This is a genomic window from Streptomyces sp. NPDC055287 (assembly GCF_053646035.1).
The window spans coordinates 1-57320 of sequence record NZ_JBSHNE010000024.1 but is presented as its reverse complement, the minus strand read 5'-3'; the positions used below and the strand labels follow the sequence as shown (position 1 = coordinate 57320).

General features: G+C 70.0%; 46 protein-coding genes and 9 pseudogenes. 30 read left to right on the top strand and 25 right to left on the bottom strand.

All coding sequences use genetic code 11. From position 1 onward, the window contains the following. Positions 1-132: 132 nt before the first annotated feature. Positions 133-2127, top strand: a complete 1995-nt coding sequence (gene shc / locus ACWIHY_RS28650) for a squalene--hopene cyclase (protein WP_454378679.1) — start codon at positions 133-135, stop codon at positions 2125-2127. A gap of 174 nt (positions 2128-2301) precedes the next feature. Beyond that, positions 2302-3681 (top strand): cytochrome P450, encoded by a 1380-nt coding sequence (locus ACWIHY_RS28645; protein ID WP_454378677.1) that lies wholly within the window; start codon positions 2302-2304, stop codon positions 3679-3681. A gap of 278 nt (positions 3682-3959) precedes the next feature. Here the strand turns inward: ACWIHY_RS28645 and ACWIHY_RS28640 are convergent, their stop codons facing one another. Both ACWIHY_RS28640 and ACWIHY_RS28635 read right to left on the bottom strand, forming a co-directional pair. Further along, positions 3960-4343 carry a preprotein translocase subunit TatB gene (locus ACWIHY_RS28640; protein WP_454378675.1) on the bottom strand — a complete coding sequence of 128 codons (384 nt, stop codon included), beginning with the start codon at positions 4341-4343 and terminating at the stop codon, positions 3960-3962. A gap of 236 nt (positions 4344-4579) precedes the next feature. Next, positions 4580-4723, bottom strand: a complete 144-nt coding sequence (locus ACWIHY_RS28635) for a hypothetical protein (RefSeq protein ID WP_454378745.1) — start codon at positions 4721-4723, stop codon at positions 4580-4582. Here ACWIHY_RS28635 and ACWIHY_RS28630 point away from each other — a divergent pair. The 5 genes and pseudogenes from ACWIHY_RS28630 to ACWIHY_RS28610 all read left to right on the top strand — a co-directional run. Next, positions 4713-5353, top strand: a pseudogene (locus tag ACWIHY_RS28630) (IS5 family transposase); the annotation flags it as partial. The gene ACWIHY_RS28635 and the pseudogene ACWIHY_RS28630 sit on opposite strands and share 11 nt — an antisense overlap. Before the next feature lie 341 nt (positions 5354-5694). Beyond that, positions 5695-7026 carry a hypothetical protein gene (locus ACWIHY_RS28625; protein ID WP_454378674.1) on the top strand — a complete coding sequence of 444 codons (1332 nt, stop codon included), beginning with the start codon at positions 5695-5697 and terminating at the stop codon, positions 7024-7026. Between the two features lie 336 nt (positions 7027-7362). After that, the gene (locus tag ACWIHY_RS28620; RefSeq protein ID WP_454378672.1) at positions 7363-7590 is read left to right on the top strand and encodes a hypothetical protein; all 228 of its coding nucleotides are present in this window, start codon (positions 7363-7365) and stop codon (positions 7588-7590) included. Positions 7591-7684: 94 nt separating this feature from the next. Beyond that, on the top strand, positions 7685-7885 hold the full coding sequence (locus ACWIHY_RS28615) for a hypothetical protein (protein ID WP_454378670.1): 201 nt from the start codon (positions 7685-7687) through the stop codon (positions 7883-7885). A 786-nt stretch (positions 7886-8671) separates the two neighbouring features. Further along, a complete protein-coding gene (locus ACWIHY_RS28610) occupies positions 8672-10180 on the top strand; it encodes a ricin-type beta-trefoil lectin domain protein (protein WP_454378669.1) in 1509 nt (502 codons plus the stop codon). 476 nt (positions 10181-10656) lie between these two features. Here the strand turns inward: ACWIHY_RS28610 and ACWIHY_RS28605 are convergent. Both ACWIHY_RS28605 and ACWIHY_RS28600 read right to left on the bottom strand, forming a co-directional pair. Next, positions 10657-11034, bottom strand: a pseudogene (locus ACWIHY_RS28605) (toxin Doc). Positions 11035-11465: 431 nt separating this feature from the next. After that, complete coding sequence (locus ACWIHY_RS28600; RefSeq protein ID WP_454378667.1) at positions 11466-12809, bottom strand: endonuclease domain-containing protein; 1344 nt, start codon at positions 12807-12809, stop codon at positions 11466-11468. Positions 12810-12990: 181 nt separating this feature from the next. Between ACWIHY_RS28600 and ACWIHY_RS28595 the strand changes: the two genes are divergently transcribed. Beyond that, positions 12991-13533: a GNAT family N-acetyltransferase gene (locus ACWIHY_RS28595; RefSeq protein WP_454378742.1), complete on the top strand. Its 543-nt coding sequence runs from the start codon at positions 12991-12993 to the stop codon at positions 13531-13533. Here the strand turns inward: ACWIHY_RS28595 and ACWIHY_RS28590 are convergent. Beyond that, positions 13517-13720 (bottom strand): annotated as a pseudogene (locus tag ACWIHY_RS28590) (IS5 family transposase); the annotation flags it as partial. The gene ACWIHY_RS28595 and the pseudogene ACWIHY_RS28590 overlap by 17 nt on opposite strands. 265 nt (positions 13721-13985) lie before the next feature. Next, positions 13986-14216 carry a hypothetical protein gene (locus ACWIHY_RS28585; protein WP_454378665.1) on the bottom strand — a complete coding sequence of 77 codons (231 nt, stop codon included), beginning with the start codon at positions 14214-14216 and terminating at the stop codon, positions 13986-13988. Positions 14217-14510: 294 nt separating this feature from the next. On the opposite strand from ACWIHY_RS28585, the gene ACWIHY_RS28580 reads away from it, so the two are divergent. The 6 genes and pseudogenes from ACWIHY_RS28580 to ACWIHY_RS28555 form a co-directional block, all read left to right on the top strand. After that, positions 14511-15389, top strand: coding sequence for an SCO2400 family protein (locus tag ACWIHY_RS28580; RefSeq protein WP_454378664.1), 879 nt, complete (start codon positions 14511-14513; stop codon positions 15387-15389). A 619-nt stretch (positions 15390-16008) separates the two neighbouring features. Continuing rightward, positions 16009-16401: a hypothetical protein gene (locus tag ACWIHY_RS28575; protein ID WP_454378662.1), complete on the top strand. Its 393-nt coding sequence runs from the start codon at positions 16009-16011 to the stop codon at positions 16399-16401. Next, the gene (locus ACWIHY_RS28570; RefSeq protein ID WP_454378661.1) at positions 16373-17197 is read left to right on the top strand and encodes a hypothetical protein; all 825 of its coding nucleotides are present in this window, start codon (positions 16373-16375) and stop codon (positions 17195-17197) included. Before ACWIHY_RS28575 ends, ACWIHY_RS28570 begins: the two co-directional genes overlap by 29 nt. Next, a complete protein-coding gene (locus ACWIHY_RS28565) occupies positions 17197-18690 on the top strand; it encodes a hypothetical protein (protein ID WP_454378659.1) in 1494 nt (497 codons plus the stop codon). Before ACWIHY_RS28570 ends, ACWIHY_RS28565 begins: the two co-directional genes overlap by 1 nt. Positions 18691-19360: 670 nt before the next feature. Next, positions 19361-19717, top strand: a pseudogene (locus ACWIHY_RS28560) (transposase domain-containing protein); the annotation flags it as partial. Positions 19718-20041: 324 nt separating this feature from the next. Continuing rightward, positions 20042-20365, top strand: a pseudogene (locus ACWIHY_RS28555) (tyrosinase family protein); the annotation flags it as partial. A 161-nt stretch (positions 20366-20526) separates the two neighbouring features. Here the strand turns inward: ACWIHY_RS28555 and ACWIHY_RS28550 are convergent. The 3 genes from ACWIHY_RS28550 to ACWIHY_RS28540 form a co-directional block, all read right to left on the bottom strand. After that, the gene (locus tag ACWIHY_RS28550; RefSeq protein ID WP_454378657.1) at positions 20527-21105 is read right to left on the bottom strand and encodes a class I SAM-dependent methyltransferase; all 579 of its coding nucleotides are present in this window, start codon (positions 21103-21105) and stop codon (positions 20527-20529) included. A gap of 440 nt (positions 21106-21545) precedes the next feature. Next, the gene (locus ACWIHY_RS28545) at positions 21546-22079 is read right to left on the bottom strand and encodes a 2'-5' RNA ligase family protein (RefSeq protein WP_454378656.1); all 534 of its coding nucleotides are present in this window, start codon (positions 22077-22079) and stop codon (positions 21546-21548) included. Positions 22080-22181: 102 nt separating this feature from the next. Continuing rightward, positions 22182-22409 (bottom strand): hypothetical protein, encoded by a 228-nt coding sequence (locus tag ACWIHY_RS28540; protein WP_454378654.1) that lies wholly within the window; start codon positions 22407-22409, stop codon positions 22182-22184. Positions 22410-22482: 73 nt separating this feature from the next. Between ACWIHY_RS28540 and ACWIHY_RS28535 the strand changes: the two genes are divergently transcribed. Both ACWIHY_RS28535 and ACWIHY_RS28530 read left to right on the top strand, forming a co-directional pair. Next, positions 22483-22839, top strand: a complete 357-nt coding sequence (locus tag ACWIHY_RS28535) for a hypothetical protein (protein WP_454378653.1) — start codon at positions 22483-22485, stop codon at positions 22837-22839. A 39-nt stretch (positions 22840-22878) separates the two neighbouring features. Beyond that, the gene (locus ACWIHY_RS28530) at positions 22879-23373 is read left to right on the top strand and encodes a GNAT family N-acetyltransferase (protein WP_454378652.1); all 495 of its coding nucleotides are present in this window, start codon (positions 22879-22881) and stop codon (positions 23371-23373) included. Between the two features lie 306 nt (positions 23374-23679). Here ACWIHY_RS28530 and ACWIHY_RS28525 read toward each other — a convergent pair whose 3' ends face one another. After that, entirely contained in the window at positions 23680-23985 is a 306-nt protein-coding gene (locus ACWIHY_RS28525; RefSeq protein ID WP_454378740.1) for a DUF3427 domain-containing protein, read from the bottom strand. A gap of 1111 nt (positions 23986-25096) precedes the next feature. On the opposite strand from ACWIHY_RS28525, the pseudogene ACWIHY_RS28520 reads away from it, so the two are divergent. After that, positions 25097-25661: pseudogene (locus ACWIHY_RS28520) on the top strand (helix-turn-helix domain-containing protein); the annotation flags it as partial. Between the two features lie 200 nt (positions 25662-25861). Here ACWIHY_RS28520 and ACWIHY_RS28515 read toward each other — a convergent pair. From ACWIHY_RS28515 to ACWIHY_RS28500, 4 genes are all read right to left on the bottom strand, one after another. Further along, positions 25862-27091 (bottom strand): Dyp-type peroxidase, encoded by a 1230-nt coding sequence (locus ACWIHY_RS28515; RefSeq protein WP_454378650.1) that lies wholly within the window; start codon positions 27089-27091, stop codon positions 25862-25864. Beyond that, positions 27088-28350 carry a hypothetical protein gene (locus ACWIHY_RS28510; RefSeq protein ID WP_454378649.1) on the bottom strand — a complete coding sequence of 421 codons (1263 nt, stop codon included), beginning with the start codon at positions 28348-28350 and terminating at the stop codon, positions 27088-27090. The genes ACWIHY_RS28515 and ACWIHY_RS28510 overlap by 4 nt, the downstream gene beginning before the upstream one ends. Before the next feature lie 202 nt (positions 28351-28552). Next, positions 28553-28966 carry a hypothetical protein gene (locus ACWIHY_RS28505; RefSeq protein ID WP_454378648.1) on the bottom strand — a complete coding sequence of 138 codons (414 nt, stop codon included), beginning with the start codon at positions 28964-28966 and terminating at the stop codon, positions 28553-28555. 532 nt (positions 28967-29498) lie between these two features. Then, positions 29499-30281: an SDR family NAD(P)-dependent oxidoreductase gene (locus ACWIHY_RS28500; protein ID WP_454378738.1), complete on the bottom strand. Its 783-nt coding sequence runs from the start codon at positions 30279-30281 to the stop codon at positions 29499-29501. Between the two features lie 180 nt (positions 30282-30461). On the opposite strand from ACWIHY_RS28500, the gene ACWIHY_RS28495 reads away from it, so the two are divergent. After that, the gene (locus ACWIHY_RS28495) at positions 30462-30893 is read left to right on the top strand and encodes a cupin domain-containing protein (protein ID WP_454378646.1); all 432 of its coding nucleotides are present in this window, start codon (positions 30462-30464) and stop codon (positions 30891-30893) included. Positions 30894-31037: 144 nt separating this feature from the next. On the opposite strand, the gene ACWIHY_RS28490 is transcribed toward ACWIHY_RS28495, so the two are convergent. The 9 genes and pseudogenes from ACWIHY_RS28490 to ACWIHY_RS28450 all read right to left on the bottom strand — a co-directional run bounded on the left by ACWIHY_RS28490 (position 31038) and on the right by ACWIHY_RS28450 (position 42569). Next, positions 31038-31511 (bottom strand): ATP-binding protein, encoded by a 474-nt coding sequence (locus ACWIHY_RS28490; RefSeq protein ID WP_454378645.1) that lies wholly within the window; start codon positions 31509-31511, stop codon positions 31038-31040. A 257-nt stretch (positions 31512-31768) separates the two neighbouring features. Further along, positions 31769-31951: pseudogene (locus ACWIHY_RS28485) on the bottom strand (GlsB/YeaQ/YmgE family stress response membrane protein); the annotation flags it as partial. Positions 31952-32030: 79 nt separating this feature from the next. Further along, positions 32031-32369 (bottom strand): annotated as a pseudogene (locus ACWIHY_RS28480) (helix-turn-helix domain-containing protein). A 568-nt stretch (positions 32370-32937) separates the two neighbouring features. Continuing rightward, the gene (locus ACWIHY_RS28475; protein ID WP_454378643.1) at positions 32938-33270 is read right to left on the bottom strand and encodes a hypothetical protein; all 333 of its coding nucleotides are present in this window, start codon (positions 33268-33270) and stop codon (positions 32938-32940) included. Positions 33271-33868: 598 nt separating this feature from the next. Continuing rightward, complete coding sequence (locus ACWIHY_RS28470) at positions 33869-35347, bottom strand: MFS transporter (RefSeq protein WP_454378642.1); 1479 nt, start codon at positions 35345-35347, stop codon at positions 33869-33871. Between the two features lie 293 nt (positions 35348-35640). Continuing rightward, on the bottom strand, positions 35641-36129 hold the full coding sequence (locus tag ACWIHY_RS28465) for a hypothetical protein (RefSeq protein ID WP_454378640.1): 489 nt from the start codon (positions 36127-36129) through the stop codon (positions 35641-35643). A 117-nt stretch (positions 36130-36246) separates the two neighbouring features. Continuing rightward, positions 36247-36978, bottom strand: coding sequence for a Crp/Fnr family transcriptional regulator (locus tag ACWIHY_RS28460; protein WP_454378638.1), 732 nt, complete (start codon positions 36976-36978; stop codon positions 36247-36249). 88 nt (positions 36979-37066) lie between these two features. Next, positions 37067-38980: a caspase family protein gene (locus tag ACWIHY_RS28455; RefSeq protein ID WP_454378636.1), complete on the bottom strand. Its 1914-nt coding sequence runs from the start codon at positions 38978-38980 to the stop codon at positions 37067-37069. A 1-nt stretch (position 38981) separates the two neighbouring features. Further along, on the bottom strand, positions 38982-42569 hold the full coding sequence (locus tag ACWIHY_RS28450; RefSeq protein ID WP_454378635.1) for a CHAT domain-containing protein: 3588 nt from the start codon (positions 42567-42569) through the stop codon (positions 38982-38984). A gap of 384 nt (positions 42570-42953) precedes the next feature. Here ACWIHY_RS28450 and ACWIHY_RS28445 point away from each other — a divergent pair, with 384 nt between their 5' ends. From ACWIHY_RS28445 to ACWIHY_RS28395, 11 genes and pseudogenes are all read left to right on the top strand, one after another. Next, the gene (locus tag ACWIHY_RS28445; RefSeq protein WP_454378633.1) at positions 42954-44009 is read left to right on the top strand and encodes a hypothetical protein; all 1056 of its coding nucleotides are present in this window, start codon (positions 42954-42956) and stop codon (positions 44007-44009) included. 73 nt (positions 44010-44082) lie between these two features. After that, positions 44083-44865, top strand: a complete 783-nt coding sequence (locus ACWIHY_RS28440) for a vWA domain-containing protein (protein ID WP_454378631.1) — start codon at positions 44083-44085, stop codon at positions 44863-44865. Positions 44866-44961: 96 nt separating this feature from the next. After that, a pseudogene (locus ACWIHY_RS28435) lies at positions 44962-45096 on the top strand (protein phosphatase 2C domain-containing protein); the annotation flags it as partial. Between the two features lie 128 nt (positions 45097-45224). Then, entirely contained in the window at positions 45225-45779 is a 555-nt protein-coding gene (locus tag ACWIHY_RS28430; RefSeq protein ID WP_454378629.1) for a protein phosphatase 2C domain-containing protein, read from the top strand. Further along, positions 45776-47044: a hypothetical protein gene (locus tag ACWIHY_RS28425; protein WP_454378627.1), complete on the top strand. Its 1269-nt coding sequence runs from the start codon at positions 45776-45778 to the stop codon at positions 47042-47044. Before ACWIHY_RS28430 ends, ACWIHY_RS28425 begins: the two co-directional genes overlap by 4 nt. A gap of 4 nt (positions 47045-47048) precedes the next feature. Next, entirely contained in the window at positions 47049-48755 is a 1707-nt protein-coding gene (locus tag ACWIHY_RS28420) for a dynamin family protein (protein WP_454378625.1), read from the top strand. Further along, the gene (locus tag ACWIHY_RS28415; protein WP_454378624.1) at positions 48752-49576 is read left to right on the top strand and encodes a C39 family peptidase; all 825 of its coding nucleotides are present in this window, start codon (positions 48752-48754) and stop codon (positions 49574-49576) included. The genes ACWIHY_RS28420 and ACWIHY_RS28415 overlap by 4 nt, the downstream gene beginning before the upstream one ends. 17 nt (positions 49577-49593) lie before the next feature. Beyond that, positions 49594-50196 carry a hypothetical protein gene (locus ACWIHY_RS28410; RefSeq protein ID WP_454378623.1) on the top strand — a complete coding sequence of 201 codons (603 nt, stop codon included), beginning with the start codon at positions 49594-49596 and terminating at the stop codon, positions 50194-50196. Positions 50197-50202: 6 nt separating this feature from the next. Further along, entirely contained in the window at positions 50203-52395 is a 2193-nt protein-coding gene (locus ACWIHY_RS28405) for a dynamin family protein (RefSeq protein WP_454378621.1), read from the top strand. Then, positions 52392-53678 carry an Hsp70 family protein gene (locus ACWIHY_RS28400; RefSeq protein ID WP_454378619.1) on the top strand — a complete coding sequence of 429 codons (1287 nt, stop codon included), beginning with the start codon at positions 52392-52394 and terminating at the stop codon, positions 53676-53678. The genes ACWIHY_RS28405 and ACWIHY_RS28400 overlap by 4 nt, the downstream gene beginning before the upstream one ends. Beyond that, on the top strand, positions 53665-54126 hold the full coding sequence (locus ACWIHY_RS28395; RefSeq protein ID WP_454378618.1) for a hypothetical protein: 462 nt from the start codon (positions 53665-53667) through the stop codon (positions 54124-54126). Before ACWIHY_RS28400 ends, ACWIHY_RS28395 begins: the two co-directional genes overlap by 14 nt. Positions 54127-54243: 117 nt before the next feature. Here ACWIHY_RS28395 and ACWIHY_RS28390 read toward each other — a convergent pair whose 3' ends face one another. Beyond that, a complete protein-coding gene (locus tag ACWIHY_RS28390) occupies positions 54244-54993 on the bottom strand; it encodes a cation:proton antiporter domain-containing protein (protein WP_454378616.1) in 750 nt (249 codons plus the stop codon). Then, on the bottom strand, positions 54945-55376 hold the full coding sequence (locus tag ACWIHY_RS28385; protein WP_454378614.1) for a cation:proton antiporter domain-containing protein: 432 nt from the start codon (positions 55374-55376) through the stop codon (positions 54945-54947). The genes ACWIHY_RS28390 and ACWIHY_RS28385 overlap by 49 nt, the downstream gene beginning before the upstream one ends. A gap of 645 nt (positions 55377-56021) precedes the next feature. Between ACWIHY_RS28385 and ACWIHY_RS28380 the strand changes: the two genes are divergently transcribed. Further along, complete coding sequence (locus ACWIHY_RS28380; protein WP_454378612.1) at positions 56022-57305, top strand: PP2C family protein-serine/threonine phosphatase; 1284 nt, start codon at positions 56022-56024, stop codon at positions 57303-57305. The last annotated feature ends 15 nt before the right edge of the window (positions 57306-57320 follow it).

The following is a 57320-nucleotide window of genomic DNA, read 5'->3' as shown; positions in this document are numbered from 1 at the left end:
ACCACCGTCATGGAGAACACGTTCGGAGTAACGATCATTTGTGGCGCCGCTGGGATCTGCCTCACGTCGTTGGAGCGGTGAAGCACCAGGAGCAGCCGCTCCTGGTGTGCCCCGACGTAAGGCCCCTACCTGATGCGCTTGTCCCACCGCACTCTGCACAAGGCGGACACTAGGAACGATGCCCCCGCCCGCCGGCGGACAGCGAGTCGACTGGCTGAGCGCGCGACCGCGCTGGCCGTGCAGCACCTGCTGTCCCGCCAGAATGCTGAGGGCTGGTGGAAGGGCGACCTCGAGTGCAGTGTGACGAGCGACGCCGAAGACCTGCTGCTCCGGCAGTTCCTCGGGATCCAGGACGAACAGACCACCCGTGCCGCTCGCCTGTTCATCCGCGGCGAGCAGCGCGAGGACGGCACCTGGTCCGCCTTTCACGAAGGGCCGGGCGACCTTTCCACCACCATCGAGGCGTACGTTGCCCTGCGGCTCGCCGGAGATGCTCCCGATGAGCCGCACATGGCCACAGCGGCGGCGTGGATCCGGGTGCACGGGGGCATTGCTGCCAGCCGGGTCTTCACTCACATCTGGCTCGCGCTGTTCGGCTGGTGGAAGTGGGAGGACCTGCCGGCGCTGCCACCCGAGCTGATCTTCATGCCCAGGTGGTTTCCGTTCAGCATCTACCGTTTCGCATGCTGGGCCAGGCAGGCCATTGTGCCGCTGGCTGTCGTCTCCGCCTTGCGCCCCGTACGGCCCGCACCGTTCCGGCTTGACGAGCTGCATACCGAGGTGGGCGTGCCTGGTCCCGTCAGGGAGGGGGCTGTGGTGAGAGGTTGGGACAGGTTCTTCCTGCGCCTGGACAGGGTGCTGCACGCGTATCACAAGGTGGCGCCGCGCCGGGTACGCCAGGCCGCCATGAACAGGGCGGCGCTCTGGATCATCGAACGGCAGGAGAGCGACGGCTGCTGGGGTGGCATCCAGGTGGATGCCACGTACTCCTTGATGGCCCTGCACCTGCTCGGCTACAAGCTGGAGCATCCGGTCATGCGCGCGGGTCTGGCATCGCTGGACGCCTTTGCCGTCTGGCGCGAGGACGGCTCCCGCATGATCGAAGTCAGTCAGTCGCCCGTGTGGGACACGAGTCTGGCTGTCAGCGCTCTCGCCGATGCGGGCGTGCGCCCGGACCATCCGGCCCTGGTCAAAGCCGCTGACTGGATGCTGGAAAAGCAGCACCGCCAGCCCGGCGACTGGGCCGTCCGCAGGCCGGGCCTCGGCCCCGGCGGCTGGGCCTTTCAGTTCCACAATGACAACAACCCGGACCTCGACGACACCGCCGAGGTCGTCCTCGCGCTGCGCCGCGTCCAGCACCCCGAACCGGTACAGGTCGATACGGCGATCGCGCGTGGCGTGCGCTGGAGCCTGGGCATGCAGTCCAAGAACGGTGGCTGGGGAGCCTTCGACGCCGACAACACCAGCTCGATCGTCGGCCGGCTGCCGTTCTGCGACTTCGGGGAGGTCACCGACCCGCCGTCCGCCGACGTCACCGCCCACATCGTGGAAATGCTCGCCCTCGAGGGCAAGGGCGCTGACCCGCGCACCCGGCGCGGCGTCGCATGGCTCCTGGCAGAGCAGGAGGCGTCCGGAGCCTGGTTCGGACGCTGGGGCGTCAACTACATCTACGGAACCGGCTCGGTGGTCCCCGCGCTGACGGCTGCCGGGCTGCCCCCGGCGCACCCCGCGATCCGCCGCGCCGTTACCTGGCTGTCGTCCGTGCAGAACGACGACGGAGGCTGGGGCGAAGACCCGCGCTCCTACCGCGACGACCAAGGGGCCGGGCAGGGCACATCCACGGCTTCGCAGACTGCGTGGGCGCTGCTCGCTCTCCTGGCGGCCGGCGAGGGGGCGAGCGAGAGTGTCGAGCGGGGAATCGGCTGGCTCGCTGGGGCGCAGCGCGAAGACGGCACGTGGGACGAGCCGCAATTCACGGGCACCGGCTTTCCCGGGGACTGCTCAATGAACTATCACCTCTACCGCCAGGTCTTCCCTCTCATGGCACTCGGCCGCTACCTGCACAACAAACGGCTGGCGCAGTCGCTTGACGGGGCCCCCGGCGTCCCGTCATCCCGGCGGCCCTGACCCGCCCCCGGGGAGAGCAGGCGACTCGGCTTTGCAATCGTTGGCGGCAAAGCGCGTCTTCAGCGGAACTGGGCTGATATCGCCCGGGAACCGTGAAGGCCGCCGGAGCCGTGCTCAGCCGCAGCGCTGCTGCCCCTGGTCGCAACCGTTCGGAAGGCGGCTCGTTGGCTGGGAGTGCTCACTGTGCCGTTTCTTCCTGTTGCCGGCCCGCGTGGGCTGCCGTTGCTCGGAAACCTGCCCGCTTTCGGCCGGGACCCGCTGGCGTTCCTGGGGCGCCTGCGCGACGACTTCGGGGACGTGGTGACCTGGTCGCTCGGCCCGATGCGGATCATCTCCCTCTCGCACCCCGAGCACATCGCACAGCTGCTCGGGGCCGACGAAAGACGCTATAGGACCCCGGATATCGGCTGGGGTTTCGGTCGGTTGGTCGGCGACAGTGTCATCCGCAGTCAGGGTGCCGACTGGCGGCGCAAGCGATCCCTCGTCCAGCCGACCGTCCGCCCTCGCCAAGTACGCGGCTACGCGTCGACCATGGTCGACTCCGCGGTGGCGCTCGCGGACCGCTGGGACGACGGGAGCCGGATCGATGTGCTGCGGGAGATGACACTGCTCACGCAGCGGATCGTGGTCCGTACCCTGTTCGGCAACGACGTCGGGGACCAGGCCCGCGCGCTCGGCGCCGCGATGACGGTGGCCGGACGGGAGATCGGCGCCGAGCTGCGGGGCATCGGGCTCTTCCTGCCGTCTTGGGCGCGCACCCCCGCCCGGCGGCGCCTGCTTCACGCCGTCGCGACGGTCGACACCGAGATCGACCGACTCATCGGCGCTCGACAAGCAGCGAAGGGCCTGGGCAGCGAAGGTGAGGACTTGCTGAGCAGACTGCTCGCGGCCCGGGACGAGGAAGGCCGGCCGCTCACCCCCGGGGAGGTGCGGGACGAAGCGGTGACCCTGTGGTTCGGCGGCCACGAGACCACGTCCACCGCGTTGACGTGGTCCTGGTATCTCCTGTCGACATCCCCGCACGCCCGGGAGCGGCTCACCGCGGAGCTCGATCGCGTCCTGGCCGGGCGGCCCCCGACCATCGACGACTATGAGCAGCTGGCCTGGACCCAGCAGATCGTCAAGGAAGCGTTGCGGCTCTACCCGCCCGGGTGGATGATCCCTCCCAGAGTGGCGCAGGACGGCGCTGTCCTCGCAGGCAGCCCGGTTCCGGCCGGGACCATGGTCTGGTGCAGCCAGTGGGTCACCCACCGAGACCCCCGCTGGTTCCCCGACCCCATAGCCTTCCGACCCGAACGCTGGGACGCGGACGCCCAAGAGGCAGTGCCCCCACACGCCTGGTTCCCGTTCGGGGGCGGCCAGCGCAGCTGCCTCGGCGCCCGGTTCGCCCTGGTCGAGGCAGCCTTGGTACTCGCGACACTGGCCCAGCGCTTCCACATCGACGTCGACCCAGGCGAAGTGCCTCCCACGGCCGGCCTGCAACTCCAACCAGCCACGCCCCTGCTGGCCACACTGCGAGCCAGCTACTACCAACCTGCCCAGCCTGCTCACTAGGCCCGGCCGCGTACGCAGTGACGGCACAGCGACGGCGCCCACCCGGAGGTCGGGGGCAGGCGCCGTTGGCGTGCTGGGCCATGGTCCGTCTGGTAGCGCGTGTAGGAGAGCCTGGCTCCCGCGCCCGTCTCCTGGGTCAGGCCTCGCCGCACCAAGAGCCGTGGGATTCGATGGACGTGCTGGGGCCCGCATTTAGCCGTGACGGGCCGCAGACGTGCCAGCTTCGGCCCGGCGGGGCAGGCAGAGGGGGCCCGCCCCGCCGGGATGCCGGGACCGGGTCAGGCGCAGATGCTGCCCGCGCAGATGCCGACGTTCACAGGCAGGACGGTGATGCCGAACATCGTCAGGTACGTGGTGATCGCGGCGGTCTCCAGGGGCAGGAGCTGGAGGGCGACGGGGGCATTGACGTTGTTGTCGGCGACGTTGGCCAGGGCCACCTGGAGGTCGTTGATCTGCGTGCCGGTCAGGACGTTGATGTCTTTGATGTTCACGGTGGTGCCGTTGAGCACGTTGTTCACCGTGACCAGACCGGAGCAGTTGACGGTGTGGCCGGGACCGCCGCCCGCATTGGAGCAGGAGTAGGGGTGGGTGGTGGTGCTGGTCTGCTGGGCTGCTGCCGGCGCGCCTGATTGTCCTCCGGAGATCTGCCCACCGCCGCCCACCGATGGCAGACTGCCGATCCTAGGCCTCGGCTTTCACATCGTCGATGCGGTGTTCGATCTCCTCGGCCTGGCCATCCCCGGCCTTCCGGACGGGGGCGATAGTGGCGGGCCCCAGTGTCCGCCCGGAAACCCGAACTACTGACCGCTGGACGATGCCCCACCCGGCTGATATTCCCGCGTATCTCCGCAGGCCGGGTGGGGGAGGCCCTGCACGTGGTGCAGTGCGTCTCCGCTGGTTAGCGGTTCTCTGCCTTCCCCGTGGCAGCGTCGACGTAGGTCACCGTCAGGAACGTCTCGCCCGTGGGGTCTTCGAACGTGACCAGCCATTGCGCGCGCCATTCGCCGGAGCGTTCCACGGCCATGAGGGAGCTGTCGGCCACGTGTGCCTGGCGGGCATTGCCACCCTGTTTTGGGGCGTCAACGGCGACGGTGCACCGCCGGTTCGCGATCTGGTCGCGGGCAGGAGTGTGGGGCCGTCTCCACCAGACCGTCCTCGATCAACTCGCCGACGAGGAGCTGTTGGACCTGTCCCGAGTGGTACTCGACTCCGCGCACGTCAGGGCTAAAAAAGGGGCGAAATTACAGGTCCGAGTCCCGTGGACCGGGCGAAGCCGGGCTCGAAAATGCACGTCCTGTCCGATGCGGCCGGACTGCCCCTCGTCGTTGGCGTCTCGGCGGGTAACGCGCACGACATCCACGGGCTGAAGCCCATGATCGCCGCTCTCCAATCGAAACACGACCCGTATCGCAGCCGGTATTGGCACCCTGGCAAGCTCCACGCAGACAAGGCCTACGACCAGCCTGAGCTGCGCAGATGGCTCCGCCGGCAGCGGATCACACCTCGCATCGCGCGCAAAGGCATCGAGTCCAGCCGGCGGTTAGGACGCCAAAGATGGGTGATCGAACGGACGATGTCCTGGCTGTCCGGATACCGCCGACTCTCGCCCCGGTACGAGCGCCAACCCCGAAACTACCTGGGCTTTCTTGGCCTCGCCGCAGCGCTCACCTGATATAAACGACGACTCAAACTCACCACGTAAGACACGGTCTTAGTCAGATGTCGATTTGGTTGAAGTCCTGGTTTTTGCGGGTACCCCCTTGGCGTTCGGCTTCTGAGTCGTCAGAAGAGCGTCTGCCGTCCGCGCGCTCGGCGTGGGCGGGCAGGGCTTCGTCGATGTCGCGGGGGCGGTGGCGTGCCGAGCGCTTCCCGGGCCGCCTCCTCCAGCGCGGCGGTGGCCCCGCTGCTCCGGTTCCTGGCCTACCAGTGGCTGGTCTTCGTGCCGCCCTGACCCGCGTCGGCCTTCAGCGTGCGACCAGGGCCTCCCCGGGGTCGCTGCTAGTATCTGGGCATATGGCGCAAAACTGGCGTACTTGGGGTGTGCGGCACTGGACGTGGATGATGGGGGCGATCGCCGCCTTGTGCTGCGTGGCTACCGCGTTCGTCTTCCATCCCGGATTCCTCAGCCCGGACAGCGTCTCCCAGCTCAGCCAGGCTCTGGGCAGGAGACCGCTGGCCGACTGGCACCCGCCGGTGCTGAGCCTGGCGTGGCGGGCGCTGATCGCCGTGAGCGGCACCCCGGCCGCCATGGCGGTGCTCCAGTCCCTCGTCATCTGGGCGTCGCTGTGGCTGATCGCCTGGTGCGTGTGGCACTACACCGCCGACAGGCTGCGGTCGCTGACGGTCATGGCGATCGGACTGGCCCCCCACGTCTTGACGTTCGTCGGCGTGGTGTGGAAGGACGTGCACATGGCGGCCGCGCTGCTCGCCGCCACCGCCGTGGCCCTCGCCGCGCGGCGGCTGCGGCCGGAGCAGGTCATCCAGCGACGCGTCCTGTTCGTCCTCGGCCTGTTGTGCGTCGCCTACGCCGTGCTGGTGCGCAAGAACGCGGTCTTCGCCGCCGTTCCGCTCTTCGTGCTGCTCGTCCTCGCCGTCCGCCGCGGCGAGGGGCGGCGTGTGTGGGTCCAGGCATCGGCGGCACTCGTGGCGGCGCTCGTCGTACCCACACTCGCCATCTCCCTCCTCGCCCGGCCCGTGGAGACCAGACAGGTGTCGCAGATCGCGCTCGACGACCTAGTGCACGTCCTGAGCGCTGACGAACTGCGAGCTGCCGAGGTCTCCCCGGAACTGCGCGACCGGCTCTCGGCCGCGGCGCGGGAGTGCGAGCGGATCGACGCCGTCTCGGACGCGTACTGGAGGTGCTACCAGCGCGCACCCGACGGACTGGCCGGCGACGCCGAGGAACTCAACGCCCTGTGGGGGCGCGAGATGGTCGAGCACGTGCCCGGCTACCTCGCATACCGGCTTGAGCTGTTCTCCAATCTGCTCTTCCACACCACCTATCAGTACCAGGACGGCATCCTCAGCAACGATCTGGGCATGGAGGTGGCACATCCACGGCTGGAGACCAAGCTGCAGTACTACGTCACCACCGTCCACCGGCTCGTGCCGCCGCTGTTCGCCGGGTGGTTCTGGCTGGCCGTGGCCATCGTGCTGGCGCTGCGTCCCGGCAGGGGCGTGTTCGCCGCACCCGTGCGGGTGCTCGGGATCAGCGCGGCGCTGTACGTCGTCGGCTACCTGCCCATTGTGCCCACCACCGACTACCGCTACGTGTACTGGCCCGCTCTGGCCGGGACCCTCGGCCTCGTCCTCCTGTTGGCCGACCGGCGAACCGGCTCGGCCTGACGGTTCACCGGTCGATCTCGGCGAACAGCTCCTCCCAGCGGTCGAGCACCTGGGGCAGGCTCAGCGCGGCGGTGCGTGGCCGAGTGCGGCAGCGCCGAGGCACCCGCGCAGCGCTTCCTCGGACACCAGCCGCCGCAGCGCGTCGGGCTGAGTTCATACGGGTGTCCCGTGCTGATCGCGGATGCCTCTTCCAGCAGGTCGGCCTGGGCGAATTCGAGCAGGGCGCGGTCGGCAGCGCGGCGCAGCGGGGGCAGGATCTCCCCTGTGGAGCGGCCCCGGTGCGTCGTGGCAAGCTCGTTGAACGCCTGCTGGCAGGAAGACACGGGCGGACGGTTCGTGACGACGATCGCCGGCACCGGCCTGATCCTCACCGCGGACAAGACCGCGGACGGCGGCGGGGTGGGGCAAATCGAGTGGGACCGCGCCGGCTTCATGCGCACCCGCCACGGCGACGACTTCGAACACCAAGAAGACCAGGCGTGGAAGGGAGCCGCACAAGACGACGGAGAGGAGACTCTGACCAGCCGGTACCCGCACTGTACCCGCCGGATGCGTGGGACGTGATGTCGATGCTCGAGCTACAGCTCCCGGGCATCGAGTACCGGCCGAAGCAGCACGGCGACACCCGCACGGTGTGGCTGCTGCATCCCGACGGCTCATGGGCCGTACCACGGCGTCCGGGTTCCTCGAACCACCAGCCGTACACCAGAGCGGCCCCCGACGGCTGTGGTCGGACCTTGAGCGGATCCGTAACCGTCTCAACAGGGAGGGCGCCCTGCCTGTCTACGGCGCCCGGGTCACCATCGACCCCGACGGCACGACCACCCTGAGCCGCGGGCCTTGGAAGGCCATTCTGTAGCCGACCGACCCGCCCTCCGCTGCGCCCTCGAGCTCACCCGGCTCGGGGGCGCAGCCGTTGGGGTGTAACAGAACGCGGCCGTTGACGTTTGGGCCAGTGAAGGGGTTGAGCCTTACGTCAACCCCCGCGATCCGGCGGAGGAACGGTGACAACCGCGACAGCCCCCTTGTCTGCGAGGCCACGAGCCACGGGCCCGGAGGCCAGCGGCCCTCTTGCAGGACCGCGAAGAACATGACGGGGCAAGAGACCGGTGCCCGACGCCACCCAGATCAGCGCGTACACGTCCGTCCCCAGTTCGGGCAGGCCTGCGTGCGGCACTACCTCAACCGGAGCCGTGAAACCCGGCGCCCACCCGACGCGCAGTCGGGCCACCGCGTGCCCACGACCACGAAACGGTCCGCCGGAAGAACCGACGGACCGTCACGAAGTTTTGAGACTGTCAGGGTCTTCGGCCAGGGCATGCCGGGACGATCGCAGACCATGGTTACTGAGTGGTTCCTTTCTGTCGTTCGTACCTTCTAATTCTGCGCTGGCAGTTCTCCTGATTCCGGTCGACCTTCCGTCGGGTTGATTTATTCTGCCGCCGGAACACCATGACCGTTCCGCATTGACCTCACAACCATTGGATGACCTGGCGATACTGGTCTTCGTAGCTGGTGAGCGCAGGGGCCCGTGCTCCTCAAACCATTCCCGGCGTCCTGGTTCTTGTTGCTCCCCGGCCGCGACGGGAGGCACACTGTGCAGCATTCCGATCAGCCGCAGAAGTGAAAGCACAAGGGGAATACGGTGGACGATGCGTACGACTCCGGGGCCTCGCCTTTAGTTTCTCCTGAGTCGTCACAGGCGGATGCCGGGCAATACGGATTCGCAATGGCGGATGTCTTGCAAGCGCATTGGGCAGCGGTGTTCGACTGGGCGTCGAACTGGGCTCCCTCCCCGCAGGCGGGGAAGAAGCTCGCCGGGGCTGCCTTCATGCGCAGGTTCGACGACATCGCTCAGAGCCCCGATCTGAGCGCCCCGTGGCGCCCAAGGCTGTTGACGACGGTGAGCCAGATCGCCCGGGAATGGTCTGATGACGAACGGAGCCGCTCGCTACGGTCGGACGCCAAGGCGGTGCTCCAGCAGTCGCCCGGCCGCGGGAGAGTGCTCCGGTGGGATCGTGAACTGCTACTTCGAGCATTTGAGAGCCTGCCCGACCAGTCTCAGATCCTGCTGTGGCACACCGAGGTTGAAGCCCAGGAGCTCAAGGATGTAGCCGCGCTGGTTCGCCTGGGGGCCGAGGAGGCCCGGGCGGAGTTGTTGAAAGAGCATGGACGGCTGAGAGCAGCGTGCCGCCAGATGCATCTCGACCTCGCCGGTCAGGAGATCTGCCGACGCTACGGCGGGCTGATCGAGGCAGCCACTAGGCAGCCCGGAGGGGAGCTGCTGCCGGACTTGCGTGAGCACCTGGTCGAGTGCGCCTACTGCCGCAGCGCAGTCGCGCAGATGGACCACTGCGCAGAGCGCCTTCCCCTGCTGCTCGCTGAGGCCATCATGGGAGGAGAGGCCACTGCCTACGTCGCCCTGCGGCGCCGGCGCCGGGCAGGGGAACCGGCCACGGGTGCGGACTTCCCCGCCGAGCCGATCCCTTCCACACAGCCGAAGCGACGTGTACGCAAACGACCGCTTCTTGCTGCCGCCGGTGGCATCGTTGTCATCAGCCTGGTCATTCTGTCGGCCCAGGCCGCGCTCACGCGTGATCCAGGCGCGGGTGTCGCCGTACCCGGGCCCACCCGATCGTCGGCCTCGCCGGTTGACCCTGCTCCGGCACCTACGGGTGGCTCCGCCGCACCGATCCGGCCCACGTCTCCCCCCACGCCCCCACCTCCGGCAGAGGTACTGATCCGCTTCCAGAACATCTCCACCGAACTGTGTCTGTCGATCCCCGCGTCCGCAGATGCGGGGACGCTGGTCTCGACACAGCGCTGTTCCCGGTCTGTCGTTCAGCAGTGGCGGCTGGACGACGACAAGCGTCTCCGCGCGAAGAGCGACGACCGGCTGTGCCTCGCCTTCCACCCGGCCGCATTCCGCATGTACCTGTCCGAGTGCACCAGCCGCATCTCGCCGGCTCCGCCTTTCCAGCTCACCAGTGAGGGCGTGCTGTCCCCTCGCGCAAATCCGACGCTCGCCGTCAGCGCGGTGGGCAGTGCCCCGGGAACGCCAATGGTTCTCAAGATCGTCGACCCGCTCGCACCTGGCCCTGACCAGCGATGGAAGGCCAACGGCTCCGCGACGGCCCCCTCCGGGAACGGATGACGAGTGCCCGGTCACCAGCGCCCTCACGCCAGGCCCGGCAGCCGCCCCGAGGCTGCTATATCAAGTCATGCTGCTTGAGGGAGACCTTCAGCCGTGATGCGCTTGTGCAGGCTGATCTCCTCGTTCGAGGAGCTTGAAGAGCTGGAACGTGGCCCTTCGCGGCTAGAGGAGGCGGCTGGGTCCGCTATCGGCAGCCGGCTCCGCCGAAGCCGTGGACCGTGATCGTTGTAGGGACGTCGTCAGGGCGCAGGCGGGACGGCCGCGTTCGACGTCGAACAGATCGCGGTGCTGGGCGCAGGGGGCGGCGAGCACCACGGCGTTGCTGATCTCCTCCCACTACGGCACCAACGCGAGTGCGACGTCGGTGATTTGCTGAGGTATGCGGGGCAGATCATGCGCCTGCCGCCGCCCACGTGAGGGTGGCCTGGCGCATTCCACGCGGCTTGAAGCTAGCGCACACGCCCGTGGCACCGCAGTCAGATGGGCCAGGTACGGATGCGGTCGGCTGCCTGGTAGACGTTCGTCTTGCCGCCCTGGATGTCGCGGACCCAGGTCGGCCATCGCGCCGCACGGGCGGTCGATGCCCTCGCCGGAGGCGTGCATGTAGGCGGCGGTGACCTGGCAGGCGTAGAGGCTGTTGCGGTAGGGCAAGGGCTGGAGGCGGACCAGGGTGTGGAGCAGGTCGGCGGCGCGCCAGGCGGGGTCGGGGTCGGCGGTGGCCGGTCGGGGGATGCGGGTCATGTGGCGGGCGACGGCGGCGACGAGGGCGGAGTGGTCGGAGACGACGCTCACGTCTTCGGGGACGGCTTGGTCCTGGACGTCCAGAGCAAGGGGACGTCGATGTAGAGAACCATCAGGCGGCTTCGGCTCCCCGCTGGTCGGCAGCCGGGGCACCTCGTCAAGGAAGGCGTCAAGGATGGACGGATTGGCCGTGCCTTTCACCGGGGATCGGCGCGCTTGCCCTCGCGAGCAGCTCGTACACGCACCTGGTCGCAGGTGAGCAGTACTGGTGAAGAGACGGTGTTCCGACCCTGCGCTATTCCTCTCCTTCTTGCACCCTGCAGCGGCCCTGGTCTCGGATCTGCGGGGTGGAGTGCCAGGGTTTCCCTGGCGGCGGCATCCCCGTGGCGGGATGCTGGGGGATGGACGAGACGCTGTTGAAGCGGCTGGACGAGGCGTTGCACACCCAACTCTGCTGCGCATTTCGCTGGGGCGTGCGGGGTGAGCGTGTCGGGGGCCGGCAACTGCGAGGTGACGGTGGAGTGTCAGGTCTCCCGGTACCCGCTCAAAACAGTTCTAGGTCCTCGCCGCTGGTGTCCGCGATGACTGGCCGGAACTGGGCAGGGAGGCCGTCCAAACGGTCAGGACCGGCCGCGGCGGCGACGGCAGGGGCCGTCTCGGCCAACCAGACACGAAACCGCTCGGCGGCATCGCGGTAGGGGACTCGCGCCAGGACACGGTGCTCGCCGGAGGGGCAGAAGTCGACGGTGACAGTGAGCAGGCAGGAACGGGGCGCCTTCTGACTGCCCGTCCAGGACACGCGCAGGACACCGCAGGGCTTGCGCCCGCGGGGGGCGCGGTGGGTCGGGCGCAGCGATCGGCAGGCTATGAGGGCGGTCCATGCAGCGAGGTGCGGCAGGGGCAGGGTGTTGCGTGCGCGGCAGCCGGGGCAGCGGTGCCAGTGGCGGAGCCAGTCGTCGGTGTCGGTGTGGAAGAGGCGTGTGTAGCGGTTCGCCACGCGGATGTCGTTGCTGTACAGGTGGTCGGGGCGTTCCTGTGTGTTGCAGGACTGGCAGACGGGGGCGCGGACGTAGCCGTGTTCGTGGCAGTGGTCGAGCACGGTGGCGGGCGCAGTGCGGCAGACGGCGCACGCCCACCCAGCCACCCGGCGGGAGGTACCAGGCCTCCTGCTGAGCACCGAGTACAGCTGGCCTTCCAGCTCTTTGTTGTACGGGCGCAGTGAGGCGGTGGGGCCCTCGGGGCTCGTCGTCTGCCGACCGCCGGCGACTCGGGCCCGCCGGGGGTGGGAGGGCGGCTCGGTGACGGCTGCGCTTGCCTGGCGGGTCCGCGCGGCTTGCACCCACTGCGTGTCGGCGTGCTCGGCCGCGTCCAGCAGCCTGACCACAGCGCGCGGCAGCCACCACGTGCGCTGCGTCCCGTCGCGGGTCTGCTCCACGAGCATCTGTCGCCAGTCGATCCCCGCCAGATGGTACGGCCGGGCGTCTTCACGTCGTGCTGCCCGCTCGCGGCCTCCCAGCTCCTGCAGTTCCCCCGCGATGCGCTGGCGCCAACGCAGCGGCGTTTCCTCGTTGCACTCCTGCCTCGGCGCCCCACGAAACGGACCGATGCGGACCAGGTCGTGCCGATCCATCCCAACCGCGTTCAGTTCCGCGGCCGCCCGGCGCACCTCAACCTCCGGAACACTCCACTGACCGCCGCTCGCCCTCACCGTCGCCACCACATGGCCGCCGAGCAGGACGTACCCCTCCCGGGCACGGGCAGGAGAGCAGGTGAATGCCCCAGAAGCCGACGGCACAGCACTGTCGGCCGTCAAATCGACCCACAGAGCGTCCGCGGCAACCAGGGTGATCAGGCCGTCCGTGTGACCGGGCATGACACGCTCTGACATACCGACAGGCTAACGGCCTGCAACGCGGCAACGGGTCCCAAACGCCTCGGTCATGCGGGCCGCCGCCTACGCCGCATCCGCCGCCCCGCAACCCCTTATTCCTAAGCATCTTGTTCACCATCGACCTTTCCTTTCCGTGGAGCCGGTGGCCATCCCCTAGTTTGTGATCCAGAATGATTCGATGGTCACGCTTGAGACTCCCCGTTTGATCCTGCGTCGCTGGCGCGAGGAAGACGTTGCGCCCATGGCTGCCGTCAATGCCGACCCCGAGGTCATGCGGTGGATCCGTGACGGCAGCGTCCGTGACGAACAGCAGACTCGCGGCGGGGTCCAGGCATGGGAGAGCGAGTGGGAGTCACAGGGCTTCGGCCTGTTCGCCGTGGAGATCCGGTCCACAGGCGAGCTGGCCGGGTTCACCGGCCTTTCGGTGCCCCACTTCTTGCCGGAGGTACTGCCAGCCGTTGAGGTCGGCTGGCGGTTGGGACGTTCCTACTGGGGGCAGGGCTTGGCTACCGAGGCCGCTACCGCCGCTGTACGGTTCGGGTTTGAAGAACGAGGGCTGGAGCGGATCGTCAGCATCACTCAAGTGGGCAACGACGCCTCCGAACGGATCATGACCAAACTGGGGATGCATCCGGTCCGTGAGACCGTCAATCCCACCTGCGGTCGGCGAGTACGGGTGTTCGAGTTGTCATCGGACCAGTACGTCACAACCACTCGTTGATGGCGGCAACGAGGACGGTAGCCTCGTAGCGGACCGCGAGTTTGTCGTACCTGGTGGCCACGGCTCGATGTCTCTTGAGGCGATTGACGCCGCTCTCGACCGCATGCCGGGCCTTGTAGTCCTCTGGGTCGAACTTCGGTGGTCGGCCACCGCTGGACCCGCGCTTCTTGCGGTTGCGGACCTGGTCGACCTCCCTCGCCATGATCGGTGAGACGAGCACTCGACAGTGGCTACGGCTCTCCCGAGAACGCCTTGTTCCACCTGCCACGATTCGCGACTCAACCTGTCACCTCACAGGCCAGCGGCCCCGTCTCTGCAAGATCCAATGAGGCGGGACAAACGTGCTCCCTTCCCCGAAAGTGGACCGAACAGTCGCTGCTCGGGCTGTGAATCCCGATCATGGCGCGGCGGGAGCCAGCCCGTCACCGCACGCAGCGCGTTTCGCAATCCGCTCAGGGCGGTCCCACCACGAACGGCGGTTCAGTACCGAGGCAGAAGAGGTTGGTGGTGCCCTGAGCCCGGTTGAGGTCGCCGCGTGCCAGCAGCGGCAGTGGGGTACCGGCCGGCAGGCACACGTTGGCCCGCCGCACCCGCGAACAGCCGCAGCGGCCGGTGGGTTCGCGGCCCGTGTTCCGGCCGCCCAGCACCGCCCGTGGGGTGCGGGAAGTGAACGCAGCCGGCACGGAAGGCCGTTGGCTGTCGCTCCGGGTGCCGCGCGGGGACTTTTGCATGAACAGGCATGACGGCCGCAGGAGTTACGTATCCCACGTTTCGGCCGCCGGATGAACAGTGACTCGCCGGGCCCCGTTGACCTCGATAACCGGTGCCGCATCCCCAGACCGGTGAGTGAGCGAGGTTCGCACATGCCAAGGATCCTTCTGCACGACGCCCGGCGCCGCGCGACCGCGGGCTGCTGCCCGGCCAGGTCGGCGCACCACGGTTCCTGCCCGCGACTCACGCACTGAACGGTCGAACCCATGGACTACTGCGTCCCCTGCCGCCGCACTCTCAACGGCACCGTGACGTGCCCGGAATGCGGGGCGTACGACTCCGGCATGCAGCCGCCGAGCGATTGGACCGCTGAGGCTCCTGCCGTCGGCACGGCGGCGATGGAGGTCCTCCTCAACGAAGGACCGGGCCCGGTCGAGCCCCCCGGCGTTCCCCGGCACGCCACTCCCCCGGCTGCCGTACCCGCGGCCCAGGCGCGGTCAACGACCGAAGCTGTGCCCGAGCCTCGGGCGGCCACCGTACCCGTAGCGCAGCCTCGGGCAGCCGTTGTGCCCCAGGTTCAGCGCCACCGTCCGCCTCGCTGGAAGAAGTACGGCGGCCGGGCTCTTGCCGCGGCCACCTTCGCGATACTGGGTGGCCTGGCGACCGCATCGCTGCTGCCGGACCACTCCGCCGGTGCCCCTCAGGCGACGCCGAGCCCAGAGCAGGCGTCCCCCGACGAGCCCCAGGGGCAGGCGACCGAGCCGCCGAAAGCCTCACGCTCCCCGGAACGTCCGGCCACACGCCCGGCCAGAGGCACCGCCAGGGACCGTAACAAGGGGGTGACTCGCCGTCCTCGTGCGACGCCCACTCCGCCGGAGCCGCCGGCTTCCAAGGCCCCCACCGCCGCCCCCGCTCCACCGCCTGCGAAAGCCACTCCGACTCCCAGCCCCTCCAGTGGCCGCCCCAGCCAGTCGCCCCCGGCGACCACCGCCCCTTCCCCGAGTCCTACCGGAAGTGTCAGCGCATCCCCCACGGGCAGCCCCGCGCCGAGCACACCAGGTACGCCGGTGCCCGACGCGCCTAGGAAACGGGCACAGCCGCTGCTGGGGAACCTGCTCCCCATCGGGACGGGCGGTGGTCGGTAGGAGCGTTCCCGGAAGCGAGTGCCCGGCGGCGCCTGACATGGTGGCAGGCGGGGCCGGCAGCGGGAGAAGTCGATTTCGCGGAGGGTAGGCCCGGACGGTCCGGACGCTTTCGCCGTCAAGGTCGAGAACGATAAGAAAGCGGGCACCTGCTTCTGCCCTGCGCGCGGAGTCTTGCCTCTGTGGGTATGGGCTCGGGAGTGGCTGGATCGGCGCATCATCGGTGAGTCGACACGTCGCAACTATGTCTGCGTGAACATGCGGCGCAGTGTCCTTCTCGGCTGCGACGTAGCAGGCCCTGGCATTGCAGGCGCGATTCCAGAACGTCTGTTGCTCAACTGCGAGAGCGCCTGGTGGCACGGGAGCTTGATGCAGCCGAGTTTCGAAGACGCCTGGGTACTTGCTTCAGAGGCTGTGTTCTGCACGACGAGTCGGGGGGTCGGGATTTGGCCCTCAGGTGCCCCTTCGCCTCCCCCACGCGGGGTAGGCGGGGTCGACCCGGCGGCCACGCGAAGGGCGGGAGGCCACCCTGTGCCGCGCCGTCCAGTCAGGGGATGCTGTCTCCGAAGGACCCACCGCAAAAGATGGGTTGGGGCCGGTTGATCATCTAGCGGTGGTTGGCGTGGCGGGACGAGATCTGCGAGCGCTGTTCAGCAGCAACGACCGGGGCATGGCCACGACGGAGGCGTTCACCAACCGCCAGCTGCAGTGGGAACTGATCGCGTCCGCGCTCGCCGATCACCTGCGGCACACCGCCGACCGGGGCTTCGACGTCGAGGACCTCGAAGCCCCGCGCAACAACGTGATCGTGTTCCACGGCGTCGGCGGCATCGGCAAAACCACGCTCTCCCGCAAGCTCGAGAACGCGCTCGCCGGCGCCGAGCACCGACCCGCCCAGTGGGGGCGAACCCACCTGGAGCGGCGAGCGGATCCTGCCCGTACGCATCGACCTGGCCCGTTCCGCGAACACGGATTTCGAGCAGCTCGTGCTGACGACCCGAGCCGCGCTCGCTGAACTCGGCCGACCACTACCCGCTTTCGACCTGGCCCTGCGCCGCTACTGGGAGCAGCAGCACCCTGGGGAGTCGCTGGAGGAGTACCTGCGCCGCGGCGGACTGGTCGGCCGGTTCGGTAGAGCGATGCCGCAGCAGATGCAGGCCGCTCTCGCGGACGTCGCCCAGGCGCTGCTGCTGCCGGGCAGCGTTGGCACAGCGGTTGGTGCGGTGGCCGGCTCCCTCACGAGGGCGCTGCGGGAGCGGCGGCAGACTGTCCGCGCGCTCTCCGGGTGTGCGAGGCTCGCCGATCTGCTGGAGGCCGAGGCCGATCTGGAGGCGCTGTCCTTCTATCCGCACCTGCTGGCGTGGGAGCTGGCCCAGCTCCCTGCGGACAAGCGCGTGACGCCGATCCTGCTGGACACCTTCGAGGACGTCGGCGACCGGACCCACCGTGACCTGGAGCGCCTCATCCAGCGTGTGGTGTGGCTGATGCCCAACGCCTTCTTCATCGTCACCGGCCGCTCCCGGCTGCAGTGGGCCGAGATGGCGTTGCAGGGCCAGCTCGACTACACCGGACCGGCGGCCTGGCCCGGTTTGGCCGCCACCGCCGTCGTACCGACCGTCCGTACTACGGCGACAGGGGCCGCACGGAGCGGCGGGCGACAGGTGCTGATCGGCGACTTTCCCCTGAGGATTGCGACGACTACCTCGGCCGCCGGCTCGCCCGCGACGGCCAGCCGCTCATCGACGGCGCGATCCGCCAGGTCATCACCGGTCGGTCGCACGGCCTGCCGCTCTACCTTGACCTGTCGGTGATGCGGTTCCTGGAGATCCGCCGTACGGGCCGCGAACCGCAGCCGGCCGACTTCGACCACGACTTTCCCGCTCTGATCGCCCGAACCCTGAGCGACCTGCCCCCCGACGAGCGACACATCCTGCGCTCGGTCGCACTGCTCGATGCGTTCGACCTGGCCCTGGCGACCCGGGTTGCGGGTACGGCGCACGAGGCGCCGACGACGCGGCTGATCGAGCGGCCCTTCGTACGGGAGAACCCGTTCGGACTGTGGCCCTACCACCTGCACGGCCTGATCCGCTCCACCGTCCGCAACGCCGACGACCAGGCCGACGACCGCTGGTCCCCACGCAACTGGCAGCAAGCTGCCGGCCGGGCCCTCTCCGCACTCGGCGAGCAGTGGACCACTGGCACCGGACGGGACCGGATTCTGCTCGTCAGCTGCCTGCGCCAGGGCCTAAACCTCGCCCGTGACTTCCGACTCGAGCTGGGGTGGCTCGCTGAGGCTGCGTGGAGCTACGTGAGCGACTCAGTGTGGGAGCCGCTGGCCCCACCCGCCGGGCCGGAGTCGGCCAGCACGCTGGAGACAGCGGCCGATGCCCTGGTCGAGTTGCTCAGCGCGCTCGCCCGACGCCAGCACGAGCACCGGGAACGCGCCGCCGACCGGCTCGCTGCGGTCACCGGCACCGGGCTGCTTCCTGCCGATCTGCACGAGATGGCCGTCTGCTACTCGGCCAATATTCAGCGCGACCTCGGCCGCTCCGAGGCCTCGCGCCGGGGCATGCAGCTCGTCGCCGACGGCGGCGGCCGCCTCGCTCCCGTGGCCCGTCGCGGCCTGGCCCACCTCGCTCGCCTCGCCGGTGACTTCCCCACCGCGTACGACACCGCCCGCACGCTCGGATGGGAGGGCCGTCACCACCGGGTCGGGGGCGACATCTGGTGGCCCCACGGCGACGTGACCCGCTCCGCCACCGCATACGAAGCAGCCCGCTTGGAAGCCGAACAGCACGGCGTCGTCGGCGAACACGCCACCTCCCAAGCACAGCGCGCCTTCGTCCTCGCGTTCACCAATCCAGAGCGTGCCGACGACGAGGTTGAACTGGCCCGCCACCTCATCACCGGGCTCAACCTGCGCCAGACCGGCCACACCATCGAGATAGCCACCCTCGTACGCGACGCCGGGACACAGAGGGACCTCGAGGACCGCGCCCGAATCCTCCGAGAAGAGATCCACACCTCCGGCATCACCCATGCCGCAGCTGCCCTCGAACTCGCCATGTGCTTCCACCACGCCGTGCTCGACAACGACCACGCGTTCACCACGGCCATCGCTCGCCTGCGCGACCTCCCCCAAGGCGGCGACCATGCCTACTACGTCGACACCGCCCACTTCATGGCCGACCTCTCCCCCAACGGCGCCTCCGGGGCCCGGTGGCTGGACGGCGAGCAGCCCACCCGCAACCGCTGGCGCACGCTGGTCACCGCACGGCGCGAGTACCTGCGCAATGCGCGCTGAGAACGCAGTCGGCGGCCGTTTCCACTGGAAACGGCCGCCGTTCCTGCGAACGCCGACGGCTGGATGCGACGCGGTCAGGTGGGATTGAGCCCGGTGTGATGCCCATTCCCGCGTACAGCTCGGGCTCAAGTGACAGAACCGTGAGCGGCTCCCCCGCCTTGACCGCCTGCCAGGCGATCGCCGCCACGTGAGCCACCGGCCAGTCCACGCTCGGCCAGTCCATCGCATCAACGGCGTGCAACTTACGGAAGGCGATGGAGTGATTCTCGTCGCGCTCAGGACCCGAATGGGGATGCTGACCAGGCCAAAGCTGATCGCGCCGCTCCAGATGGGGCGTGGCATGGCGGGCCTCCAGCGGTGGGGAGATCCACGGACATCCGGTCTACTTTGCAATCCGGCGACCCCCTGACAGCGCGAATCGAACGAGAATACGAACGGACTGCTGCGGCGTACTTCCGCAAGAGCACCGACTTGTCCGTGCACAGCCGTCAGACCTGGACAGCGTCGCCGCCGAGCTCAACAACCGGCCACGCAATGCCACGAAGTTAGGCGTTATCAGTGCCGGTCAAGTGGGTTGAAGTGATCGGCTGTTCCGCTCCGAGAACTCCGGGTTCGGGCTATCTAGGAACGGTCTGTAGCGGCCTGTCCTGATCCGAGGTTGTGGTGTGTGATGCGATCTGATGCCGACGTTATTGCCTCGGCTCATCCTTCCGCCACCAGTGTGTCTGCCGCAGGTCACCTGGGTGAGCTGACCCGGTATGTACCGATGGAGCTGGTCGATGCTCTGCTGGAGGAGGCAGGGGCGGTGCAGCAGCGGTTGCGGTCTCTGCCTTCGCGGGTGGGGGTGTACTTCGTGCTTGCGCTGGGGCTGTTTCCGCACCTGGGATACGCCAGAGTGTGGGGCAAGTTGGTCGCGAGTCTGGCCGGACAGGTGGTGCCGTCCCCTTCGGAGAAGGCGCTGCGCGATGTGCGCCGTCGCTCGGGGCCGACGCCGTTTCGGGCGTTGCGTACGAGCGGCGGACCACTCCGTGCTCTCCGCGCGAGCGGAGGTGAACCGGCGATCCTGTGGGACCGCGAGCAGGCCACGATGTGCTCTCCGCGCGAGCGGAGGTGAACCGTCAGCCATGGGGCCCACCGACCGGCGGCTGCAGGCCACTGCGGTGGCGGTCACGACAACGCGGCGGTCACGATCACGAGGGCGGCGGGGCCGCGACGATCGCATCCCCTCCAGAGGTGGCGGCGTCCGATGAACATCCGAAAGACATCTACATCCTGACCCCACAGGAGCTCGCCGACTTCCAGTACGCACTCAACGCGAACAAGGTCGACGGCGGTTACGACGACTCATCGAGCTCCTCACCACGCGATGATCGAGGCGACCACCCTGTCGGGAGAGACCGTGCACCCGAGCGTCCACAATATCGCTCACCGTGGGCCGACGTTCCTGCCCTGGCACCGGTACTTCTGCCGGGAACTGGAACTGCTGCTCCAAGCCAAGGAGAAGAACGTCGCTCTCCCCTACTGGGACGAGGCGGCGGACGCGGTCGCAACGCCTGGGGACGCAGGCGCTTGCCAATACCGGCTGCCGTGCCCGGCGCAGGAAGGATTCAGTCGGGTGCTCGTGATGGAGTCTGAGGGTCAGGAGCGGCTCAGGCCCCACGCCTGCAAAGCATAAGGCCGCCCCTTCTCCTCACCCGTGATCAGCGGCATGTCGAGCAGTCCGACGGACATGGTGGCGTCCATAGGCAGCCCAGGCGGCGGCGTTGTTTGATTCGGCGGACAACTCGTCTCCCGGGTCGTGGCCGTCGGTTCCGGTCTGCGCTCGTGCGTCCGGTTTCATGGGCGGAGGGCGAAGCATCGGTAAGTGCCGATGCTGGTGGTGTCGACTCGGGACCAGTTGGCGGTGAGCAGCTCGGCGTAAGCGGCTTCGAGTTCCCACGCAAGGGCTTGGTCTTGTGTCTGGCCATGTACGGAGGTTCCGACCCAGAAGAGTCCGCCCGGTGTGAGGAGGTGGCGTACGCGGGCGAGGAAGGCCGGCTTGTCGGGGATCCACCGGTAGACCAGTCGGCAGGTCACGAGGGCGTAGGCCGTATGCGGCAGCAGCGCCAGGTCGTCGTGCTGGAAGTCCATCTGGCGCAGGTCGAGGTGTGGGTGGCGAAGTCGGCCCGTGGCCAGAGCGGCCGGTGCGCAGTCGACGCCGGTGACTTGGTATCCGAGGGTGTGGAGGTGCTGTGCGAGGTCTCCTTCGCCGCATCCGATGTCCAGCGCCGGTCGCCCGCGGCCCTGGCCGGCCTGCTGGTGCAGATGCTCGGCTTCGTTCCGGTCGAAGCGGCGGTAGCGGCGGCCGGCTCGCCACAGCGGGGCCCAATAGGCCTCGGCGGTCCTGGCTCCGTCGGGACGGGGTGCGGGCGTCATGACTGCCAGCCCATCTATGTGTAGGCGCTGCCTTGAGTGATGCCCTCGAGGGCTGCCCGGGTGTACTCGACCAGCTGGTCCGGCAGGGAGTTCTACGACCACCAGCGCCACTCCGTGCAGCGGTCGGGCTCCCGCAGCTCGGGCTCGCCCGCCCAACGGGTCGCGGCGAAGAACATCTGCAAGGGCCATAATCGCCTTGACTGCCCCCACTTTGTCCTCAGGGAAGCCGAGTCTCCGTGCTTCGGCCTGGGCCTCGAATAGGTGCCGAACCCTTTCCCATCCTTCGGACGGTTGGAAGCGAGCCAGCGTCCATGGTTGATCACCGCAAGGTGAAGACAGTGATCCGAGCACATCATCGCCGCATCTCACCCACCAGACTGGTCCGTCGGTGCTCTCGTCCCTGCGTTGCACAACCCCTCCTCACTGGTTCTCCACTGCCCTTAGGGGCGGGGCTCCAGCACCTCCTGGGCGCCGGTCTGGGTGTCGTAGCTGCGCAGGGTGGTGAGCCGGGCCGACAACGGCGGCGCCGGCAGCAGTTCGGGGACCCGCCGGCCGGCGAAGGCACCGGCCCGCCGAGTCCGGCCGAGGGTGATGTGCGGGCTCCAGCGCCCAGGTTCGTGGAAGGGGTTGAGGGTCTCGGGCGGGCTGTCCGAGGCCACCGCCTCCCACACCCGGCGGTGCAAGCCGGCCAGCGCCAAGTCGCAGTCCAGCGCCCAGGCCAGCACCGAGGTGGGCCGCGCGAAACGGACCACGCCGGTGAAGTGCACCGGCAGCGGCAGGGCGGCGGCCACCTCGGCGAGCTCCCAGCGAATCGAGGCGGTCAGCTCCGGGCAGGCGGCCAGGGTGAGGTGCGGGCTGTTCGTCGGTGAGCGGTGGCGCGCCTGACTGGGCAGCCCCGCATCCGCCAGCCGCCGCCAGGCCTCCCGGACCGCTAGCTCTGCCGTCTCATCCAACAGGAGCTCGACCGTGCGCACCGCCGCAGCCTACCGGCGATCGCCTGCGCTACCGCTGCCCATCGGCCAGGCCGTCAGGCAGTACGCAGCGCCTGCGGTTACTGGCCGGCGATCACGATGGCGTCAGCCTGCGGCGACGGCGGTCTTGTTGCTGCAGTGGACGAAGCCAATCGCGAAGCTTCCGCCTGCGAGCTCGCCAGCACCGCACACTGCGTTATGGGCGTTGCTCACAGTGCCATCGATGATGCCGGTCTGCCCGTCGGCGCCCAGGTGGTCGATGACTTCGGCGAGGGTACGCAGCCAGAGGCCGGATGCGACGATGCAGCCCCGCTCGGCGAGCAGGGGCCGCACTTCACTGATCGCACGTGTGATGGTGGAGCGGTCAACACCCGAACCAACAGGCCAGCACGTCGTGCGTGGCGCCATGGCGGAGGTTGACCACGGTGGCCAACAGCCGGTCGACGAAGACCAGTCTGTGCTTGGCTCCGGCGCCAACAGCGCGGCGACGGGGCCGCGACGCCAGTCCGGCCTGGTGCCGCTCGTGCCACAACGGGCCGATCTCGGCACCGAGTTCAGCGATCACATCCGCGGCAGTCCGGTGACCCTCTGGCTGCCAATGATTGCCGCACGTACCCGGTTCCCCACCACACCCACCACACCCACCATGATCAACGCTCATGGCTTCGACGCGCCACCGCTAACCATGCACGAGCTCGTAAGGACTGTCCCGCACAAGGGCTGTGGGCCGCCGGTCGGCTTGCTAACGTCGGCTCGATTCTGATGTGGAACGCCCCGTCGTTCCGTCCGACGCGGAGGCATGATGACTGACAACGTGGCCAGGGACATCTCGCTGCGACCCCTGACCGAGGACGACATCCCGGCGCTCTTCGAGATCCAGCTCGACGAGGCCGCCCAGCATCTTGCGGCCTTCACCGATGCCAAGACCGCCCGCGACGCCGACGCCTTCCGGCAGAAATATCGGAAGATCCTGGCCGACGACGCGATGGTCAACCGGGTCATCGAGATCCACGGTGAGGTCGTCGGCAGCGCGGCCACCTTTCCGATCGAGGGCGACACGGAGCTCACCTACTGGATACGTAAGGACTGGTGGGGCCGGGGTGTGGCCACCGCGGCCGTCGCGGCGCTGCTCGACGAGGTGACGGAGCGGCCGATCCACGCCCGGGTCGTGGAGGACAACCCCGGCTCCGTCCGGGTGCTGGAACGCAACGGGTTCGTGCGCGTCGGCAGCGAGGACTCGTTCGCTCCCGGCCGCCAGGCCACCGTCACCGAGCTGGTTTTCAAGCTGGCCGACTGACAACCAGGCCCGGCGCGCATCCGCGCAGACCGGGCCGGGACAACGACATCTGCGCGCCGCATGGTTCAACGACCGCGCGGCGCGTCGCTGTGCTTACACATTTCGGCCCGGAACTACCGTAGGACAACCGAGACGACTGCCAGTTCGACGGCGAGACCTGGCTACGCGACGACCTGCTCGACCTCGCCTCACCCTACGCCGAACATCCTGACTACCTCCGCCGAGCCTGAGGCGGAGATCGTTTACGGGACAGCCCCCGGCCGCCGTACGTATGGCGGGAACCGGGGCCCGGGGCGGCGCCGGGATTCAGGTGGCGGGCGCCGTGGTCGGCATGCGCGACCAGATCCGGTCGGGCAGCGGGTGGTGCAGGCGCCACGTGATCGCCATCGGCTTGCTGCCGGTGTGCCGCTCGTAGGTGGCCGGGCCGAGCAGGGTCCACGGCATCGCCTTACCGCTGGTGGTGTCCTTGCTGTCCCGCAGGAACAACAGCACGTGACTGCCTTGCTGTGCGTGCGTTTGGTAGCGCTGCCCGGTCGGCGAGGCGGGCGCGGTCGAGTTCTGCGACTCCCAGTGGAAGCGGGTGGGGCTGAGCGTGTAGTCCTTGTAGCGGATGGTCGGGGGAAAAGTCCCGTTCGCTCTTGTTGAGGGTGATCAGCAGGGCGTCCGTCTTGTTCGCCGGATCCCACAGCACGCCTTGGGCGAAGAAGCCGGGCAGCTGGCCGCCGAGGCGGGCCACGCCCATCGCGGCGAGGATCTCGGAGCGGTTGTAGGCGTGGTGGATGCTCATCGGGATGTGGACGTGCGCCCCGGTCAGGGGCTGCCCCTGACGCGTCTGGGGGCTGTGCATGAGGTGCGTGAGGAGCTGGTCGAGCTCGCTGCGCACCTGGTGCTGGCCGCGCAGCGAGGCCAGGCCCTCGGTGTAGGAGGTGAAGCCACCGGCCTTGTCCCAGAGGTTGAAGAACAGCATCCGCGCCAGGGTCTGCTCCCACTCGGTCAGGTCGTCGTAGGACGGGGCGGCGTGAGCGGTGAACTGCCGGTATGCAATGACGCGTTCGGTGTCGTCGATGTGCAGCAAGGAGTGCACGCGCTTGAGCAGCGCCGCCTCGCCCGGGACCGGGGTGGTGGGGGTGGGGATGGGGTCGGTGCGCCGCAGGATCGCGGTCCACGAGCTGCTGCCCCGGTACACGTCCGCGATGTCACGGCCGGTACGGGCGAGGAACTCCGACAGCTCGGTGGTACCAACCGTCTTAACTTCCTTGGCGAGAGTCTGCACCGTCACCCGCGCGGGAGCCGCTGGGCAGTCGTCAAAGGTGGAGGCGGAGGCGGGGTTCGTCATCAGACAGAGCCCTTTCATCAGGGGAGAAGGAACCCGCCGGGCACAGGGGCGGCTGATCGGCACACCCGTTCTCGGCTGTGAGCACACACTGGCCGCCGCCCGGCCAACAGGCGCAGCTCGCAGCCCGTCCGCGGTGCCCGCCGGCCACCGGGGGCAGGGAGAAGGGCTGTGGCGGGGGCAGGGAAACAGCGCGCGGCTGGGCGGAGGGCCGGCCGGACGCGTATGGCTCCGGGTGGCCCGATGGGCAGGTGAGGACGGAGCCGGACGACGCGCGCGGCCTCGCGGGCATGGGTGGCGGCGCCTCGATGTAGGCGCTGTACACGTACGGCCCCATGCCCGCTCCTTCCGTCCTAGTGCTCGTCGCAACACCCCAGCTCAGGGGATGCGATGGACTTCAAGATCATTGAGAACCGGGGCAGTCAGGGCCGCAAGCCTCTGGTCCGTGAGCGGGAGGAATACTTCCGGCTCATGGACCAGGGGCTGAGCAGTCGAGAAGCATGCCGAGCGGTCGGCATCAACCTGCGCACCGGCAAGCGGTGGCGGAACGGACGCGGGGCGACCACCGGGGAGAAGGCCAGGCCCAGCGTGCGGCGGCCGATCTCGCCGGACGCTCCGTCGCGGTACTTGCGTGAGGCTGACCGCCTTCACATCGCCGACCGGCTGACCGAGAAGGCATCCATCCGGGCAGATCGCCGTCGAGCTCAGCCGCAGCCCCTCCACCATGAGCCGCGAGATACGCCGCAACGGCATGCCGCTGCGTGGTGACGTGTCCTGGTGGGCCTACCGCCCTCACGCCGCACAGAGCCGAGCAGAGGCCCGTCGGCCCCGCCCGAAGGCCGGGAAGATAGGGCAGAACCCCGAGCTGCAAGGCTTCATCCAGCGCCACCTCGAACAGCGGTGGAGCCCGGAGCAGATCAGCCAGGTTCCGCGGACACGCTTCCCCGACCGGCCTTGTCGTCGGCGACGACGAGCGAGGGCGCGGGCGGCGCCACGGTCTTGCCGGTGCCCCGAGGGATCAGGTCGTTGGGCCCGTACCGGTAGTTCTCGCAAGGCTCGGGGGACGGACCCAGCCGGGCGAAGGCCAGCGGCGGCTAGAGCCACATCTTCTCGATCACCGTGCGTCTCCGTTTCCATCGGGGAGAGAGGGTGTGTTCACCCGAGGACCTCGGCTCCCGGATAGGGAGCGGCGTCCCGCACCGGCGGGACGAAATAGATGCCACCGGCCCGTACGGTCAGCAGCCGGCCTGCCGGACCGTTCTCGCCGGGCTGCCCGCCGAAGTTGACGCCGCCCAGCCAGCCGCGCTGGGTCAGGACGCGCAGCACCCGGTCGGGGTGGTCCTGGAAGCTGATGAAGTTCAGGCCGACGCGGAAGCCTGGCGCGGCGGCAACGGGTTGGAAGAACTCGTAGCCCTGTCGGAACATCCGCAGCGAGCCAGCCAGTTCGGGGGCATCGCCGCCGCTCAGGTTGGCCCGGCGGACGTGGGCGGCGAGCAGCACGGGGTCGTCGGTGGGGCCCGGCTCGATGAAGTCCTCATTGCCGGGCTGGGTGACCTCGGTGGTCCCGGACACCGGGCAGCCGGCGGCCGGTACGGGCCGCCCCTCGGCGTCCGTGCCGGTGAGCGGGGCGCCGGTGAGCTTGTCCCGGCCGACCAGCAACTCCTGCTGGGCACGCGGCAGATGGTGCCATTGACCGAGATCGACAGCGAGCCGGAGGAAGACGAGGTAGGTACCTCCGACGGTCCAGGTGTCGGAGCCAGCCTCGGCGTCGCCGATGGAGATGACCCCTTCCCGCTCACCGCTCTCCAGGTTGGACACGCCGTCGTGGAAGCCGATCCAACTGCGCAGATCGTCGCGCTGGAAACCGGTGTGGATGCCTGCGATCTCCAGCGCCGCCATCCCGGTGCGGCTGTCCCTTATGCCGCCGAGCAGCTTCCACAGTTCCACGACCGCGCGGGACACCGCGAGCTGAGTCCCCGCGGTGAGCTGGAGGCAGAACTCCTCAGTAGCGTCATTACGGACGAGGTCCGAGGCATACGGAAGGCCCGCGCCGACGAGTACGGGGCCGCCGCCGGTGGGCAGCGGGGAGCGGAAGCGAAAGCGCCGACCGAGCGCGGCGGGGCAGGTGACGCGGGCGCCGGGGATGTCAAAGGCCTTGGGTCCGAAGCCGAGGAGAAACTCCAGGTCGCCGGTCGGGACCGGGTGGCCGGGCAGCTCGCCGACGCGCCCTTCGGCGAGGCCGCCCAACATCCCGGTCACCTCGCGCAGCGCGCCGTCCACCGCGGCGGAGTCCAACGCGGGGTCGGCGCGCAGGAACACAAGCGCGAGATGCCCGGGCGGACGGCGCCCGGGGCCGTGGTAGATCCCGTCCTGAAGGGTGCTCATCGGCGGCCGCGTCGACCGGCGGGCGGGGCGGGCTGCCCGGCCGCGGCCTCGAACGCCTCCTTCAGCGGCCGTACGACGTCGCTGCACACGCCCGCGTCGCGGCAGCGGATCGGGCCGGACGGATCGGGCAGGACCACGAAGTCACCCTGCGGGACCTCCTTGGGTGCGCCGAGCGCGGCGAGCGGGCCCACCTGGACATGGCGCACGACCTGGTAGCCGCCGGTGAGCGGGTCTTCCGACTCGCCCTCGACCACGGTGATGTCGCCGAGAAAATGCGGGTCCGCGTCCCCCGGGCCGAACTCCAACCGCTGGTGGAGGCCTTGGCGACCGCGGCTGAGCCGGATCCACGGATCAGGGACCGGCCCGCCCTCGAACTGGAAGACCTCGGAGGTGAACGCGTGGATGTACATGCCGATGGGGTCGGCGAAGGACACGGTCCGCCCGTCGAAGGCGGCGCCCGCCGCGGCCATCGCGGCGGCCGGGTCGGCGTTGCGGCAGGCCAGTGCGGCGAGAAGGGGGTCCTGGCGGAAAATCTGGTCGCGTCCGGCCGCTTCCAGCGCGCCGGTGCTGGTGCGGCGCGCGTAGGGCTTGGAGCCGAACATCACGATGTAGAGGAGGTCGTCGAGCCCGTTGATGGGGTGGGCCATGAAAAGGGCGTTGACGGTGTTGAGGGAGCCCTCGGGATCGGCCGGGACACCGGCTGCCTGGAGGTCGGGGTGTCCTCCGTGGCCGGTCATCTGCCGGGCGAACGCCACCCGGCGCTGTGCAGGGCTGAGCACCTTCGGGTTGGCGACCGCGGGACCGTAGAGCTCCTCCCAGCGGGGAGGTTCGCCGCCGAGCGTGTCGGTGAGGATGTCGCGCAGCAGGTCCGGGTCGTCCTCGGCGATCACCTGGTAGTACTCGGGCAGTTCGGTGGTGACCTGGACCCGCTTCGGGCGCAGGTTGCCCTGCCGGTCGGGGGCGGTGACCACCGCGTACTCGCAATACTCGTTGTGGAGCGCGCGCCGTCCGTGGACGCCCCAGTCGGAGAGCTTGCGGGCGGTCGTCTCGTCGAAGCAGAACTCCGGCTCCGCCGGGTTCCCGAACCAGGTGACGGCCACCCGCTGGGCGTCCGGATCGCTGGGTTCGAGCGTGAAGTACGGGCTTCCGTAGAGGGGTTCGAGGCGTTTGAACTCATTCTCGACCACCTGGTTCCAGCGGTCGAGGACACCGGGAGTCAGCTCGTCGGCGAATCCGGGGGCGGAGAACGATGAGGGCATGTCAGCTCCTCCCGGCGGGTCGCGGGACCCGCAGGCGACGTAGGGCACAAACAAGATCGTTACCTATACGTATCAAATAGCACATTTTGCGTCACCGTAGGCGCGCCCGGGCGACGTCGCTGTGACTGAGCGCGACATCTGGTCTGGCAGGACAACTTCGATGCACAGGACCTGCTGGCTCGCCCGTGGCGCGCAAACCTGGTTACCACCGGGCGCGCAGTACACCGTCGCTGTCTGGGAGGGCAGCACAGAGCAGTGGGCGGTGTTCGGCGAGGGACAGAGGCAGGGCACAGGCGGCTCGGGCATCGGCCACGTGGACGGTGAGCTCTTGATAGTCGGTGTCGTCGACGATCGCGTGGCTGATCGTCCCGTCCTGCGCTTCCCAGACGAACTGGATGGCCTCCTCCTGGGGCAACGCGGCGAGGACGGCGCCGACGTTCGGGGTCAGGTCGGGCCAGACGGTCAGCAAGGCGCGCGGGCCGAGACCGGCGCGCACTGTGTTGAGGTTCTTCGGCGCGATTCGGTGCCAGCGTGCGGCGCCGCGGACGTAGCTTTCCTCGAGGAGCAGCACATGCCGTGAGGCCAGCGCGGCGTGCACGCGTATGCGTGTTCGCATCCGTCTTCTGTCCCCCCGCCACCCCCCACAACCGCACCGCACTGCGGCTCTCCCTGCACTGCGACCTCACCGACCAGGACGTCGACCGCATCATCCACGCCGCCGAAGCCGTCCGCCCCCTGTGCACCACACCCCGCTCACCCACCAGCCTGACCGCCCGGCCGTGGGCGGATGGCCGACGGCATCACCGGCGACCACCCCGACCAGTAGCCGTCTCACCGTGGTGACACCCACGGGGCCGCGATAGTAGGAGCTTGGCTGTCTCCTCCGCAGGAGCCGTCGACGCGGAAGCGTCCGCACGCCTGGCACGAAGTGGCGTCGCAGGGCTTGCCGCAGCGGGGGCAGTAGCTTTCCCCGCTGTAGCTGCACTTCCGGAAACCGAGGCCGGGCGGGACGTCTGCCCGTGCCAGCCCGAGGAAAGGACACGTCATGACACCACCCCAGGCAACACACACCTGCATCGGCATGCCGGCCGCACGGGCTGTCAGTGCGGTCCGAACTTCACCTGCGGCTGCCAGTCGGGCGGACCTTGTCAGTGCGGCGGAGGCTGCGGCTGAACCACTCGCGTGACGCCGCCTCTGACCGGTCGTTGAGCAGCACGGTCAAGCGAAGTGCACACACCGGCCCCCGGGAGGTCATGGCAGATTCCCGGGGTCTCGTGCTGCCCGCGCCTGCCTCTCGGCCGGCGGCCCAGCTGCCGCAGCAGGTCCCAGCACCGCACCGGGCCGCCAGCCCCGCACCGCCGGGCCCGCCCTGGCGGTCGTGCGACGCCACCTGGCGGGTGAGACGAGGAATTCATCGCGCTCAGGGCGTGCTTGCTCGCGCTGTACCAGCCGCCCATCGGCCACGGCACCCGCCCCAAGCCGGAGGACACGTTAACGATCCGCCCGCTACCCCGCCGGCGCATCCCCGGCAGCGCGAGCCGGCAGATCCGCATGGCTCCCAGAAGATTCACTTCCAGCAGGTGACGCGCCTGCTCATCACTGACATCCTCCACCGAGCCGGCCTGTGGCACACCGGCGTTGTTGACCACCACCCACACGCCACCGCCCGTCATCTCCTCCACCCGGGCCATCGCCTCCCGGCAGGAGACCGTATCCGCCACGTCCAGCACCACCGTCCGCAACCCCAGCCCCCGCCCTGCCGCAGCCACGACCAGGGCATCCGCCTTGTCCTGGCTGCGGGCAGTACCGATCACATCCCAGCCCAAGCCCGCCAACCGCAACGCCGTCGCGGCACCGATCCCGCCCGTCGCCCCCGTGACCACCACACTGCGCCCCGCGCAGCGGTCGGCCGAAGGGCCCGTCAAAGCCATCACGCCTGCCTTCGAAATCCTTGTCGGCCGAGCGCCCTGCGCGCCACCGCACTCGTGCTCAACGAACCGGACAGCGGTGCGGATACGACCGGCACGAGGACCCTCAAGGCCGCGATCCTGTGCCTGAGAACTCTGGCGGGAACTGATCGAACGCCGCGGAGGGGCTGTTGTACTGCGCGTATGGCAGATCAGAAGCAGTGCACGGTGGTCCGGACCGGACAGTACGAAGGCCTCCAGGGCGGCACGTTCGGCGCGGGCATCAGCGCACAGTCGGCAGGAGCGGAGCGGCTGTGTCTCCACCGTCTGGTGATGCCGGCCGGGACCCGCGGCCGTCCTCACCTGCACGAGGGACACGAGTCGGCCATCTTCATCCAGTCCGGCCAGGTCGAGGTTTGGCACGGAGAGGACCTGGCCGAGCATGTGGCGCTGCGGGCGGGCGACTACATCCACATCCCCGCCGACACCCCCCACATGCCGGTCAACACCGGCGACCAGGACATGGTCTGCCTGGTCGCCCGCACCGACCCCGACGAACAGGAAGGCGTCCGGCTCCTGGACCTGCCGACGTGGCTGGAATCCCGAGTAGGTCCGCTGCCTGTCGGGGCCGGCTGAACACCCGCCAACGCCGCGGGATCGGAAGCAGCCCAAAGCTCAGCACGAGCAAGACAGCCGCCCCCGCCGCAGGGGTGGTTGGGCGGCCCGGTGCTACTGGCGCCAGAGCCCTCTCGTCACCGGGCCTCGCCCGCGCGGAGATCGTCACCGCTGGCGGCCGGCGGCGTCCCCGCCCGGGTCGTCGGCCAGCACGATGGCCGTGGAGATCCGCTTGCCCACGAGCTCGCGGTGCACCGCGAAGCTCTGACCGACCGCCATGACGATCTCCAGCCCGTGCTGACCGATCCGGGTCGGGTCAGGCGCGAGGACCGCCGGCGGCGTCGGGTTGCTGTCCCACACGGACACCTCCACAGCGCCGCCATCGACCTCCAGCGTCAGCACGCACGGGCCGGGGGCGTACTTGCGGGCATTGGTCACCAGCTCGCTGACCACAAGCTGCACCACGCCCATCGCGCGCCCGGACACCGGTAGCCCGTGCACGGCCTGAACATCGGTGAGAAAACTACGGGCCAGATCACGGGCAGCGGCGATGTCCTCGCTGCCCTCGAACGCACCGGACACCGAGATGACGTCGACCAGCAACGACTGGCTGTCCTCACCGCCCACTGTCTGCCTCATGCCGACCCGCCTCCCCCAAGCGCCCAGTCACGCCGCAACCCGTCTACCCCCGAACACTCACCTCACACGTACGCGGGTCAGACAGAAGGGCGGCGACTGGGCCTGCTTGTCTCCAGCCGGCACCGCCGCCGCAGCTTGACGCAGCCGTAGGCAGGTGTTCCTTCACCCGGTGTCGACGCGGGCCTGAAGCTCGCAGCAGCGGAACGGCTCCACCCTCCGAGAGGGGGAGCCGTTCCGCTGGGGTAGGACTTTGTCGCTCAGGCATGGCTGTGGTGGCGCTTGTTACCGGTGACCAGACGGTAGACGACAAGGAGGATGACGGAGCCGATGATGGCGGCGATCCAGGTAGAGAGGTCGAAGAAGCCATCGATGGAGTCGACGCCGAAGATGACCTTGCCGAGAGTGAGGTGCGGGCGGCCCGGGACCTGACCCGCGATGCCCGGAACGCTGTGCGTCCCGGGCCGAGGATGCGGGCGTCAGCCGCGAAGGCCTGGCCCAAGTTTGCGGGTCTCGGTCGTCTCAGGCCGCGGCCGTAGGGTTGGCCACTTCGGCGGTGCGGCGGTGTTCGGCGTTGATGCGCTGGGCTTCTTCGAGCTGGTCTTCGAGGATGACGATGCGGCAGGCGGCGTCGATGGGGGTGCCCTAGTCGACGAGTTCCCGGGCGCGGGCGGCGATGCGCAGCTGGTAGCGGGAGTAGCGGCGGTGTCCGCCGGCGGAGCGGAGCGGGGTGATGAGGCGGGCTTCGCCGATGGCGCGGAGGAAGTTCGGGGTGGTGCCGAGCATGTCGGCGGCACGGCCCATGGTGTAGGCGGGGTAATCGTCGTCGTCGAGACGGCCGTAGGAGTCGTCTGCTGTCATTGCACCTCTCTGTGGAACGCGTTGAGGGGCCCTGGCGCCATATGGCACCAGGGCCCCGAAGGAACTGCTACACCATCTACCGGCCCTGGTACTGCGCCGGCCCTCTGTGTCCGCAGACCCGACCGAGATGCTGTCGGGGGTGCGGGGATCGCGGTTGCTTGACCGGAGACCACCTCACTATCGGATGTCCTGCGGTACCCGGGCTCAACGACTTCCACCCGGGCGATCCTGATGGTGCCTCGTTCCTCCGTTCTTTCCTCTGCACACCAAACTGGGTACTGTGTACTGCTGGTGATGCGACCTGCTCGATGGCCTGCGATAGCGCCACCCCTTCGGCAGCCAGCCCCGTCGCCCCTCTTGCGCCTGCTCTGGCTTGGAACCCCACTGCCGCCGTGACGCCCTGGTGGTCGTTGTTCCGCCGACGCGGGTGCGCATATCCGTCCCCCACGGACCCGCGTTGTGGGAGGCCCTGCCACCCCTCAGGGCCCTCACCCCCATACCGGCCGGCACAGCGGCGTCGGCGAATGCCTCCGGTTCCCCCTTTTGGCAGGGCGGGCCGATCCGAAGGTCAGGCTGGCCAAAGCTCCGAGACGGGGAGTACCGACCAGTCCCATGCGCCGTTGGTATCCGTGTCGGCGAGGAGCACCAGGTCCTCCTCGCTCACGCGGGCCCGCCCGCGGGCCACGGCGAGCTTGGCCAGGTAGGCAAGGTGGAAGTCCTCGGGGAGGTCTCTGCCGCCCTGGGTGGCCCGGTGAACCAGGACCACGGTGTCGTCCGAGCCGACGCGGGCCGCGACAAGCTCCTCGGCGGACGTGCTGAGGTAGGTGATGGCGTCGGAACGGATCAGACGGCTTTTTTCCGGCTCGCTGTGACTTGGACTCAGCACCCAGACGTCGGCCATGGTCCCCTCCCGAGGGGTCAGCGGTGATCATCAGGACCATCCTTGCTCACCCGCTGAGGAATCGTCTGACATCGGGCGGTTGTGTCAGTCGTCGTCGCTGGCCAGTGCCAGGGCTGCTTGCCCACGGTTCTCGCGGAGCCCCTCTCCCATAGCGCCATTCGCTGCCCCGTTGGTCCCCACGGCCGGCACCCCACCCTCATGCCCGTTTTAGGCTGGATCTCCCCACCGCTGGAGGCCCGCCACGCCACGCCCCATCTGGAGTGGAGCCATCTCATTCGGGCTGGTCACTTCTCTGAACCATCCCGATGTGTGGTGGACGCGGGCCGAGCACCGTTCGGGGGCAGCGGACAGAGTTCCTGCAGAGGCTCGGGATCAGGTGCTGGCAAGGCGTCGTTCGAGCGGGGTGCGGAAGCTGGGGCGGATGCGGGTGTCGCCGAAGTAGGAGGTCGGCTGTTTGGTCTCGTGGTGATTGTCGTGCGGCCGGGGCCTGCGCTCCTCCCGCAACCCCGACGACGCCGAAGACACCGAGGACGGAGGGGTCGAGGAAGGGTGAGGGCCCAGGTCCCGGCTGACGTCGTGGCCGGGACCTGGGGGTGGCTCAGTCGGCCTGGCTGTTGGCCTCCTTGGGCAGGCAGAACATCAGGGTCCACATCAGGGCGAGGATGCTGCCGACCCACCACAGGACGGTGATGAACGCGTCGCGGTTGAGTCCGGCGTCGGGTGAGCCGTCGGTGGTGGCGAAGAACACCAGGGCGGTCAGCGCGGTACCGAGGGCGATGCCCAGGTGCATGGCGGTGTTGAACAGGCCCGAGGCGGACCCGGCGTCCTCGTGCGGGACCCTGGCGAGGGACATGTCGGCGAGCGGGCCGCCGACCATGCCGAGGCCGAAGCCGATCAGTACCACCGGGGCGGTCATCGCCAGCAGGGTCAGGTCTGCCTGACCTGCGTCGGCCTGGAGTCCGTAGGCGGCCATCGCAGCGAGTGTGATGAGGGCTCCCGCCTGGGGAAGGCGGCGGGCGAAGCGCCCGCTGCTCTTCGCCCCGATTGTCGCGCCGGCCAGCTCTCCGACGGAGAGCAGTACGAAGGCCAGGGCCGCGTGGAAGGGGCTCATGCCGAGTCCGCGCTGGAGGTAGAGGGTCCAGGTCATGAAGAACAGCCCGCACAGAAGGCCGTGCATCAGCTGCGCGGCCATGCCGCCGGAGAACTGCCTGCCCCGGAAGTGGGACAGGGGTACGAGCGGGGCGTTGTCCTGCTTGCGCTGCTGGTGGCGCAGGAAGACGCCCAGCACGAGAAGTCCTGCACCAAGCAGGGCGAAGCACCACAGCGGCCAGTGATGGATGTGCCCCTCGGTGAGCGGGAAGACGATCAGGACGATGGCCAGTGCGGACAACGCCATGCCGGTCAGGTCGGGCCGGTCGGGCTTCCCGGCGGTCGACTCGGGGATGAACCGGCGTCCCAGGATGATCACGGCGAGACCGACGGGCACGTTGATCAGGAAGATCGGCCGCCAGGACAGCCCGAACAGGTCGGCTTCGGTGAGCAGGCCGCCCATGACCGGGCCCAGGACGTTGGCGAGGGAGAGGGCGGCCCCGTACAGACCGAACGCTTTGCTGCGGTTCTTCCCCTCAAAGGTGACATGGAGGGTGGCCAGGACCTGCGGGATCATCAGGGCCACTCCCACGCCTTGGAGCATGCGGGCGCCGATCAGCACGCCCGGCCCGGCAGCGAGGCCACACAGAAGCGAGGCCGCGGTGAACACGACGGTGCCGATGAGGAGGATCCTGCGCCGGCCGTAGAGGTCGCCGAGGCGCCCGCCGGTGATCAGCCCGATGGCGACGGGCAGTGAATAGCCGGTGGTCAGCCACTGCAACGCGGCCGGCCCGGCGCCGGTCGATTCCTGGATCGCGGGCAGGGCGGTCAGCACGACCGACTGGTCGAGGATGTCAATGAGTTCGGCGGTCAGCAGCACCAAGAGGGCGATCCGGGCCGCCAGGGCCATTTTCGGGTGGTGAGGTGCTGGGTGGTTTGGGGGCTGGGTGGTGTGCTGCGGCTCGTTGTCGAGCGCGGAGGAAGACACGACGGGAAACTCCTGATCCAAAGGAATCGGGGAGCCCCTCCGACAGCCGCACCGGGGCCGGAAAGCACGAAACCCGGGGCAGACTGCAGAGCTGCACCCGGGAAAGACAAAAAGAGGGGAGGGTGACGCAACTCAGGCCAGCGCGACGTCCGCCCCCGGACACGTGCGACAACTCAGCACGTGGGGAACACGGACGACTACATGGCCTGGTTAATAGGACGTCACCTCAAGATCGACACAGAAGGAACAGGAAATCCGGTCACTGCCGCCGACACCTCGGCACAGGAACCGGTTCACCATACGACACCCACGGTCCCCGCCGCACACCAGATAGCGGGCCCACCCTCGGCGGGACGGCCCCTTCTCGGACCAAGATCGACGGACGGCCCGCGAGGCGTGAGCCGGACGACGGCCTGCGCCCAGCGCCCCTCGGGACGCAGCGCACCGCTTCGTCCCGGTGCCCGGAAGACCCATTGGAGCCGGTCCTTGCCGAGCCCGAACGCGGCGACCTCCGCCCCGTCGGCCGCGGTGCTGCCGGGTGCCGGGTGCCGGGTCACGGCGTGCGGACCGTCGTCGAGCGGGACGGCGAGGGTCGCCTCCCGGTAGTCGCGGCCGCCCGGCAGCTCCTCGAGGTCGAAGGGGAAGCAGAGCAGGACGTCGCGCGGCGCCGCGCGCCCCGCCGCCGTGACGCCGTCGGTGACCGGGGGCAGGGCGTAGCCCAGGGGGCGCCCCAGGGAAGCGCCCGCGACCCTGTCGCGTACGAGGTCTCCTCCTTTGGGCACCGCAGCGTCGCTGCGAACAGGTCGATGGTGGCAAGTACGTCGTCCTGTGCCCCGTCCCGTGCATCGTCCTGTCCCATGGTCCTGGCTCCCCTCGCTCCCCCTCTTGCGCGGCTGTCGTCAGTCGTCGTCCGTCCCGGTCAGCAGGGCGGCCTGGTGCAGTCCGTCCAGTGAGAGGACGGTCAGCCGGCTGTAGCCGACCTGGATGACACCCTTCTCGGCCAGTTCGCCGAGGACGTGGTGTACGCGGCGTTCCCTGGCGCCGACCAGCCCGGCGATCTCCGCCTGGGTCAGCCGTGGCCCGATCAGGACGCCGCCGCCCTGCGGCCGCCCGTAGTCCTCGACGAGGTCGAGGAGGACCCGGGCCACCCGGGTGGCGACCGGGCAGCTGCCGAAGTCGCCCCGGCGCCGCACCGACCAGCGGTTCTTGCGCACCAGCATCCGGCTCACCGCCAGAGCGGCCGCGGGATACCGGTCCAGGCAGCGGAGGAAGTCCTGCTGCCCGATGCGCCGGGCGGTGACCGCGCCCGCCGCGGTAACGCTGGCCGACCGCGGCCCGTTGTCGAACGCGGCGAACTCCCCCACGAGTTCACCGCCGAGCCGGACGGCCAGCAGCGCCGTGTCGCCGTTCTCCGAGAGGGCCGTGACCTTGGTGACGCCGGTCACCAGCAGCAGGACGAACGTCTCCTCCCGCCCCTCGGCCAGAAGGATCTCGCCGGGGGCGTACGCGCGGGGCGTCCCCAGGGAGAGCAGGTCCTTTGCGGCCTCCCCGGAGCCGGCGAGCTCCGCCAGGAGCGTGCCGTGCGGCCAGTGGTCCTCGGGGTCCGGGCCTTTGGCGTGTTTCTCCGGCATCGCGGAACCTTCCCGGCCTTACCGGCACCTCTCGGCAGCTGTGACGTACGGCATCGTAATGCCCTGCCGAGCGCCGACATCCGCGTATTCATGCGCCGGCCTCCCGGGGGTACGGCACGGCGTCGGCGCGCACCGTGTGAACGCGGTAGCGAAACTCCTCTCCCCCTTCCATGACTTGGTCCCTGAATGCCCCCCACACCTCCTGCAACAGCGGCATCAGGGCGGGGTCGGCGGTGTCCGCGTTCCGGCGCGGCCCGACCGACGTGAGAACGTTCAGGTCCATCCGGCGGTCGCCGACGAGGACGTGGACGGTCTCGGGGCGCGGGCCGAGGCGCGGGACGTCCTGGGGCCATGTGATTCTGATCGGGGCCGTCGTGCGGGTGCTGCGGTGCGGCGCGCCGTGGGGTTCGAGGCGGTAGCCGCTGGGCTGGTCGTTGGTCACCAGAGCGGTCCTGCCGCTCAGTCCGACGCCGACCACCCAGAAGTACCGCGGCTCACCCGACTGATTGGTCACGGTGACGCGGTAGCGGTCCCTGTCGTACAGCCACTCCCCCACCGCGTCCAGGCGGCGCCAGATGCCGCTGTGGGCCGGGACCTCGATCTCGAAGCGGACCTCCACATCGGCGGCCGGCAGGGCCCCGTCCTCCGGGTCGCGCAAGGCGCGCACCCGGTCGCCCCGCGCCAAGTCCTCCAGCAGTCCGGTGATCCGGGAGACCTGCGACGAGGTGGCCTCCAGGGGCTCCCGGAACGGCAGGTTGTCGTGGTTCAGCACGGTGGCGGTGCCGTTGTGGAGGAGTACGGTGGCGAAGGGCTGCCCGTCGTGGGTCTCGGCCAGCCGGGGGCAGTCGGCGAGTTGTCGGCGCAGTGCGTCGGCGAGTGTGCCGTCGCCCTCGACGCGCACCAGTCGGCGGTCGTGGACGCGCAGCGGCAGCGCGTACGTGCCCGGTGGCAGTTCCGCCGTGAACAGCCCGGCAGGCAGGGGTGCTTCGCCAGTGGCTGCATCGGCCTCCGCCGTTGTACGCAGCACTGCGTCGCCGCCCTCCATGGTGTCCACGGTGGCCTGCACCGTCGCGTCCTCACCTTCGGCCGGCTCGCGGTCCGTAAGCCCGCGCCAGGGGTCGTCGTGCGGGAACACCATGCGCACGGTGTCGTTTCGGTCGAGGCCGAAGACGGCACCTCCGGGGACGACGAACCGGCCGTCCCTGCGGATCAGGGGCATACGTTCCGGCTCCGAGCGCTCCTCGAGCGAGAAGGGCAGCCGGCCGGAGGGCCCGCCGGCGTCCGGCCACTGCGGCATGTGCTGCTGCTTGACGCGGTCGCGCAGGCGGGCGATCAGTACTGACCAGGGCACCTGACGCGCGGCGGGTGTGTCGAGCACGTCGGCCAGTGCGGCGGTGAAGACCCCCTGGCGGCCGGCGGCCGGGCGGACCTCGGCCTCGTACGCCGAGCCGTGCTGCTGGCACGCCGTCAGCCGGACGACTTCAGGGACCAGCGGGGCGTTCCGGCGGGCGAGGGCGGCGGCCCGGGCGAGCCCGTCGTCGTGCGCGACCTTGGGCGGGCTCACCGACTTGAGCCGCCACCGGCCCGACTCGTGGGCGGGGTCCCGTACCGCTCCGCCGGAGTGGCAGCAGTCGAGCACGCACGTGACGTTGGGCGTGATGCGGGTGAGCACACGGACCATGGCGGTGAGTTCAGCAGCCAGAAAACCCCGGAAATCGGTGGGTGTGCTCTGTTCGATGTCGTCGGGCACCAGATACTGCAGATCCCCCCGCAGCGAGCCGTGTCCCGAGAAGTACACGACGACTCCGTCGCCGTGCCGGGTGTCGCGGCACAGCTGCCGCAGCGCCTGTGAGATGCCCGCGTAGGAAGCTTCCTTCTCGACGTGGGCACGGATGTCGGTGAAGCCGTGCTTCCCCAGCACGCTGTGCATGACTTCGACATCGGTGTGCACGCCCGTCAGGTTGAACGTCTGAGCGCCGATCAGCACCGCGCGCAGCGTCATGTCATACCCCCACATGAATGAAGGGCGCCCAGTGGTACGGGTGCCGGTCGTCTGCCTCCGTGGAGCGCAGCTGTTCACTGTCCCTGGTCCCGGACCAGGACCTGGACCGGGACGCGGGGCCCGGACGCACCCCGGCCCGGTCGGTGAGCGCACGGAACTCCTCGTCCCGTTCGGCGGCCGACAGGCCCCGCACCTCCAGCTGAGCCTTCGCCAGTGCCGTACCGACGGAGTCCGTCGGGTCGTCCGAGAGACGGCGGTAGGTTCGGGTGATCACCAGGCACCCGGTGCTGTCACGGACGGGCCAGAGCGAGACCACGGCGTGCCGCGCCCCGGTGATCAGCGCCGCCCGGGTCAGCCCGAGGACGTCGCCGCCGGCGGTGGCGGTACCGCGTCCGGTGTCGCAGGCGGACAGGGTGAGCAACTGCGGGGCATGAGCGGCGGTGAGCAGGTCGGCGAGACCGAAGTCGTCGTCCCCGGCGAGCTGAAGCCGGCTGCGATGGGGCGCGAGGTCGTCGACGAGCCCGTGGGTGGCGAAGTGGAGCAGCTCGCAGCCGCGCGCCGCCTCCAGCACCTCCTCGCGGGTGGCCGCGGGCCCGGTCAGCAGTCGGTGGCGGGGCAGCAGCCCGGCGATCTCCACGGTTTCGGCGGCGGTGCCCGGCAGGGCCGCCAGCCCGTGGCGGGGAGCGATGGCGGGGGCGCCCACCAGCAGCGCGTCGAGCTGTGACCAGGGTCGCTCCGGTGGCTGCTCGTGGAGCCGGGTGACGAGGGAAGCGGCGGGGAGGTACGACAACTCATGGCCGGCACCGAGGACGTCGCCGTTCCAGGGGAGCGCGTGGAACGGCAGGAGCGCGAGTCCGGCGGGCGGGACCACGATCACCCGCCGCCGGTCGCGGAGCAGCCGACGGAAGGGCTCCAGCAGCAGTGCGGCCAGCTCCTGGCCGTCCGCTTCGCCGTCGCCTCCGGCGTCCCTCCCGGCGCACCAGGCATGGAACCGGCGGGCGCTCGCTACCGTACCGTGGGCCCACCGGGCGTGGCGCCGCGGGCGCAGCGTCTCACGGGTCATGGCCCAGCCGACGAGGTCGTCGTCGTGAAGGTGGTACGTGAGGAGGAGGGCGTCCGGGGGCAGCGCGGCGGCCACGGCGGCGGCGTCCGGCGGCTCGGTGTGCGACGCGGCGAACGCGGCGGGGGCGAGCCGGCGTACCTCCGACTCGGCCGCGTCCAGGCCCCGTTCCACCTCGTCGATCCGCCGTCTCCGCTCGTGTGCCGGCGCGGTGACCGCGCTGCGGCGGATGGCCGCCGCCTCGGTCTCGAACTGCGCGGACCAGCGGATTTCGGCGGCGAGCCAGTTCCTGACCGCGGCGCGCGCCGCCCCGTCGTCACCCGCGGCGTCGAGGGCACGCACGGCATCGAGGAAGCCGGAGCGGGTGCGCTCGGCCCGGTCGAAGGAGGCGGCGGCCGCGTCGGATCCGCCGCCTTCCAGCAAGGACAGCACCGCGGCGTGGTGGAGGCCGGCCACCACCGGATCGTCGGCGGACGAGGCGCGCAGCGCGTCGCGCGACAGCCTGACACGGCGCTCTTCGTACGTCGCCAGCCCCCGCAGGGCGTGGCCGGCCGCCCGGTCGTACACGCGCCGCCCCAGCTCCAAGTCCGCGTGGAGCGCGGGCAGTTCCCACGGCTGCGCGGGGCCGGGGCCGTCCACGCCGATCCGCTCCACATGGGGCGCGGCGCGCTCGGGCTCGCCCACACTCAGCCACAGGGCGGTCGCCTGGATCGCGGAGAGGTGCTCCTCGATCGCCGCCACTTCGGCCCTGGCCGCGTCCGTGTCGCGCAGGTCGAGACGGGCGGAGCAGCGTACGAGCCCCGCGAACAGCGGGTCCGTGATCCGTTCAGCCTCCCGCAGGGTCTGGTGGGCGTGGAGGTCGGCCTCCGCGTCGAGTCCCGCCGAACGGGCGCGCCGGGAGCGGAACCGGGTCTCCTGGGCGCGGGAGGTGAGGAGGCCGGACTCCAGCATGCCGAGCGCGGCCCGTACCGCGTCCCTGACGGCCGAATCCGGATCCGAGGTGGCCAGAAGACTCTCCGCGACCTCGATCGCCAGCTCGGTCGACGAGCGTGTGGCAGCGACCAGATCCGGGTCCTGCAGGACGGTCGCCTGATCGTTCAGGACCGTGGCGCACCGGACGACGCTCAGGCACTCGCCAAGTTCGGGCGGCTCGCCCCGGTCGGTTCGCTGCCGGATGCGGTCGAGGTGCTCCTGCTGTTCCGTGCCGGTGAGCACGAACGCGGCGAGGCGGTGGCCGGCCCGCTGGTACGTGCCTGCCGCGGCCCCGGCCGTCAGGTGTCGGCGGGTGCCCGCGGGTTCGGCGGTGAGGCGGTTCGCCAGCAGGCCGGCGCGCTTGCTCTTGATGATCTCGCCCTGCGCACTCCAGTGCCGCGCACGGTCCTCGGCGATGTGGCGCAGCCCCCGGAGCCACGACGTGCTTCCGTCCGTCGTGGCCCAGTTCACGACCTGCTCGGCGGCCTCGGACTCGCCCTCCCCCGCCTCCTCCGCCTCGATGAGGCCGAGCCCTCGGTGGACGCGGAGCAGCGCCGCGCACGCGCCGTCGCCGCCCGCGAGCGCCAATTCGAGGGCCTGGTCCAGGAGTTCGTGTACGTGCGTGTGCCGGCCGGCAAGCCGATGCGTGTGTGCGAGGCGCAGCAGCGCCGCCGCCCGGCCGCGCGAGGATCCCGCCGCACCGTATGACGCTGCGGCTCGCTCGTAGTGGCCGGCCGCCACCGACAGCGCGTCGGGGTCCGGCGGGGTGGGTGCGACGGCGCAGTGTTCGGCCGCTCCGGGGGCGCCGAGCTCCCAGTCGCCGGTGAGGAGCGCGGCGAAGCCCGCGGCGGCGGGGCTGCCGGTGGCGTACTGGTCCGCGTGCCGCAGCAGGAGCGTCGCCGCCGCCCGGTTGCCCGCCCGTACGCGAAGGTCGGCCGCGAGCAGCAGGTGATAGGCGGTGGCGTCCGCGTGACCGAGGTCCATGAGCTCCTCGTACAACCCGTCGAACCACTCCAGCGGCTGCAGCACATCGTCGGCCAACTCCCGCTCGGTCCACGGTGTGTGCGCCCCGTACCGGAGGGTGCGGGACCGGGCAGCGACCGAGGTCGTGGCGTGGCCGAGCGTCATACGAGCGGAGAGCAGGACGACGCCGACCTGTCCGGCCAGGTGTGCGCAGAGCCGGACCGGCGGGTTCGTGATCGATGCGACGACGGCCTCCATCCCGGAGCCGGCGTCGGTCAGCGCGCGGACGGCTTCCTGCCGGAGGGGGACGGGCGCTGCGCCGGGGTGCCAGTTGTGTTCCATGGCGAGGGCAGCGGTCCGCAAAGCCTTTTCCAGGTGAGCGTGATCGGGCGTAGCGGGTGTGGAGCGCCCCAGGACGGCGACGGCCCGTTTGGGTTCGCCGGCCGCGAGCGCCGCCGCGGGCACGAGCCAGCTGCCCCACGTGCTGTCCTGGGTGCCTGGTTCCCCGGAGAGGTACGGCGCCGGGTCGGTGCCCCTCTGTTCGGTCAGCAGCAGTCCGATCAGACGCTCCTGGGCTTCGTCGGTGTTGGCCACGCCGTCCCCCTGTCCCGCAGTATGAGCCGGGACTTTGATACCGCACCACTCCCGTGGCCGATTCCGCAATACGACGGGTTGTCCGCCGCCGGGCGATGGCATGTTGCAGACCCGATCCGGAGTCATGTGCAGGTGGGGGCGAGCGCCATGGAGCGGCTGTCGCAGCAAGTCAGGAGGGATGCGCCGCTCGTGCGGCACAGGGCGGCGCCCCGGCGCACAACAGCGTTCCCGCGCGCCCTCGAAAAGCTTCACGCTCCTGCGCGAGGCTTCGAGTTGTCCGACAACCACACCGATGGCCGACTGTGCCCTGCCACTCTGTTCCGGTCGGCACACAGAGGCAGAAACCGTCCCTGGGCGTCATCGGGGGAACATTCGGGGGGACACATGGCATGGGCGGTGAAGCGTGCCCTGGCGACGCTGGTGGCGGTGCTCTTCCTGACGGTCCCCTTGGTGGGGGCTTCGGCCGGCGGCGACACGGCGGTTCCGGACTGGCTGGACCGGACAGCGAAAGGGATCGATCCGGGCAAGGGAAACGGCACGCTTGTGGTGACGGTCGGGCAGCGGCTCAACCTGGGCAACGGCGATGTACGCAAGGGCATGGAGCGCGTCGTTGAGGCCAAGAGGAAGCCGAACGTCCGTCTGGTGGTCGTTCAGACGGGCCGCGACAGCGGGCCGGGGGGCACCGTGCTCCTGCTTCTCGCGGACGGACGGGCAGTCGTCCACCAGGACGCCACGATCAGCACACCTCCCCCGGAGGTCCTGCGGTACGCCGATGAGCTGGGGCTCTGTGACGGCGGCAGGGACCGCCTGTGCCAACTCCTCAAACGTCCCGACGGACAGCCTGTCCACGTGAAGGACGTCGGACTCCCCGAGTCCGATCCGCGCACAGCCCCGGACGAACAGGCGGCACTCAAAGAGGCCCGACACCCCAAGGGCGTCGAGCCGCAGCGGCTCCTGTTCCCCGCCGGCGAAGGCGCGGACGGGACAGGCATCGGTCCGGCCGGAATGGTGCTGCTGACGCTCCTCGCCGCCGGTACCGCGCTGTTCGCACTGACGGTGCTCAGGACCAGGTACGTGCCCGGATCTGTCGCCGGACCCGCACGTGCCGCCCGGTCCGCGCCCGTACCCGCCTTCCGGCCCGCCCGCATCGCCGGGCCGGTGCCCGCGCTGCCGCAGCGCCCCCCGCGCCAGTCATGGCCCACCGGTTCCGCGCAGCCCGGCGCGGCCGGCCCACGCGCCGAGCCGGACGGCCCTGTCCGCCCGGCGACCGTACGCACCCGCCTCCATCCCCAGGGATACGTCGAACTGGACGGTTGGCTGTACCGCGCGAGCTGGGCCGAGCCGTATCTGGACCCGCCGGACCCCGAGGCGACCGTCGACGTCACCGACCGCCGACCCGGAATCCTCCTGGCCTACGCGCCCGGGGACTCCCGGGGCTGACTCCCGTGCCTGATACGGGCGCCGGAAGCGACGACTGCACGACATCACGGACACGACAAAAGGATCTCGTCCCATGAACCCAACGATTCCGGGGCCGCCGGCCACGCCGCCGCAGGACCTGCCCGCCGCGTACGCGGACATCGAGTTCGGCACCAACGCGCAGCGGTTGCCGCTTCTGTTGTGCCTGGACATCTCCAGCTCCATGGCGGGCGAGCCGATCCAGCTGCTCAATGAGGCGCTGGCTCTCTGGGGGCGCGAGATCCAGGAGGATGTGGGGCTCAGCTCCAGCGTCGAGATCGCCCTGGTGACCTTCGGCGGCACGGGGATCGGAGTCTGGCAGGGCCCGCATCTCCTCGACCCGCGGGCCACGGCCAGTCCCTTCGTGGCCGCCCACCAATTCCGGCCGCCGCAGCTGTCCGCCTCCGGCGTCACGCTGCTGACCGAGGCCGTGGAGACAGGGATGCGGCTGGTGGCGGCGCGGAAGACAGAGCTGCGCCGCTCCGGACTCCAGTACTACCGCCCTCAGATCTGCCTGGTGACCGACGGTCTGCCGACCGACAGCCAGGGGATGGCCACGGACGCGTGGCGCCGGCTCGTGCCGACGCTCGCCGCCGAACAGGACGCCAAACGCTTCCGCTTCTACGCCTTCGGCATCGGCGGGATCAGCGAGCGCGGTCAGCAGGTGCTGCGGGAACTGGCGCCGAAGTACCACGCCACGCTCAAAGGTTTCCCCTTCCGCGACCTGCTGCAGACGATGTCGGCGAGCGCGAGCGCCGAACAGCAGGGCGCGGAGGAAGAAACCTTCGAGCAGCTGTTCAACCGGTTCAAGACTCAGCGCTCTGCCTGGGACTCCTGAGCGACAAGCGGCGAGGAGTGAAAGGTGAGGGCGATCGAGGTGGTGGGGGCAACGGGAAACGGACGCGTCCAGGGCAGGTCGTGGCGGGTGCACGGGATGAGCGTGCAGGGATATCGGCACGCCCAGCAGGGGATGCCGTGCCAGGACGCCTGGGGGCAGTCGCACACCGGCCCGCCCCACGCCCCAGTCACAGTCCTGACGGTGGCGGACGGCGCGGGCAGCAGACGACGTTCGCAGGAGGGTGCGCAGCTGGCGGTGCGGCTGGCCACGTCGGTGTTCGGGGCGCGTCTGGGTAAGCGGGAGGGGGGCCGCGGGACGCCGAGGACCTACGAACACAGCTGCGGGGCGCCTTCCTGGAGGTGCTGGACACGTTCCTCGACAGCACGTGGGAACTGTCCGGCGACGGTGAGGGTGGCCCGGCGGACTTCGCCACCACCCTCACCGTGGTGGTGCTGGGTCCCGGCTGGCTGGGCTACACCTCGCTGGGGGACGGATTCGTGGTGCTGCGGGCCGGTGAGGAGAACGGCGAACCACAGTTCCATCTGTTGCCGCAGCCCGAGTCGGCGAGCGAGTACGACAACGAGACGACCTTCCTCAGCTCGCGGGATGCCGCGCTGAGGGTGCGGATCGCCTGCGTACGGGACGACGGCGTCGACGGCGTCATGCTCTCCACCGACGGTCTGGCGCAGGCCGCGCTGTCCCGCGCACAGGGACCGGTGCCGCTGGCCAACCGCTCGTTCGCCGCCTCGGTGCTGCGCTCGCTGGACCGTCCGGGCCCGGACCCGCGGGCCGACGCCCGGGAGCTGGAGGCGCTGCTGCTGTCCGACCGGCTCACCGCGCTCAATGCCGACGACAAGACGCTGGTGCGGGCGGTCCGTACGACGGGCGGCCCGGAGGGAGGGAAACTGCCGTGACGGGACGGAAGGTACTTCTGGACGGACGGCCGGTGGTGCTCCTGGACCCGCCGCTTGGCTCGGGCCTGGAGGCGGCGGTCCACCCGGTGGAGGGCGCCGACGACCTGGTGGTGAAGGTCTACCACCAGCCCGACGCCGCGCGCGAGGACCGGCTGCGGAAGATGCTGGCGCTCAACCCGCTCGCCGGGCGCCCGGTGATCGGTGGTCAACCCCCTGAGCTGGCCTGGCCGGTGGGGCTCGTGCACGGCACGGACGGCGGCTTCCTCGGCTACGGCATGGGGCGCTTCGCCGGACCCGAACACATCCAGCTCATGGGGCTGTTCAGCAGGGAACAGCGGCTGCTCAGATTTCCGGCCGAGGCCGACTGGCGGTTCCTGCTCGGGATCTGCTGGAACCTGGCGTTCATGACGGCCAGGCTGCACCACGAGGGCATGGTCATCGGTGACTTCTCGGCCAAGAACGTCGTCGTCGACCAACGTGGCTTCGCAACGTTCCTCGACTGCGACTCGATCGGCTTCACCACCACGGGCCCCCGTGAAGAGTTCCCGGCCACCCTGCACACGCCTGACTATGCCGCCCCGGAACGGTTGCTGGGTGCGCCCGGAAGCGCACCGAGCGACGACTTCGCGCTGGCGGTACTCGTCTACCAGCTGCTGACCGCCGGGTACCACCCGTTCGGCGGGGTGCCACGGGACAGCGAGGACGACGTACAGATCTCGGACAACATCTCGGCCAGCCGCTCGTTTGTCGTACGGCCGGAATCGGTGCTCCTGCCGCGCGGCGTGCTCGATCCGACGGTGCTGCCGCCGGCCGTGCTGACGCTGGCCCGCCAGGCGTTCGGGCCCGGGCTGGGTGACACGGCGCAGCGCCCGACGTCACGTCAGTGGCTCGCGGCCCTGGAGGAGTCGCGGGCAGATGGCGCGATCACGATCTGCCCGCGCCGGCCGAGGCACGCCCACGGGGCCCACCTGACGAGGTGTCCGTGGTGCGACCGGGCTGACGCGACGGGGCACGACGCCTTCAACGCACCGCAGCCGGCGCCACAGCCAGCCCCGCAGTCGCCGCCCACCGGGACGGCCGTCATCGAGGAGTCACCCACGCACTGGCCACCCACCCCCGCCGAGCCGCCGCCAGTGCCCCCAGATCCACCGGTACAGCCGGCTCAGTCCGACAACTCGGTGCCGGACTGGGTGCAGCAGCTCCTGGTCTGGGTGGGGATGGCGGTGTTGTACCTCATCCTGAACAACCTGTTCTCGGAGTGGTGACGGCATGACGGACACTCTTCTTACGGCCGACGTCGCCGGCACCCACGGCCGGGTGTTCGCCCGGATCGCCGAGGACCTCGGCCCTGCGGGACCGGAGGCCGGCAACCTCCCTGTCATCCTGCGCACCGCACGGGCCCGCATGGCGCAGCCCATGCGGGTGGCGGTGGCCGGCCAGATCAAGCGCGGCAAGTCGACGCTGGTCAACGCCCTGCTCGGCGAGGAGGTCTGTGAGACCGGTCAGCTGGAACTCACCTTCAACGTCTCCGAGTTCCACCATGCGGAGCGGCCGCGGCTGCTGGTCCATTTCAAGGATGGCCGCCCGGCCGAGGAGTGGCCGCCCGATGCGCTGTCCCGGCTGACCGTGCGCGACGCCGGAGGGCTGCGGCAGCTGCGTGCCATTCGCAAGGTCGAGGTGGGCCGGCCCAGCGCTCTGCTGCGCCGATTCCGGATCGTGGACACGCCGGGGCTGGGCAGTGTGCACGGGACGGACGCCGGCAACACGCTGTCCTTCCTCGGCATCGACGATCCGGTGGAGCGGGAGGACGCCGCCCGGGTGCTCGAGGAACTGGGCGGGGACGCCCGGTCGGTGCACGCCCTGAGCGCGGCCGAGATGGACCGGGCCGACGCCGTCGTCTTCGTCTTCAGCCGTGGTCTGGGACGAGCCGACCAGCAGGCGGTCGACAGCTTCGCCGGGGCGTACGGGGCGGCCGTGAGCCCGCTGAAGGCGTTCGGGGTGCTGTCGCGCAGCGACCAGTACTGGCCTCCCGTGGGGGAAACCGGTCCCGACGGGCTGCCCGCCGACCCCTTGGACTACGACCCGATGGTGACGGCCCGCCGCATTGCCGACTCGTACGCGCAACGGCCCGCCGTGCGGAGGGTGTTCCGCACGGTCGTGCCCGTCGCGGGTCTGCTCGGCATCGCCGCCCAACGCATGCCGTCGAAGGCGTTCGGACCACTGTCGGAGCTGGCGAAGGTGCCGCCCCGGCGGCTCGCGGACCTCATGGAGGACGTCAGTCTCTTCTGCGGCCGCGAGTACCCCCAACTGCCGGTTCCGGCCGGGGTCCGCGCCGGTCTGGTCGACCGGATGGGGGCGTGGGGGGTCTTTCTGGCCTGCGGCTGTCTGCGGGAGGGCCTGGGTGAGGACGCGGTACGCCGGACTCTGCTGGAGCGCAGCGGCGTACTCGCACTGCGGGAGCTCGTCCTGCGGCACTTCGGGAACCGCGCCGGGCTGATCAAGTTGGACCACGGCCGGCGCGAGATCGCCGACGAGGTGTCCCGCCTGCGGGCCACGGCGCAGCTCGCCGGGCGGCCGGTGCCCGCCGCGGCGGACCGGGTGGCCGCTCGGCTGGAGCGGCTCCAGGTCACCGACCCGGGGCCGGCGGAACTGGCCGCACTGGGCGCGTACTACAACGGCGGGCTCGACCTGACGGCGGAGCAGGAGTCCCAGCTGCTGGCGGTCACCGGCGAACACGGCACCAGCTGTGCGGCCCGGCTGGGCCTGCCCGCCGGCACACCGGTCGACACGCTGCTGGCGACGGCCCGCCGCCACGCCGCCCAGTGGGCCGGGCTGTGCTGCGACCCGCTGGTCGACCGGCCCACGCTCTCCGTGGCGAGGGCGGTGCTGCGCTCCTACGAGCGGGTGGCAGACCAGATCGGCCGGGCCCGGGAGCTGCTGTACGGGATGGACGACGCCGAAGGGACGGGGCAATGAGCTGGGAACCGTACGACCCGGGCGCCGGGGCCGCGTCCGAGGTGGACCTCACCGACTACACGGACCCGTCGTCCCCGGTCAATCTGACGGGCGACATACTTCTGGGCGACCCGGTGGACCCGGCGGCTTTGGCAATCCCCTACGACGGCTCCGGAACGGAGGCGCCGCACCCCGGTCCGGCCCTCGGCCCGTCCTCGCTCGGCGGGGTCCCCGACCTGCCGAACTTCGATCCGGCGCAGAGCGATCCCGCGGCCGTCTCCGGAACTCCGGCGGAGGCCATGGAGGTGTGGCGTCCGCACACCGGTGAGGGAGCCTGTGCCATCGGTGCGCAGGGCATGGTCCTCACCTATCTCACCGGCCAGGAGTTCAGTGAGGAGCAGCTCACCCAGGAGGCGGCGAGCATGGGCTGGTTCGACGGTTCCGGTACCGCCCCCGCCGATGTGGGGAATCTCCTGGAGCACCACGGTGTCCCGGTCGAGCATGTGGAGGGGGCGTCGCTGGAGCAGCTGGAGCAGGTGGTCTCGAGCGGCGGGGCGGCCATCGTGGGGGTCGACTCCAGTGAAATCTGGACCGCTGGGTACGACCCGGCGGACGACCCCGTGGGCGGTGTGCCGGGCATTCCGGGCCAGGACGCCGACCATGCCGTGTGGGTCACCGGCTTCGACCACAGCGACCCGGCCAACCCGATGGTGATACTCAACGACTCGGGGCATCCGGACGGCCAGGGCCTGGCGGTCCCGCTGGACGAGTTCATGGGCGCGTGGCAGGACTCCGGCAACCTGCTGGTGGCAGTTGGTACCCCCGGGGCGGTCTCACCGTGACCCGTACCGAGCCCGGCATGAGGACCCGTACCGAGCCCGGCATGAGCCGCGCCGATCGTCGACTGCCGCGCTGCGAGGACCTCGTCAGGACACTGCGTCGCTCACGGATCTTGTCCGAGCTCGCGCCCATGGAGTGCGGCATCGGCTGGGCCGTTCCGATCGCCGTGATCCAGGACGGCGAGCCGCGGGTCTTCGCCCGGCTACCGCTTTTCGTCCTGCGTCCCGACCCGGCCGGCGGCGCCGACCTCTTCCCTCCGATCGCCACGGCCACCGTCGACTGGTCGACCGGGCGCCTCGTCGAGTACACGGATCTGCGCTTCAAGGAGCCACACCGCTCCCGGCAGGAGTGGGCGCACCCGATCGGCCGCTTCCCCCACCCCGCCGTCGAGGGGCTGTCGAACGCCGGATACCGCGCGCTGCGGACCCGGTTGTTCAGCCTGTACGACGAACTCTTCGCCGCGTTCTCGCTCGGGCGGCAGCCCGATGCGGCGGTGACCGCGGAGTTCCGGGAGCTGCTGGGCCGGCTGCTGGAGCCCTGTCTCGTCCCTTCCTATCGGCGACTCGCGCCGAAGTTCCTCCGGCAGTACCTGCCCGCCGCCCATCTGCCCGACGAAGGGTGAACCACCATGCGGGACAACGCAATCAGCCGTCTGCGTACCGACGTGCTGGCCGCCTACCCGAGAGTCCTCAACGAGCTGCTGGACGAGCTCGGCCCCCGTCGGCGCGAGTTGCTCGCGCGGTCCAGGGAGCGCCTGGAGGCCGGCACCTGTCATGTGGTGGTGGTCGGTGAGTACAAGCGCGGCAAGTCGTCGCTGCTCAATGCCCTGGTGGAACGGCCCGGCCTGTTTCCGGTCGACGTCGATGTGGCCACCTGTGTGGTCTCCACGTTGGCGTGGGGTGCCGAGGAGCGTGCGGTGGTGCACCTCGGGGACCCGGGTGCCGGGGGCGCCACGCGGCGGCTGGAGCTGACGCTCGCGGAGCTTCCCGCGTACGTCACCGAGCAGGGCAACCCCGGCAATCACAAGAAGGTCCGGCTGGTCGAGATCCAGGCCCCGGTGCCCCAGTTGGAAGGGGGCCTGGTGGTCGTCGACACCCCTGGTGTCGGCAACGTCAACGGTGAACACACAGCGGCCACCCGCGCCTTCCTGGAGCGGGCCGACGGGCTGGTCTTCGTCTGCGACGCGATCGAGCCGCTCGCCACGTACGAGCTGGACTTCCTGAGCGAGGCTCTGGAGAAGTGCGAGGTGGTCGTCACCGCTGTCACCAAGACCGACAAGGTGCGCGATGCCGGTCCGGTGGTCGCGGGCGCCCGCGAGAAGCTCGCCGGACGCCTGGGGAGGCCGGCCGACAGCCTGGTGATCGTGCCCGTGTCCTCCTTCCGCAAGCTCAAGTGGCTCCGGGACCGCACCGACGACCAGCTGCTCACCGACTCGGGTTTCCCGGAACTGGACCGCGAGTTGTGGGACGGGCTCGCCGCCACGAGTTGCGCGGCACAGCTGCGGCGGGCGCTGGACGGGCTGGGCGACTCCTTGGCGACGGCAGGGGCGCCGCTGGTCAACGAACTGGCCGCGCTGGAGTCCGACGCGTCCCTGCGGAGGATTCGCGGCCAGGTCGAGGAGACCACTGCCCGGCTCGCGGAGCTGAGTTCCAGCAGGGCGAGCTGGCGCTCCGAGCTGACCCGGCGCCTCGAGGTGGACACCCGGCAGACCCGCGCCGCGCTGCAGGACGCCTTCGACGCTGTGCTGCGCGGCTACCAGGAGCAGGTGTCCGCCGGGGCCGACCCGGGCTCGGACGATCTCATCGGCGAGGTCGCCTCCGGCATGCACGGGTCGCTCACCGAGGCACATGAGCGGCTGGCCGACGTGGCCATGCAGCTCATGGCGGAGTTCGCCCGGCACACCAGTCTCCGCCTCACTTCGCCCGAGGCATCCCAACTGCCCTTCACCCCCAGCATCACGGTGCCCACCGTGCCGCTCAACGTCCGGCCCGCCCGTGTCTTCGACCAGCTCCGGGCCAGTTGGTCCACCGGGATGGCCGGACTCGGCGCGGGAGCCGCCGTCGCCATGATCGAACCGTTCAGCGGCATGGCCGTGGGAGGCGGGCTGTGGATCGCGGGCATTGTGCAGGGTCTCCGCAACCACCGGCAGGATCTGCGCGAGCGGGCACAGCGCGAGCGCGACGCGCGGCTGCTGCAGCTGGTCTGCCAGGAGATCGCCGCCAACCGGCGGCACGCCTCCGACTCCTTCCAGCAGGCGTACGGGGATATCGCCGAGTCCATGGTCAAGGAGCTGAACGCGCAGCTCGCGGCCCAGCAGGAGTCGCTCGCCGAGTCCTGTCGCAGGCTCCAGGAGGCGAGCCGGCAGACCAAGGAGACCCACTCGCGCAGGCGCGGCGAGCTGTTGGCCCGCCAGGAGCGCTACCGACGGCTGCAGGGGGAGCTCGACCGGCTGCGCTCCCGCGTTGACCGCCTGGCCATGCGGTCGGCAGCGCCCTCCGGGCCGCGGCCGGGACCGGCGGTCCTGGCAACGCGGTTGGCGCCGCCCGGGACACCGCGGCGAACCGCGTCCTCCCCGGTCGCCGCCATGGCCGGGGTGACGGCGGCCACGGTGGCCGGCGAGGTCGCGGTGGACCTCGCCCTGGACGCCGCTCTGCACGCGCTCGGCCCGGACTCCCCCGCCGGCGCAGCGACCGCCGTCCCCGGCCAGGGCCCAGCCGATGCCTCCGGGGTGGATGCGCTGTCCGAGCCGCCGGTGATCGACACCCCCCTCCCCCCGGCGATCGGCGCGTCCTTCGACCCCGACCAGTTCGACACGCCATGACCGGCGGAACAACCGGTGGAGGCGCGGCCGGCGGCGTGGTCTACGGCATCGACTTCGGCACCTGGGCCTCCGCCCTGGTCGTACTGCGTCCGGGGCACCCCCCGCTGCCAGTGCGCGATCCCGTCAGCGCCCACGGGGCGACCTCCGTACGCAGTGCCGTGTGTCTACTCCCCGACGGATCGATGGTGGTGGGGCAGGCGGCCCAGAACTCGCGTCTGCGACGCCCCGAGCGGTTCCGGGCCGAATTCAAGCGGGAGTTCGGCGAGCCGTGCCCGCACCGGCTCGGTGAGCGCCGGTTCAGCAGCGAGGAGCTGACCGCGCGGGTTCTGGGCTTCCTCGTGGAGCAGGCCCACCGGGCCGTCGGGGCCGAGCCGGAACGGGTGGGAATCACCGTTCCGGCCACCTGGGAGCGGGCTCGCCGGGGGCTCATGCTGGACGCGGCCGAGGCAGCGGGCCTCCAGCCGGAGACGGTCGAGGTGCACACCGAACCGGTGGCGGCCGCCGTCTACGCCCTGCACGACCATGGGATGGACCGGGAGCGGACCGTCCTGGTGTACGACCTGGGTGGCGGTACGTTCGACCTGGCGATCGCCCGGGGTACCAGGGACGGCTTCACTGTCCTGGGCTCCCCGGGCGGTCTGCCCCATGTCGGCGGGCTGGCCATCGACCAGGCGGTGCTCGGACTGATACGGGACCGCTGTCCCGCCGCCGCCCTGGACTCCCTGCGGTCTTCCGGCAGCGACGCGGACGACGGCGGGGCGGGGGTGCTGCGCCGCAGGACCCAGCTCGCGGAGGCGTGCACCGCGTTCAAGCAGCAACTGTCCGTCTCGTCGGAGCACACCGATCTGCTCACCATGCTCGATCCGCCGGTCGAGGTCACGCTCACGCAGGCCGAGCTGAGGGAGGCTGTCCGTCCGATGCTGTCGGACACCGTCGCGGAGTGCGAGCGGGTGCTGCGGGCCCACGGCCTCGGCTGGGCGGATCTCGACCTCATCGTCCCGGTGGGCGGCAGCTCCCGGCTTCCCATGGTCGGTGAGCTGCTGGCCGCCCGCTCGGGGAGGCCGGTGATGGACGTGTCCGAGCCGGAACTCGCGGTGGCCACGGGGGCGGCCTGGCTCGCCCGGGGTGCGGTCCCCGCCCGTGTGGCCGCGCCGCCGCCCCTTTCCGACGCGCCGCCACAGCCACGTCCGGTGCGTACGTTCCCGGCCGGGGTCAGGGCATTGCTGGACGCCGGTCTGACCGACCGTATGGTGCTGGAGGCGGTACGACGTGCCCGGACCTGACATTCCCTCGCCCGACGGGCTCCCGCTGTCCGGCCAGTGGCAGCGGCTGGTGAGCACGTGGGTGTCGCGGCACGACCTTCCCTTCGAAGCCGACGCGGGCTCGGTAACAATCGGGTTCGACCACCCGGAGGCTCGGCGGAAAATCACTCTGGCCTTCACGACGACCCGGAATCAACTGTTGCTGGTGCTGGTCACGGACGACCGTTACCTGGCGGAGGATCAGCTCGCCCTGGCGGCCGCCGCCGCCAACGCCTGGAACGTCGAGCGGCTGGCCCCCATGCTCGCGGTCTGCGGCCTCGGCGGCGCCCGCCCCGCGTACCTCAGCGGCATCCGTACGCTGCCCCTGGCCTGCGCGCTGTCCCGGTCGGCCTTCCACGCGATGGCCGACCAGTGGCTCGATGAGGCACGGGAGCTGTTCACCTGGTGCCACCGGGAGTTCCAGCTGTGAGCACCGCCCTCGGCGCCCGCTCCGGGCGGCGAGTCAGTGGTCTTCGGCCTCTCCGGGGTGACTACGGAGCCCCCTCCCCGCTCCGCGGCTGGGTGGGGAGGGACACGTTGCCGGAACTCAGGGCCGACCGCACCGCGTCACTGCCCGGCTGGTCCTGCCGCTGTTGCTGATGCCTTGAGGGGAGCGGTCTGCGTTCCGTGCGTCATCCGGCTCTCGAACCGCTTCGGCAGCGCCCAGCGGTACAGCGGCATGGCCGAAGCTGTGGTCACCACGGCGACGAGAACCAGCATGGAGAAGACGTGCTGCGTGATCATTCCTTGGGCCAGGCCGATGTTGACAAAGATCAGGATCATGAGCCCCCGGGCGTTCATCAGGCTGCCGACGGGCGCACGACTCCCGCCAGGAGAATCCGACGGTACGCATCGCAGCGGCGCAGCCCGCGTACTTGCCGATGAAGCCCGCGCCGAGGATGAGCAGGAAGGGCCCCAACATGTCCCATCCCGCAAGGCCGCCCAATTGGGTGTTGCGGCCCGAGAATACGAAGAAGACAGGCAGGAGCAGCACACACACGGTGTCCATCATCCGGCTCTGCAGAGCATCGAGGAACGCGGAGTTGCGAGGCATGGCGAGCCCGGCGACGAAGCCGCCGAAGACCGAGTAGATACCGATGTAGTCGGTGAACAGACCGGCCAACAGGACGAGCGCGACGACGAGGTACATCTCGTCGAATCCGAACCGGCCCGTACGCTCCACTCTCGCACCCAGCGGGCGCAGCAGGCGCGACACAACTGTGAGCATGACGACGGCGAAGAGCGCGGTCAACGCGACGGTCCACAGGGTTTGCCCAGCTCCGCCGCCGGTGTGCATGGCCGACAGTACGGCGAGGAAGCACCACGCGGCGGCGTCGTCGATGGAGCTCCGAGCAGGACCAGCCGGCCGATCGGTGAGTTCTGCAGCTGCCGTTCGTAGAGGATGCGGGCCAGCATGGGGAAGGCGGTGATGGAGAGGGCAGCACCTATGAAGAAGGAGAACTCGAAGGCGCTGATTTCGGGGCGCGAGAGCCGGTCGTGGAGGGCGTAGCCGACAAGGGCGCCGAGCAGCAGCGACGGAACGATGCCGGAGACCGCCGGTACCGTCGCGTTCCTCACGCCCTTTCCGCCGCTTCCGTCAGTGTGTACGAACCCCGTTCCCACCAGGAACATGAAGAGCGTCAGTCCGATGGTGCTGAGCACATCCAGGGTGGTCCGCACCTCCGCTGTCCGGACAGGAACTCCCCGGGGAGCGGTAGACCCGGCAGAAGGGACGAGCCGTGACTCACAGCGTCCCGGCGGCCGGAGCGAGCCTCGATCCGCATCGCATCGTGGAGGTCATCGCCGGCGACTGCCTCGGCGCGGGGCGCCGGGGCTCGGGATACCGGGTGACCCGCACAACCGTCCTCACCGCCGCGCACGTTGTCGACGGCGCGACCCGCGTGCTCGTCCGCTTCGACGCCGACCGCCCCGACGAGTGGACCACCACCGCGACCGCCGAGTGGTGCGAGCTCACGACCGACCTGGCCGTCCTGGTCATGGCCGAGCCGCCCGCCGGCCGGGACGGTCGGCTACGGCCGTCTTGGCGACCGGCCAGGCGATGTGGAGGTACGCGCCGTCGGCTTCCCCCGGTGGACTGTCACGCCACAACCCTTTACCCACGAAATGTCACCTCACACATACGCGGGAGACAGAAGGTCGGCGACTGGGCTGCTTGTCCATGGACAGCGACCAGATATGCCTTGAATGTGTTCCATCGAGGTCTGCTCGGCCCTTTGCGCCAGGCTGTACGTGCTGAGGCATATGTCGCAACTGTGATGCCCTCGCTTCGGTGGGAAGGAGAGTCAGCAACTTAGGGAGGCTGATGTGAGGCGTGATCGGATCGGACTGGCGGAGGTGCTGTCAGCGGCGGAGGATGCCGCGCCGGTGGGCTCCCTGGATGTCGTGGCGCGCAATCTGCGCGACCGGTTCGGCGCGCGATACGTGTCGTTCCTGTTCGTCGATGTCGTCGGTCGACGCATGCTGCGGGTCAGCGAGAAGACGGCTACGCAAGAGGAGCGGCGTGCCGAGCAGGTCCCCCTCGCCGGCAGCAGCGTCTACGACGAGGTCTTGCGCACCCAGAAGTTGGTGCGGGCGCCGGAGGGTGAGCAGGGGCAGCGGGTGCTCGCCCCTGTCACGAACCGCGGCGACACCATCGGTGTCCTGGAACTGTTCCTTACCCAGGTCACACCAGATGTGCTGGATCAGGTCGAAGAGGCTGCGCACGCGCTGGCGTACATCATCGTCACCGACCGCCGGTTCACCGACCTCTACCACTGGGGCAACCGCACCACCTCGGTGAGCCTGGCTGCGGAGATCCAGCGTCAGCTCCTGCCCTCGGCCCCTTCCTGCGAGGCCGCGGAGTTCGCCCTGGCCGGCGCCCTGGTCCCGGCCTCCGACATCGCCGGTGACACCTATGACTACAGCCTCGACCACGACACTTTGCACCTGTCCGTCACCGACGCCATGGGCCACGACGTCGATGCCTCGCTCATGGCCACTCTGCTGGTCAACGCCTCGCGCGGCGCCCGGCGCGCCGGGACCGGCCTTGCCGAGCAGGCCCGCCAGGTCCACCAGGCCCTCCTCGACCACGGCCGACGGACCTTCGCCACCGGCCAGCTGGCGCGCATCGCCCTGGACGGGACCAGCGCCCAGCTCGTCAACGCCGGCCATCCCGGGCCGCTACTGCTGCGCGACGGCACGGTCGACGAACTGCACATGACGGTGAACCTGCCCTTCGGCGTCGCCGGGCAGGGCCCGTACCAGGTGCAGGACCTCGACCTGCGCCCCGGTGACCGCCTCGTGCTCTTCACCGACGGCATGCAAGAACGTCAAGCGAAAGCAGTCGACCTGCCCGGCCTCATCCGACAAACCGCCGCCGAACACCCGCGCGAGGTCGTGCGCGCTCTGGTCGCCGCGGTCGCCGAAGCCTGCAACGGCCACGTGAGAGACGACGCCACCGTCCTGTGCCTGGACTGGCACGGCCCCATCCCGAAAGCCGCCCCGCCAACGCCTGAGCCGACGCCTGGCCTACTGACTTCAGCTCGTTGGGGTGAATTGTTGCGAAGTCCCTGTTGGACGTGGGTGGGTGGCTGTATCCGTGGTGTGTGAGATATGCGGATGGGG

Excerpts from the sequence above, each read along its gene's own strand:
- ACWIHY_RS28440 (WP_454378631.1), top strand. The coding sequence starts at position 44,083 with ATGAACCCAACGATTCCGGGGCCGCCGGCCACGCCGCCGCAGGACCTG.
- ACWIHY_RS28390 (WP_454378616.1), bottom strand. The coding sequence starts at position 54,993 with ATGCACACCGGCGGCGGAGCTGGGCAAACCCTGTGGACCGTCGCGTTG.
- ACWIHY_RS28455 (WP_454378636.1), bottom strand. The coding sequence starts at position 38,980 with ATGACGCTGCGCGCGGTGCTGATCGGCGCTCAGACGTTCAACCTGACG.
- ACWIHY_RS28510 (WP_454378649.1), bottom strand. The coding sequence starts at position 28,350 with ATGCCCTCATCGTTCTCCGCCCCCGGATTCGCCGACGAGCTGACTCCC.
- ACWIHY_RS28420 (WP_454378625.1), top strand. The coding sequence starts at position 47,049 with ATGACGGACACTCTTCTTACGGCCGACGTCGCCGGCACCCACGGCCGG.
- ACWIHY_RS28490 (WP_454378645.1), bottom strand. The coding sequence starts at position 31,511 with ATGAGGCAGACAGTGGGCGGTGAGGACAGCCAGTCGTTGCTGGTCGAC.
- ACWIHY_RS28475 (WP_454378643.1), bottom strand. The coding sequence starts at position 33,270 with ATGGCCGACGTCTGGGTGCTGAGTCCAAGTCACAGCGAGCCGGAAAAA.
- ACWIHY_RS28405 (WP_454378621.1), top strand. The coding sequence starts at position 50,203 with ATGCGGGACAACGCAATCAGCCGTCTGCGTACCGACGTGCTGGCCGCC.
- ACWIHY_RS28625 (WP_454378674.1), top strand. The coding sequence starts at position 5,695 with ATGGCGCAAAACTGGCGTACTTGGGGTGTGCGGCACTGGACGTGGATG.
- ACWIHY_RS28415 (WP_454378624.1), top strand. The coding sequence starts at position 48,752 with ATGAGCTGGGAACCGTACGACCCGGGCGCCGGGGCCGCGTCCGAGGTG.
- ACWIHY_RS28530 (WP_454378652.1), top strand. The coding sequence starts at position 22,879 with ATGACTGACAACGTGGCCAGGGACATCTCGCTGCGACCCCTGACCGAG.
- ACWIHY_RS28500 (WP_454378738.1), bottom strand. The coding sequence starts at position 30,281 with ATGGCTTTGACGGGCCCTTCGGCCGACCGCTGCGCGGGGCGCAGTGTG.
- ACWIHY_RS28495 (WP_454378646.1), top strand. The coding sequence starts at position 30,462 with ATGGCAGATCAGAAGCAGTGCACGGTGGTCCGGACCGGACAGTACGAA.
- ACWIHY_RS28400 (WP_454378619.1), top strand. The coding sequence starts at position 52,392 with ATGACCGGCGGAACAACCGGTGGAGGCGCGGCCGGCGGCGTGGTCTAC.
- ACWIHY_RS28515 (WP_454378650.1), bottom strand. The coding sequence starts at position 27,091 with ATGAGCACCCTTCAGGACGGGATCTACCACGGCCCCGGGCGCCGTCCG.
- ACWIHY_RS28580 (WP_454378664.1), top strand. The coding sequence starts at position 14,511 with ATGGACTACTGCGTCCCCTGCCGCCGCACTCTCAACGGCACCGTGACG.
- ACWIHY_RS28535 (WP_454378653.1), top strand. The coding sequence starts at position 22,483 with ATGGCGGAGGTTGACCACGGTGGCCAACAGCCGGTCGACGAAGACCAG.
- ACWIHY_RS28410 (WP_454378623.1), top strand. The coding sequence starts at position 49,594 with ATGAGGACCCGTACCGAGCCCGGCATGAGCCGCGCCGATCGTCGACTG.
- ACWIHY_RS28505 (WP_454378648.1), bottom strand. The coding sequence starts at position 28,966 with ATGCGAACACGCATACGCGTGCACGCCGCGCTGGCCTCACGGCATGTG.
- ACWIHY_RS28445 (WP_454378633.1), top strand. The coding sequence starts at position 42,954 with ATGGCATGGGCGGTGAAGCGTGCCCTGGCGACGCTGGTGGCGGTGCTC.
- ACWIHY_RS28595 (WP_454378742.1), top strand. The coding sequence starts at position 12,991 with ATGGTCACGCTTGAGACTCCCCGTTTGATCCTGCGTCGCTGGCGCGAG.
- ACWIHY_RS28460 (WP_454378638.1), bottom strand. The coding sequence starts at position 36,978 with ATGCCGGAGAAACACGCCAAAGGCCCGGACCCCGAGGACCACTGGCCG.
- ACWIHY_RS28550 (WP_454378657.1), bottom strand. The coding sequence starts at position 21,105 with ATGACGCCCGCACCCCGTCCCGACGGAGCCAGGACCGCCGAGGCCTAT.
- shc (WP_454378679.1), top strand. The coding sequence starts at position 133 with ATGCGCTTGTCCCACCGCACTCTGCACAAGGCGGACACTAGGAACGAT.
- ACWIHY_RS28615 (WP_454378670.1), top strand. The coding sequence starts at position 7,685 with ATGGGCCGTACCACGGCGTCCGGGTTCCTCGAACCACCAGCCGTACAC.
- ACWIHY_RS28565 (WP_454378659.1), top strand. The coding sequence starts at position 17,197 with ATGCGGTTCCTGGAGATCCGCCGTACGGGCCGCGAACCGCAGCCGGCC.
- ACWIHY_RS28600 (WP_454378667.1), bottom strand. The coding sequence starts at position 12,809 with ATGTCAGAGCGTGTCATGCCCGGTCACACGGACGGCCTGATCACCCTG.